The sequence below is a fragment of the Rhizobium sp. PP-F2F-G48 genome, from assembly GCF_004342335.1.
GTDB lineage: Bacteria > Pseudomonadota > Alphaproteobacteria > Rhizobiales > Rhizobiaceae > Ferranicluibacter.
Genome location: NZ_SLVH01000007.1, coordinates 253940 through 301684, shown reverse-complemented (window position 1 = coordinate 301684; position 47745 = coordinate 253940). Strand labels below are relative to the sequence as shown.

The following is a 47745-nucleotide window of genomic DNA, read 5'->3' as shown; positions in this document are numbered from 1 at the left end:
TTCCTGCTCGGCCACATGAACGTGCTCGGCGCCGTCATCTTCAAGGAAGTGGACGGCGTGTTCTCGGATGCCTGCAACAAGGCGATCGAATTCGGCATCCCCGCGCTGATGCGCGACGACTGGAAGAACGTCTTCGAGCCGCAGGAAATCGCCGAGAGCATTCGGCGGATCACCTGAGCGCCAGAAACGGGACGGACGGGTGTCGCGCCAAGGCGGCACCGTCGTCCAGCGAATACGGGCCCGCAGGGAGGCGGGGCCGCTTAACAAAACGATAACCGGGAGGACCACATGAAACTCACACGCAGACTGACCCTTGCCGCCTTCGCCGGCGTTCTCGCACTCGGAACGGCCATGCCGTCTTACGCGGCCGATCTCATCGCGATCATCACGCCGAGCCACGACAACCCGTTCTTCAAGGCCGAAGCCGTCGGGGCGGAAGCCAAGGCGAAGGAACTCGGCTACGAGACGCTCGTGCTTGTGCATGACGACGACGCCAACAAGCAGTCGCAGCTGATCGATACCGCCATCGGTCGCGGCGCCAAGGCGATCATTCTCGACAATGCCGGTTCGGAAGCCTCGATCGCCGCCGTGCAGAAGGCCAAGGATGCGAAGATTCCGTCCTTCCTGATCGACCGCGAAATCAATGCAACCGGCGTCGCCGTCTCCCAGATCGTCTCCAACAACTATCAGGGTGCCCAGCTCGGCGCCGAAGAGTTCGTCAAGCTGATGGGCGAGAAGGGCAATTACGTCGAGCTGCTCGGTCGCGAGGCCGACCTGAACGCCGGCATCCGGTCCAAGGGCTACCACGATATCATCGACGAATATCCGGACCTGAAGATGGTGGCGCAGCAGTCCGCCAACTGGAGCCAGACGGAAGGCTACTCCAAGATGGAGACCATCCTGCAGGCCAATCCGGAAATCAAAGGCGTGATCGCCGGCAACGACACGATGGCGATGGGCGCGATCGCAGCGCTGCAGGCCGCCGGCCGCAAGGACGTCATCGTCGTCGGCTTCGACGGCTCCAACGATGTCCGCGACAGCATCAAGGCAGGTGGCATCAAGGCGACCGTGATGCAGCCGGCCTATGCACAGGCCCAGATGGCCGTCGAGCAGGCGGACGCCTACATCAAGACCGGCAAAGGACCAGCCGAAGAAAAGCAGCTGATGGACTGCGTGCTGATCAACGCCGAGAACGCCGATAAGCTTGAGACCTTTGCTCTCAAGAATTGATCGCACTTTCCTGAAGCGGGCGGTTCGTTCTCACGCGCCGCCCGCGCCTTTTTACATCCGGAGTTGACGGAATGCCGCGTTTCACCGCCGCTGCCGCGCTGTGCCTTGCCTCGGCCATCCTGATGGTCCTGCCCGGCTGCAAGATCATCAAGACGCCGACGGCCGAAGAGGCTGCGGAGGCCGCAAGTGGCGGCTTCAATCCCGAGCGGCAGGCGACCGAACTCTGGGCGCCGAAGGTGGTGCCCTATCTCATTGCCAAAGCCGGACCTTACAGCGATGTCGCCGCGCTGATCGCGTCCGATCCCGATGCCGCCGCCGCAAAATATGGTCACAAGGAAAAAGAGGGCAACGCCCCCTGGACCTATGCCGCGAAGGTCTCGGGCAGCGTCGTCAAGGCGGAGACCGGGTCGCGCGCCGGCTATCTCGACACGGATATCGACGGCGACGGCAAGGCGGATGTGCGGATCCAGATCGGCCCCGTCATCAAGGGCACGGCGATCCGCGACAGCCTCGATTTCGTCAGCTTCAACCAGTTCAAGAACCAGATCCAGTGGGCCGAGTTCGGCAAGGCCTTCAATGCCCGCCTGAACGAGGATGTGCTGAAGGCGCTGCCGCGCGAGGGGCTGGAAGGCCGGAAGGTGGAGGCGGTCGGCGCTTTTCCCGTGCAGGCCAAAGGCCAGCTGCCGCTTCTGACGCCCGTGACGATGACGCTGAGCCCATGACCATGGCCTCTCATTCCAGCATCGACGCTCAGGACGATATCATCCTCCAGCTGGAGGATGTGACGAAGGTCTATTCCGGCATCGTCGCCGTCAAGAATGCCACTCTCTCCCTGCGTCGGGGTGCGGTCAACGTGCTCGTCGGTGAGAACGGCGCGGGAAAATCGACGCTGATGCGCATGATCGCCGGCGTCGAGCGTCCCTCGCTCGGGCGTATTCTCCTCGACGGGAAACCGGTCGAGTTTCATTCTCCGGCCGACGCGCAGAAACACGGCATCGGCATGGTGTTCCAGGAGCTCAACCTCTTCGGAAACCTGTCCGTTGCTGAAAACATTTTCGCCACGCGCGAGATCGTCCGGGGGTTCCTAGGCATCGATCACAAGGCCCAGATCGAGAAGGCCAATCTCTTCCTCGACCGGCTTGACGCCGGCATCAGTGCGGAGACGATGGTGGAAGACCTGCCGATCGGCCAGCAGCAACTGGTCGAGATCGCCAAGGCGCTTTCGCTCGACACCCGCATCCTCATTCTCGACGAGCCGACCTCGGCCTTGTCGGCTGCCGAAGTCGATATCCTGTTCAAGGTGATCGCCGAGCTGAAAGCGCAGGGTGTGGCGATCGTCTACATCTCGCATCGGCTGGAGGAGCTGATGCGCATCGGCGACCACATCACCGTGCTGCGGGACGGGCAGATCACCGGTCAGGCGCTCGTCAAGGACATCGATACCCGCTGGATCGTGCGCTCGATGATCGGCTCGGATGCCAAGGATTTCGCCAAATCTGTCGATCATACCCTCGGTCGCGAAGCCTTTCGCGCCGAAGACATCTCGCTTGCGCGGCGAACCGGTGGCCTTGCGGTCGATCACCTCTCGATCTCCGTGCGGGCCGGCGAAGTGCTCGGCATCTACGGGTTGATGGGTGCGGGACGCAGCGAGTTCTTCGAGTGCGTGATGGGACAGCACCCGCATGCCACCGGCCGAATTTTCGTCGATGGCGCGGAAATCGCTGCGCGCGACACTCCGACGCGCATCAAGCGCGGGCTGGCGCTGATCCCGGAAGATCGTCAGCGCGAAGGCTTGGTGCAGGTTCTGTCGATCGCCGCAAACCTGACGCTTGCCAGCCTCGACCGGTTCGTGCGCTTCAGGTTCCATATCACCGGCGAGCGCGAGCGGTCCGCCATAGCGGACGCGATCCGGGATCTCGCGATCAAGGCGCCGAATCCGGATTTCGACGTGACCTCCATGTCGGGCGGCAACCAGCAGAAGGTCGTCATCGGCAAGGCGTTGATGACAAAGCCCAAGGTACTGCTGATGGACGAGCCGAGCCGCGGCATCGATGTCGGCGCGAAGGCAGACGTCTTCCGCACCATGCGCCGGCTGGCGGGCGAGGGGCTCGCCATCCTGTTTTCGACCTCCGACCTCGAAGAGGTCATGGCGCTGTCGGACCGGATCGCCGTGATGAGCAACGGCCGCATCACCACCATCCTCGATCGGGCGGATGCGAGCGAGGAGGCGATCGTGCAGGCGGCATCGATCGGGCACAAATCGACACAGACCAGCGGAGACCACGCGCCATGACGACGGCCACCACGACCACACCGGCAGCCTCGGCAGACAGCGGCTCGCTTCTTCTGACGCTGATGAAGCTGCGGACATTCATCGCGCTCTTCGCCGTCATCGCCTTCTTCTCCGCCTTCGCGCCGAACTTCCTCTCAACCGCCAACATCATCCTGATGTCGAAGCACGTGGCGTTGAACGCGTTCCTCGCCATGGGCATGACCTTCGTCATCATCACCGGCGGCATCGATCTCTCGGTCGGCTCCATCGTCGGGCTGTGCGGCATGGTGGCCGGCGGGCTCATCCTCAACGGCATCGATCTGCAGATCGGCTACACGATCTATTTCAATATCGTCGAGGTCTGCCTGATCACGCTGGCGGTCGGCATCCTGATCGGCGCGGTCAACGGGCTGCTGATCACCCGGCTGAACGTCGCGCCCTTCATCGCCACGCTCGGCACGCTCTATGTCGCGCGTGGCCTGGCGCTGCTGTCGTCGGACGGGCAGACGTTTCCGAACCTCGTCGGCAAGCCGGAGCTTGCAACCACAGGCTTCGGCTTCCTGGGTTCGGGCCGCATCATCGGCCTGCCGGTGTCGATCTGGATCCTCATCGTCGTCGCGCTCGCGGCCGCCTATTTCGCACGTTACGTGCCGCTCGGCCGGCAGATATTCGCCGTCGGCGGCAATGAGCGGGCGGCGCGCATGTCGGGCATCCGGGTCAACCGGGTGAAGATGTTCGTCTACATGTTCTCCGGCTTCTGCGCCGCGATCGTCGGGATCGTCATCTCGTCCGAACTCATGGCGGCGCATCCGGCAACCGGCAACTCGTTCGAGCTCAATGCCATCGCGGCGGCCGTCCTCGGCGGCACGTCGATGTCCGGCGGGCGCGGTACGATCGGCGGCACCATCATCGGCGCCTTCGTCATCGGCATTCTTTCGGACGGGCTCGTGATGATGGGCGTCTCTTCCTTCTGGCAGATGGTCATCAAGGGCATCGTCATCATCGTCGCCGTCGTGGTCGATCAGGCCCAGCGCCGCTTGCAACAGCAGGTCGCCCTGATGCAGCTGGCCAAGAAAGGTTAGGCAAGCCTTCAGCGGATGGGCTTAGGTCGGAAAAATTGTGCGTTGCCGCAAGGAACGGGATCCAAACCGTCAGCCGTGGCTTTCAAAGATGCGTTTCTGGCGTAAAAAGCAATTGGGCATTGTCCGGGACGATGCCCGCCTGCTGCCGATTGATGAAACCGCTCTTGCGGCGGACCCCGCAAGCCGAGCGCATCCGAAGGAGAGACCACCATGGGCTTTATCACCACCAAGGACGGTACAGAGATTTTCTACAAGGACTGGGGTCAGAAAGATGCCCAGCCGATCATGTTCCACCACGGCTGGCCGCTGTCGTCCGACGATTGGGACGCACAGATGCTGTTCTTCGTCTCGAAGGGCTTTCGCGTCGTCGCCCATGACCGCCGGGGCCACGGCCGTTCGGCGCAGGTGTCCGAAGGGCACGACATGGACCACTATGCCGCCGACGCCTTTGCCGTCGTCGAGGCGCTGGATCTGAAGAACGCCGTCCATATCGGCCACTCCACGGGCGGCGGCGAAGTCGCCCGCTATGTGGCCAAGCATGGCGAACCGGCCGGACGCGTGGCCAAGGCCGTGTTGGTGTCAGCGGTTCCGCCGCTGATGCTGAAGACGGCGGGCAATCCGGAAGGCCTGCCGCTGGAGGTTTTCGACGGTTTCCGCTCGGCGCTCGCTGCCAACCGCGCCGTCTTCTTCCACGAGGTTCCGGCCGGTCCCTTCTACGGTTTCAACCGCGATGGGGCTCAGGTGCAGGAGGCCGTGGTTCGCAACTGGTGGCGCCAGGGCATGATGGGCAGCGCCAAGGCCCATTACGACGGCATCAAGGCCTTTTCGGAAACCGACCAGACGGACGACTTGAAGGCCATTTCGGTGCCGACGCTGGTGCTGCACGGCGAGGACGACCAGATCGTGCCGATTGCCGATGCCGCCCTGAAGGCCATCAAGCTCCTGAAAAACGGAACGCTGAAGACCTATCCGGGCTTCTCCCACGGCATGCTGACGGTGAACGCGGACGTGCTCAACGCCGACCTTCTCGCCTTCATCCAGGGCTGATCCGGTCAGACCGCCGAACACCTGCGACGGGGGCCTTGCCCCCGTCGTTCCCAGACGATGAGCAGCACGCTTGACGCGACGATCAGCAGCGCACCGATGAAGACGTTCAGCGCCGGGATCTCCGCCCAGATGAGATATCCGTAGACGAAGGCCCACATGAGACCCGTGTATTCGACTGGGGCAATCGCCGAGGCCGGGGCGTAGCGGAAGCCGTCATAGAGCAGGTATTGGCCGATGGTCGAGATGAGGCCGAGGGCAAGCAGCAGGCTCCAGCCCGCCGCATCCGGCGTCGTCCACACCCAGGGGAGCGAGAGCGCGCAGGCGAGACCGAACAGAAGGCTCGTCGCGTACATCTGCGTCAGGGTGGATTCGCTGCGGCTGACCAGACGCACGAGAATGGTGCTCCAGGCCCAGCAGAAGCCCGCGACGACGCACATGGCGGCCGGCACGAGGTTCGGGGAATGGGTGGGGTTTGCCGCAACGACCACCCCGATGAAGCCGCCGATACAGGCGATCCAGCGTCCCGCGCCGATCGTTTCCTTCAGAACCAGGATCGACAGGAACATGACCATGATCGGCGCCGAGAAATACAGCGTCGTCAGTTCCGCAAGGCCGAGCGACCGGGCGGCATTGTAGAACAGCAGCCAGGCGACCAGCATCAGCGCGGCGCGAAGCACCAGCGTCTTGCGGTAAGGGCTTTGCAGCGCGGACGGATGTTTGCGGACGCGCACGAGGACGCCGGTGATGGCGACGATCACGAGGCTGCGGAAGAACAGGATCTGCGGCACGGCATAATCCGTCAGCAGCCATTTGACGATGGCGTCTTGCAGGGCAAAGCAGGCATAGCCGGCCGAGGCCAGCGCGATGCCGGTCAGCGGTCCCTTTGTGCTCACGTCCGAAATCATCTGGCCCTCCCGTCGCGAAAGCCTTTGCAGAGAAGAGGCATTCGGCACAGCCGCAATGGCAGGAACCGCCCTCCGCCGCAATGTCAAAATCCCTTTCGATGGACAACACGTCGCGGTGTCCGCCAGCCGCGCAAGGGGCCCGGGAAGGGGCTTCGGAATGGTAAGTGTTTTATTATGTTTTAATCTGCATCTGAGAGGATGCCCGCGGGAGAAACCGATCCATCGGTAAGAGCCCAGGGGTAGGGGAGCCTTTCATGATCGATCGTTTGATGTCTCGGATCCGGATCCAGACAAAGGTGCTGGTACTGCTCACGCCGTTTGTGCTGAGCATCACCGCCGTCGGCGTGACCGGCCTCTACACCTCCGGCCTGCTCCAGGGCCGCATGGAAATCTCCAATAGCGTCCTCCAATCGCTCAGCGGCTTCAAGCAGGTCTTCTCCGCCATGTCGCGCTTCCTTCTGCAGCCCTCGGCGGAAACGCACGATGCGGCACGCAAGGAATTGAACGACGAAATTGCCGACCTCAAGACAATGGCGGACGGCCTTCGCGCGGAGACCGATGTCACCCGCCTCGATGAGGCGCTGGCCCAGTCGGCCACGATCGCCGCCAATATTGAAACCCTGTGGGGGCTGCAGACCGATCGCGAACGGATCGCGACCGAGGTCGGCGCCAGCACCGAGGCGTTGCTTGCCGTGCAGGCGGCCGCGGGCAAGCAGGCCTTCGTTCTGCTGGCTGGCGCCAAGACCATCGAGAAATCCGCAAAGACCGATCTGAAGACGGCGCTGCAGGTCGGCGCGCTCGGTTCTGCCGCTCAGGCGCTTGCGAAACAGGCGAGTGCAGCACCCAGCGATGCCGACCGCATCAAGATCGTCAAGGCGGGCCTGCCGGCGGTCGCCACCACTCTCGAAGCCACGCTCAAGGCGCTCGGCAAGGTCTCGCTCCCCGCCGTCGATGCATTGAAGCCCGAGATCGCAGCGCTCGGCGACACCGCTGCAAAGGCTGGTGCCGATCCACTGCTGGCCGGCAATCTCCTCACCGCGATGACATCGTTCGATCGTGCCGGAGCCGCAATCAAGACGGCGTCCGACGACGCGCTCCGCAATGCCGTCTCAGCGCTTGCCGCCGCGGAAGGCGAGATCGCCAAGGCTGACCGCGTCGGCAACAAGCTGCGCGCCATCGTCGGCAATGCCAACCAGATCCGCGTCGTCTTCGCCGAGCTTGCCGCCGTTCCCGACGACAGCGGTGTGAAGAAGGTTCAGCAGGCGCTCTATGCCTATGGCAAGGAAGTGGAAGGCCTTGCCACCGCCGTTCCCGGCGATACGGTCCTCGCCGAACTTCCGGCAAAGGCGAAGCCGGCCCTGACGTCTTTGGAGGCGAACGCCCTTGCGCTCCTCGCTCTGTCGCAGAAGCAGCGCTCCGAATTCGATGCCGCGGCCGCGCAGATCGACGGGACATGGACGCTGCTCACGGAATTCGCCGAAAACCAGAAGCAGAGCGCCGGTACCGAGCGCGAGCAGGCCAATACGATTTCGCTCGGCGCCACGCTTGTGGGCATTCTCATCGCGCTTCTCGCCGGAACGGCGCTGGTGATGACGCTGAAGGGACCGATCGGACAGATCACCGCGGCGATGCGCAGGCTTGCCGATGGTGCTTTGGATACGTCGATCACAGGCGAGAACCGTTCGGATGAAATCGGCGACATGGCGCGTGCACTGTCTGTCTTCAAAGGCAGCGCGCTCGCCAAGGTATCGATGGAAGAGCAGGCGGAGGCAACGCGCCGCGAGACCGAGGCCCACCGGCTGCGCAGCGACGCGGAGCGCCAGGACGCGGCGCGCGAGGTGCAGTTTGCCGTGGACACGCTGGCGCAGGCCCTGTCGCGCCTCGCGCGTGGCGATATGAGCTTCACCATCGACACGCCCTTCGCGGCGCATCTCGATCGTCTGCGCAACGATTTCAACGCGTCCGTGGGCGGGCTGCGGGAGACGCTCGGCGAGATCCGCCATATCTCCAGTGCCATCCATCACAATGGCCAGCAGATGGCCGATGCCGTCGGCGATCTCGCCAAGCGCACCGAGCAGCAGGCGGCAGCGCTCGAGGAAACCTCGGCTGCGGTCGATGAGGTCTCGTCCACCGTGCGCACGGCAGCCGGCCGCGCCAACGACGTCCAGGGCATCGTCCAGCGCGCCAAGCGCAATGCCGACAACTCCTCCGGCATCGTGCAGAATGCGATCTCGGCCATGATGCGCATCCGCGAGGCTTCCGACAAGATCGGGCAGATCGTCGGTGCGATCGACGCGATCGCCTTTCAGACGAACCTTCTCGCCCTGAACGCCGGCGTCGAGGCGGCGCGGGCAGGCGAGGCGGGCAAGGGTTTCGCGGTCGTCGCGCAGGAGGTGCGCGACCTTGCGCAGCGTTCCGCGCTGGCCGCCAAGGAAATCGGTGGGCTGATCTCGAAATCTTCTGCCGAGGTGGCCACGGGCTCGCAGTTCGTGGAGCAGACCGGCAGCGCCCTGATGGAGATCGCCCACCAGATCGTCGACATCGCCGGCCATGTCGATCACCTCGCTCTGTCGAGCCGCGACCAGTCGACATCGCTCGAATCCGTCAACGGCTCCGTCAACCAGATCGACCAGATGACCCAGCAGAATGCCGCGATGGTGGAAGAGACCAACGCCGCCACGCTCCAGCTTGCCGAGGATATCGACATGCTCGCCGGCCTCGTCGCCCGCTTCCGCCTGTTGGAGGACGACGACACGCAGCATGCGCGGGCAGCCTGAGCATTCCTGCAGACGCGCGCCCGATTTCGGTTGAATTGCCGGCGCGCGACGGTAGCGTCAGGCTCTTGTAACACGGGAGCGCCGGGATGACCTTGACCGAACAGAGATTGCGGGAACTGCGCGAGAAATATGCGACCGGGCATGGTGGCGAGATCAGCGATCCCCGCTTTCGCCGCGTGGCCGCGCATATCTTCTCCGAAAGCGGCACGCGGGCCGCACCCTATTCCGGGATCCCGACGCTGCTGTCGGCACCTCTGGTCGAGCCCGGCGAAAGCGAGGCCTTCGACGCGCTGCAGGTGGCCCTGCTCGGCATTCCCATGGATCTCGGCGTTACCAACCGCACAGGCTCCCGCTTCGGGCCGCGGGCATTGCGAACCATCGAGCGGATCGGCCCCTACAATCACGTGCTTGAGGTCGCGCCGGTGCACGAGCTACGCGTGGCCGATATCGGCGACGTGCCTTTTCGCAGCCGCTACCGGCTGGAGATGAGCCACGAAGACATCGAGCAGCATATCGACAGGATCGTCGGCAGGGGCATCCTGCCGCTCTCGGTCGGCGGCGACCATTCGGTGACCCATCCCATTCTGCGCTCGGTCGGGCGCGATCGGCCGGTCGGCATGATCCATATCGACGCCCATTGCGACACGGGCGGCGCCTACGATCTCACCAAGTTTCACCATGGCGGCCCGTTCCGGAATGCGGTTCTCGACGGCGTTCTCGATCCGACGCGGGTGATCCAGATCGGCATTCGCGGCTCGTCCGAATATCTCTGGGAGTTTTCCTATGATGCCGGCATGACCGTCATCCACGCCGAAGAGATCAACGGTCTCGGCATCGGCGCAATTATTGATAAGGCGCGCGCGATCGTCGGCGACGGGCCGACCTATCTCTCCTTCGACATCGACAGTCTCGATCCGGCCTTTGCACCCGGCACGGGAACGCCCGAGATCGGCGGCCTGACGACGCGGGAGGCGCTGGAATTGCTGCGCGGCCTGAAAGGCGTCAATTTCGTCGGTGGCGACGTCGTCGAGGTCGCGCCGCAATATGACAGCACGACCAACACCGCCCAGGCCGGCGCACAGATGCTGTTCGAGATCCTGAGTCTTCTCGCCTTCAGCCCATCGCTCAAACCCTGATCCGTCAGACCGTCTGATTTCGGTCGCGAAACGGCCAGCGTAGAATGCCGGCGGCATAGAGCGGCAGCCAGACGAGCACCGGCTGCAGTGCGAGGCGGGGCACGTGGTAGAACCAGGGCCATATGCCCGCATCGATCGCGGTCAGGCCGTCGACGGCGTGCTTGATGTTCGCCGGATAGACACAAACGGCATAGAGCGCGAGGCCGACCGCTGCAGACCGCACGGTCGCGCGGAACCAGAGGCCGATCGCGCCGAGAAGCTCGCAAATGCCCGTTATCGCGATGACCATGTCCGGCTTCGGCACAAAGCCGGGCATGATCGTCAGGAACGGGGATGGCCAGGCCAGATGAAGGATGCCTGCGGCCGCATAGAAGAGCGACAAGCCGACACGCAGACCCCAATGCCGGTTACTCCGATCTCGCGCTTCGCTCATCGTTTCCCCATCTTCCTGTCGGGTGCACAGCGTTATGCCCGATTTACGGACGAATGGGCACCCGGCATGCGAATGACCCGCCGCTTCAGGGAAAGCGGCGGGCCTTGACCTCTTCGGCAGGGAGTGACGCCGTCGAGGTCTATGGATGTCGTCCGGCGTCTACAGATTGGCGAGCAGATCGTTGATGCGGTTCTCCATATCGCCGAGCGCGGCATCGACGTCCTTCTGGCCGGTCATCGCGGCGTTCATTTCCTGGCCGATGATGTCCTGGATAGCGAACTGGCGCTGGACGGTCGACGGCAGGGCCGTGCCGAGCGTGGCGATCGGCGCGACGGTATCGCGGTGCGGCAGCGCCTTGAACTCCGGCATTTCAAAGACGGCCTTGACCGATGGCAGATGGCCCGTCCGCGACCATTCGAAATCATTGTCCTTGAAGAATTTCAGGAACTTGCCGATGGCAGCGACCTCTTCGGGCGAGCGATCCTTCTGCGAAATGCCCCAGGCATGGCCGTCGGCATATTGTGCTTTCTTGCCGGGGAACAGCTGCGGATAGGGATAGACGGCATAGCCGCCCTTGTTCAGTGCGGTTCCCGCCGTCTCCGACGACGCAGTGTAGTCGCCGATCACCCATGTGCCGTTGAGGTGGACGCCGCCCTCACCGGCGAGGAAGGCGTTGATGCTGGCGGCGTAATCCATATCCTTGGTGGTGTCGCCCTGGTCGTAAATGGCCTTGTACATGTCCAGGACCTTCTTGGCCTCCGGCGTCTTCAGCTTCACCTTCAGCGGATCGGCGAAGAAGTCGGAATCCTGCTGGAACAGGTAGGTGTAGAAATTCCGGGTATAGAGCGCCACCTCGTTGGCGAGGTTCTGTACGAAGTAGGGCTTGCCTGTCTTTTCGCGGAATTGCTTCGCCTGCGCGAGCTGTTCGTCGACGCTGGTCGGCAGTTTCGGCGTGCCGTCGGCATTGACGAGATCCGCCTGCTTAAACAGGTCCATGTTGATGTGGTAGAGCATGGTCCAGTTGTCGATCGGCAGGCCATAGATCTGGCCATCCTTGGTTACGCCGCCGCGCGCCGCATCGGTAAAGTCGCCCGGCTTGACGCCGACCGAGGCCAGAACCTCGTCGAGCGGCATCAGGAGGCCCTTGGACTGGTAGTCTGACAGGGCGGAATGGTGGATGGAGACGATATCGGGCGGATCGCCGGCCGCGAACTGCGCCGTGAGCTGATCGTAGCCAGGCCATTCCACCGTCGTTACCGAAATGTGGATGTCGGGATTGTCGGCGTTGAACTTGTTGATCATCGAGGTGATGATCCCGCATTCGCCGACGGCCTTGGCCACATCGGTATTGCTGCCGAAATCGGCATCGCAGGCGCCGAAGAAGCGCTGCAGGCTGAGCTCGGTGGCTGCGAACGACGGCGTTGCCGCCATCACGGCAAGGGCCGAAGCCGCAGCCAGGATAGACGTCCTCCATACATGCATCATGCGTGTCTCCTCCATATCATGATCGCGTTTACCGGCCTCTTGTCCTCGAGGTCGGGCAGTCTCTTCACCGCACGGCAGCACCGGATACGGCGGTAACGATGTACTTCTGGAAAAACAGGTACAGGATCAGGATCGGCGCGCTGGCGAACACCGCCTGCGACATCAGGAAGCCCAGGCCCTCGGATTGCGCGAAATTCGTCTGCGTCGAGGCGATCCCGACGGTCAGCGTGTACATTTCCTTTTTCGTGCCCGAGATCAGCGGCCAGAAATAGTCGTTCCAGACGCTGAGGAAGGTGAAGATGCCGAGCGTCGCCTGAGCGGGCACCGTCAGCGGCAGCAGCACCTTCCAGAAGATCTTGAAGCGGCTGGCATTGTCGAGAAGGGCCGCCTCGTCCAATTCCTTCGGGATCGCGCGAAAATACTGCGTCATCAGGAACACGCCGAACGGCGCCGACAGCCAGGGCAGGATCAGGCCCGGATAGGTGTTATGCAGCTTGAGCCAGGAAAAAAGCTGGTGACGCGCAATCAGCACGGCCTGTTCCGGAATGGCGAGACCGACGAGCACGATCACGAACAGCGCGTTGCGGAAGGGAAAGTTGAGCCGGGCAAAGCCGTAACCGGCGAGCGAGCAGAGCACCAGCGTCCCCAAGGTCACGCCGCCGGAAACGATGAGGCTGTTGAGAATCCACCGGAAGACCGACGAGGTGGTGAGGATGTTCAGGTAGTTCTGCAGCGTATAGGGCGCATGGAACACGGCGTTCATGCTCGCCATCAGTTCCTTGTTATCCTTGAGAGACAGAGCGACGACCCAGACCATCGGCGCCATCATGATGACGGCCATGGCGATGGTGAGCGCGAGGATGATGCGATCGCCCGTGCTGCGGCCGACCATTCCCGTGGGACCGCCAGCGGTCGTCGGCGCGGGGGAGGCTGTCGTCGCGCTCATGCGTCCTCTCCTTTTCGGCGTGAAACGGCGTACTGGATCATGGCGGCGATGAGGATGAGAGCGAACAGGACTTCGGAAGCCGCAGCGCCGAGGCCGAGATCCCACCGCTTGAAGGCGGCGTCGTAGATGTACAGCACGAGCGGCGTGGACACGTTGTTGGGTCCGCCATTCGTCATCAGCCGCGCCTGCCCGAAGAGCTGGAACTGCAGCACGATCTGGATGACGACCACGAGAACGAAGGTGCGCTTGATCGAGGGGAAGGTGATGGACCGGAAGGTCCGCCAGCGTCCGGCATTGTCGAGCGCCGCAGCCTCGTAGATATCGCCGGGGATCTGCTGGAGCGCGGAGAGAAACAGCATCATCGGCAGGCCGATGCACCACCAGATCGTGGCGATGGCGATGGCGATCATGACGAGCTTCGGATCGGACAGGAAGGCCGGGCTTGTCGCACCGAACCAGCCATAGACCGTGGACAGGAGGCCGAAGCCCGGCACGAACACGATGCGCCAGATGAGCGTGACGATGGTGACGGACAGGACGGACGAGGCGAAGAAGATGGTTCGCAGCACGGCTGCCGTGCGCGTCTGCCGGTTCAGCGCCAACGCGAGAAGCAGGCCGATCAGCGCGAGCGCGGGAACCGTCAGGAGGACGAAATAGAAGGTGTTGCCGATCGCCTGCAGAAAGATCCGGTCGTTGAAGAGCCGGGTATAATTGGCAAGTCCGACGAAGCGGCCGGTGGAAAAGGCATCCGCCTTGTGCAGGCTCATCCACATGCCCCAGAACAAGGGGACGAGGAGCAGCAGCACGAAGAACACCAGATAGGGCGCGACGAAAATCGCGTTGCGCCAGAGCGGGGCGTTGACGTTCTGGACCCGCCGACTCCCTGTTGCTGCATCCGTGGTCTCGGCTTTGCGGGCAAGGGCGAGATCAGCCATGGCTGACGTCCTCCGCATGACGCGCGCGGCCCTCGGCATCGAACAGATGCGTGCGCGTGCCGTCGAGCGAGAGCGCGATCTCGTCGCCGATGGCGACGCGGCTCATGCCGATATCTTCGGCGACGATCATGCTGCCATCCCGCAGCCTGACATAGAGGAGCGTACGGTCGCCGAGCCTTTCCAGAACCTCGACCCGACCGGGGACGGTGTTGACGGCGCCGGGCTCTGCGCGGCGGACGGCTTCGGCGCGGATGCCGAGCGTCTGTTCGCCTGCGGTCACGCCATCGCCGCGGATCGTGGTGGCAAGCTCCGCGCCGTCCGGAAGCCTCGCGACCAGAAAGCCGCCTTTTTCCGACAGCGTCACGGGCATGAAGTTCATCGTGGGCGAGCCGACGAAGGTCGCGACGAACCGGCTTTTCGGCCGAAGATAGATGTCCATCGGCGTACCGATCTGCTCGATCTTGCGGTTGTTCATGACCACCACCCGGTCGGCAAGCGTCATGGCCTCGATCTGGTCGTGGGTCACGAAGATCATGGTCGACTTCACGCGATTGCGCAGCTGGGCGAGCTCGACGCGGGTTCGCACGCGAAGGGCAGCATCGAGGTTCGACAGAGGCTCGTCGAACAGGAAGGCCTTCGGTTCCTTGACGATCGCGCGACCGATGGCGACGCGCTGGCGCTGCCCGCCGGAAAGCTGGCCGGGCTTGCGCTCCATCAGATGGCCGATTTCCAGCATGCGGGCGGCCTCCGCGAGGCGTGCATCGATGACACCTTGCGGCACGTCGATATTCTTCAGGCCGAAGGACATGTTGTCGGCGACGGTCATGTGCGGATAGAGCGCATAGGACTGGAACACCATCGCGATGCCGCGCTGGCCGGGCGGCAGCGTGTCGATCCGCTCGCCATTGATCGAGATCGTGCCCTCGTCAACGCTTTCCAGTCCGGCGATCATCCGCAGCAGCGTCGATTTTCCGCAGCCGGACGGGCCGAGAAACACCATGAATTCGTTGGCCTTGACGGACAGCGAGAGGTTTTCGAGCACCGTCATCGCGCCATAGCGTTTCGTGACGCCGTCGATCTCGATCTGCGCGGTCATGCAAGCCTCCTGCCGGCATCGTCTAAAACACAGGTCTGCATCATGTCCTCCCGGCGACGGCGCGGGTTCCCGCCCGACCATCCACCCAAACTGCCGTCGTTTCGCGTCACCGGACCGGGTTTCCTCCTCCGGTCCGGGACTGCCCTTGCGTCAGGCCTTCAGCCGGATCATCCGGTAGCTGAGCGGCGCGATCGATGCCGTGAGGCGGCCGTCCGCAAAGGACGCACCTTCGCCCTTGACCGGCACGACCGTGTCGGGCGCCTCGGCCGTGTTGGTGATGCCGAGGTTCGAATGGGCGATGACCTGATCCTCGACGATCGACAGCGATCCGAATTCGAGCAGCCCGACATCGAGATCGAGCGCCTCGGTGAGATGCCGGTTGACGAGGAAGAAGGTGACATGACCCGATGCCGCATCATGGACGGCGGAGACATCGAGATAGGGGACCGCACCGATGTCCTCGACCGCATAGGTGGGGCTGTCCACCATCAGCTTCAGCGCCGTGCCGCGACCATAGACCGAGGCGTAATAATAGGGGTAGAAAATCGTCTGGCGCCAGGCCGGGCCTCCGGGCACGGTCATGATCGGCGCGATGACGTTCACGAGCTGCGCGAGGCAGGCGATCTTCACCACGTCGGCGCGGTTGATGAAGGTGTTGAGAATGCAGCCGACCTGCAGCACGTCTTCGAAGTTGTAGTCGTCCTCCAGCAGCGGCGGCGCTTCCGGCCAGCCGCTGTGACCTTCGAGGATCACCTTGTCCCGCTCCTTGGAGTGGTACCAGACGTTCCACTCGTCAAAGGAGATATAGACGTCCTTCTTGGACCGCTTCTTCGACTTCACATAGGCGATGACACCGGCGACCGTGCCGATATAGGTGTCGAGTTCGAGGCTGCGGGCGAGATAGCTCGCCGTATCCTTGGCCCGGTTCTCGAAATACATGTGCAGCGAGATGTGATCGACTTCGTTGTAGGTATGCTCCAGCACGGTCGCCTCCCATTGCGGGTAGGTCGGCATGTGGGCATTGGACGAGCCGCAGACGACGAGTTCGAGCCGGCTGTCGAACGCGCGCATCGCCTTTGCCGTCTCATGCGCCAGACGTCCGTACTCGTCGGCGGTCTTGTGGCCGATCTGCCAGGGGCCGTCCATTTCGTTGCCGAGGCACCAGAGACGGACGTCGAAGGGCGCTTCGCGGCCATTGGCGCGTCGCTTGTCGCTCCAGGTGCTTCCGCCTTCGTGATTGACATATTCGAGGAAGTTGCGGGCCTCGTCGAGGCCGCGCGATCCCAGATTGACCGCGAGCATCATCTCCGTACCCACGGTTTCGCACCAGTCTGCGAATTCGTGAATGCCGACCTGGTTGCTCTCCGACGTGTGCCAGGCAAGATCGAGCCGAACGGGACGCTCCGCGCGCGGGCCGATACCGTCTTCCCAATTGTAGGCCGAAACGAAGTTGCCGCCGGGATAACGGACGATCGGAACCTGCAGCTCCTTCACGAGGTCTATGACGTCCCGTCGCATGCCATCGGCGTCGGCCGTTGGGTGGCCCGGCTCGTAGATCCCGGTATAGACGGCGCGGCCGAGATGCTCGATGAACGAGCCATAGAGCCGCGGGTCGATCTCCGAGATCGTGAATTTGCTATGGGCGATAACCGTCGCCTTCATGCCGTCCTCCCGAGTAATTCATATTTCATGATATGTATCATGATTTAAGATGAATAAAGCGGAGTGGAGACGGAGCGTCAAGCGGAAAGTGTTGTGCAGTGCGAAAGTTCGATCCTACTTTCTGGTCCGCAGACGCAGCATGATATCCTGATCATAGTTGCCGAATCCACGGCCGAAAATATTCAGGCCGCCGGGGTGCTTGGCATCATCGAGAACGCCGATCCGAAGCCGGATCGAATGATGGACTTCGAGCTTGAGATCGGCGAGGCGGATGTCCGAAATGCGCATGCCATCGACATAGGAGCCTTCGTCATTGATGCGAAAGCTCTTGAGCTTGCCGTATTGCGAGCCCTTCAGTTTCCACCAATCCGGCGTGTAAACCCCTCTTTTATCTCCGAAATCCCCCGGAGAGGTCCAGGTCGCCACATCGACGCCGTTGACGGCGAGCGTGATATCGGACGGCCAGTCGGCGCTCGTGCCGGGGACCTCGGACGAGAGTTCGAGAACGAATTCCAGCTCCCGGATCTCGGTATTGGCAAGGCGTGCATTGTTGGGAAACTGATATTCGACATAGCCTCGGGTGAACCAGATCAAGCCGGCCTTCATGCGGTCGGGGTCCAGAAACGTGCTCGGGACATCGAGGAGCCCGATAATGCCATCCACCGAACAAAGCCCGCACGGCGCGGAGACCTCGAAGCTCGTATAGAGGCCGAGCGGCATGGACACTTCGATGGAATCCTGTTCCGTTTCCTTGATATCGTTTTTCAGGACGATCAGGATTTCGTCATAGAGCGCGTGACAGATCTTCTGGTTTCCCTTGCGCGCCTTGATGGTTTCGGTGCGGATCAGCCCGGCTTCCTGCAGCATCTGGATGTTGATCGAGACGCTGGACTGCGGCGACTGCAGCACGTCGGCGATGTCGTTGACGTTCATCGGACCCTTATTCTGCAACAGTTTCAGGATCGAAACACGGGCCGGAGAGGCCAGCCCCTTGAGCACGGCCTGGTTCTCTTCGGGATCGACGACCAGAAAATTACGGCTCACGACATTCCACTCCACGCTGACCCGATGCATTTTCAATTCATATCGATAGAACTGATTCAGTCAACGCCTGCCTTTCCTGCCTTTCCCGCCATTCGCCCGATGAAGCCGGTTTTGGCCGCCCTATCTCTCGCATCGACCGTACGAGCAGCCTGCTGGTTGCCGGTGCGGCTGCGACCCGTCAAGGAGACCCCGTGTGACCACACCGACAGCCCGCGTTCAGCAGACCGCCGATAGCAATTCAGGCGCAGCCCTCGGCAATCTCGATCCCGCACCGCCCGCCACACTGGTTATCTTCGGCGCGACCGGAGACCTCACCCGCCGCCTGCTCGTACCCGCGCTCATCAACATGGAGCGGGAAGGCCTGATCAGCCCCTCGACGACCGTTCTCGGCATCGGCAAGGATGTCGGCGACGACGAGATGTTGCGCACCGGCCTGGAGACTTTCGGCGCAGACCATTTCGGTGCGGGCGACGCCCAGCGCGCGGATGCCTGGAAGAGCCTTCGTCCGAGACTGCACTACCGCGCCGGAGACTTCACGGCGGACCAGATCTACACCGGGCTCGCCGCGGAATTGACCGGCAATGCCGTCTTCTATCTAGCCGTGCCGCCGCGCTTCTTCGGCGATATCGTCGAGAAGCTTGCCGATCACGGCCTGACGACGGAAAGCGACGGCGCGTTTCGCCGCATCGCGATCGAGAAGCCGTTCGGCCACGACGCGGTTTCGGCCAAAGCCCTCAATGCGCGAATCCTCGCCCGCGTCGCGGAAACGCAGGTCTACCGTATCGACCATTTCCTCGGAAAGGAGACGGTCCAGAACATCATGACGCTGCGCTTTGCCAATATGATGATCGAGAAGCTGTGGAACAGCGACAGCATCGATCATATCCAGATCACGGCGGCGGAAACCGTCGACGTCGGTACGCGCGGCAGCTTCTACGACGGAACGGGCGCGCTTCGCGACATGGTGCCCAACCATCTGTTCCAGCTCCTCTCCATGGTGGCGATGGAGCCACCGATCAGCTTCGATGCGGAAGCCGTGCGCGACGAGAAGGCCAAGGTCCTGCGCGCGATCCGGATTTACGAGCCGGAGGAGGCGGCCGAAAACAGCGTGCGCGGCGCTTATACGTCCGGCACGATCGGCGACCGGACGATTCCCGCCTTCAGCCAAACCCCCGATGTGAAACCGGACAGCGCCACCGAAACCTATGTCGCCCTGAAACTGATGATCGACACCTGGCGCTGGGCCGGCGTACCCTTCTACCTGCGCACCGGCAAGGCGCTGTCCGTGCGGGACACGGAGGTCATCGTCACCTTCAAGCCCGTGCCGTTCGCACAGTTTCCCCGCCTGAAAAACGCCCATCTGCCGCCGAACCGGATCGTGATCCAGATCCAGCCCGACGAGGGCATCAGCCTGGATATGCTGATCAAGCGACCGGGCATCGGCGTGGCGGTGGAGCCGGCGGTGATGGACTTCCGTTATGCCGGTTTGTTCGATATCGGTCGTCTCAACGGCTACGAGACGTTGCTCTATGACATCCTGACCGGCGATCAGACCCTGTTCCAGCGCGCGGATGCGGTGGAAGCCGGCTGGCGTGCCGTGCAGCCGTTCCTCGACCGTTGGGCAGAAGGCGGCAAGCCCGAGCTTTACGCTCCCGGCTCGCTCGGCCCGGATGCCGCGGCCGATCTCCTCGCCCGCGACGGTCTTGCCTGGCACGATCTCATGACCCGCTGAGGCTTGCGATGCTTGCACAGCGGGGGATGGCCACGTGGCGGGAGCGCAGGGCAAACGCTGCCTCTTTCTCCCGCGCCAAGATAGGCGCGTCTTCCGCGCTGCTGCTTGCCGCCCTTGTCTCGGCCGGGCATGGGACGGGCGCCGTCGCGCAGACGAAGGAGGACCGGGACGCCGGATGCCTCTACGACGGTGGCGCGGCCGCGCCGTCGCTCTGCATCCGCAAGGCGAGCTTCAATGCGGATCTCTGCGGCGCAATCGAGCATTTCGCCCGACGCTCGGATCTTCCGCCGGATTATTTTGCGCGGCTGCTCTGGCGCGAAAGCCTGTTCCGCCCCGAAGCGGTCAGTCCGAAGGGGGCCGAGGGTATCGCCCAGTTCATGCCGGGCACGGCGCGCCTGCGCGGGCTCGACAACAGCTTCGACGTGATCCAGTCGCTCGATGCGGCGTCCGCCTACCTGCTGGAACTCCGCCTGCGGTTCGGCAATCTTGGGCTTGCCGCGGCGGCCTATAATGCCGGGGAGGGCGGGCTCTCGCGCTTTCTCGCCACGGGCCGGCTGCCGCTGGAGACCCAAGATTATGTCTTCGCCATCACCGGCCATTCCGCCGAAACCTGGAAAACCAGTCCGCCCGCCACCGCCGCACCGGTTCTCGACCCGAACAAACCCTTTGCGGATGCCTGTCTTGCGCTTGCGACCAGCCGCATCATCCGCGATCCGGTCCTTGCAGGCTCTGCCGATTGGGCGCCGTGGGGTGTCCAGCTGGCCGGCCACTATAACCCCGGAACAGCGATGAAGCTCTTCACGCTGGCCGTCGCCCGGCTGCCGGCGCCCTACAATGCCGAACGCGCGCTTGTCGTACGCCAGCGCGGCGGCAATTTCGGCTATCGTCCGCGCTATGCAGCCCGGATCGGCCGCGAGACCCGTCGCGCGGCGGATGCCCTTTGCGCCATCGTGCGCAAGGCCGGCAGTGCGTGCATTGTCTTCCGCAACGCGCCCCGTCGCTGATCTCATCTCTCCACAACGCATGAAAGCCCCGGCATTGCCGGGGCCCTCATGCACTGTATCCTGGCTACTCCGCGGCTTACTCTGCAGCTTGGGCCGTCGCGGGCATGTTGCGATAGGGCTCGCAAAGCGCTTCCATCATCCGGACCTCTTCGGCCGTCAGGTCGGTCAGCGGCGCGCGGACAGGGCCGACATCGAAGCCCATCAGCCGCACGCCCGCCTTGACCGCCGAGACGGCGTAGCCCTTCTGCCGGTTGCGGATATCCATGAACGGATAGAAGAAGTCGATCAGGATGCGGTTCGTGGTTTCGAGGTTGCCGGCCCGAAGCGCGGTATAGAATTTCTGGGCGAGCGCCGGCACGAAGTTGAAGACGGCCGAGGAATAGGTCGTCACGCCTGCGCCAAGATAGGCGTCTGCAAAGAGTTCGGCCGTCGGCATTCCGCCGAGATAGGTCAGGCGATCGCCCATTGTTGCGGTAATGCGGCGGACGAGCGCGATGTCGCCCGAACCATCCTTGAAGCCGACGAGGTTGGGGCAGGCGTCGCAGAGGCGCGACAGCGTGTCCGCGGTCAGGATCGAATTGTCGCGATTGTAGACCATGACGCCTATGGAGACCGACTGGCAGACGGTCTTGATATGCTGGTAGAGGCCTTCCTGGCTCGCATCCATCAGATAGTGCGGCAACAGAAGGATGCCGTCGGCACCAGCCTTTTCGGCAGATTTGGCGATGGAAACCGCCATGCGCGTGCCATAGCCACAGCCGGCGACGATCGGGGTCGCGCCCGCCGACGCCTTGGCGGCAGCGACGATGTCGGGGATTTCGGACGGCTCGAGTGAGAAGAACTCGCCGGTTCCGCCGGCAGCGAAGAGAACCGTCGCGTCGAAGCCTGCGAGCCAGCCGACATGCGCCTCATAAGCCTTGCGATTGAAGAGCCCGTCGGCGCCGAACGGCGTGACGGGGAAGGACAGAAGGCCGGCGCCAAGCGCCTGCTTCAACTCGAGGGGATCCATGGACACGGGCAGTCTTCTCCAAATGTTGCATCTGAGAGAAAACTACCAAGAGATATTATCTCTGTCAACACTTGTATGATCTATGTTGAGGCTGACCCGCGTGTGTTGCGCATCATCGCCCGGTAGCGCTGCTGGCTTCCCTTGAGATGGTGGCGCATCGCATCGCGCGCGTCCGCCTCGTCCCGGTCGGCGATGGCGCGAGCGATGATCTCGTGTTCCTGCTGGATCTGGGAGAGATAATCGGCCGATGTCGCGTCCGACCGGTCGCTGCCCAGAAGCGAACGCGGGATCATCTGCTCCCCGATCGCCTGAAGAAGCTCCCGGAAGCGCGGATTGTTGGTGCTGTCGGCAATCGCCAGGTGAAAGGCACGATCGCTCTCCACGGTGGCTGTGCCCAAAGCGATCTGCTGATTCATGACATGCAGCGCCTCGAAAATGAGTTCCTGCTGCGCGGGAGAACAGCGGCCGGCGGCAAGACCCGCCGCTTCGATTTCGATCGCTGCGCGAACCTCGAGCATCTCGATGATGGACGAGACCCGGTTCGGATCGACACCCTGCAACGCACCGGGCGCCTTGGGCTGCGGGGCGAGCACGAAGACGCCGACGCCGTGGCGCACTTCAACAAGTCCATCGGCCCGCAAAGAGGCGATGGCCTCGCGGATCACGGTTCTGCTGACCTGATGCTCTTCCGTCAGGCCGCTCTCGCTCGCCAGTTTCTCACCCGGCTTCAGCTGTCCCTCGGCAATGGCCGCGCGCAGCCTCTGGCTCACCGTGGCGACGAGGTTCCGGCCCTTGCGGACGGGCGTTGCCTTGATGTCGTGGTCCGATCTCTTCAAGAATCCCCGCTTCGCGAACGCTTTGTTTCGTTTCGTCTTATCACGAAGATAGGCCAAGGAGCGCGCGGTCAGGAAGAAATTTATTGACGTCTCACCAAAGCATTATAGGATGACATACGTCAGTTATATGATAACTAGACTTTGGCTGGCCGTTCGCGTGTGAGCCAAGGCTGGGCGCGGAACACGTCGCCTAGCAGATTTCAGGAGGAGACGAGCATGACCATCTACCAGAATCTGATCGCCGGCGAGTGGGTCGGCTCGCACGCCTCCCAGAACCTGAGCCCGTCGGATACCAACGACGTGGTCGGGCTTTATGCCCAGGCCAATGCCGACGATGCGAAGCAGGCCATCGCCGCCGCGAAAGCTGCCTTTCCGGCATGGGCCCGCTCCGGCATTCTGGAGCGCCACGCGATCCTGCGAAAGGCGTCCGACGAGATCCTCGCCCGCAAGGAAGAGCTCGGGGCGCTTCTGGCGCGCGAGGAGGGCAAAGTCCTGCCGGAGGCCATCGGCGAGGTCACGCGCGCCGCGCAGATCTTCGATTTCTTCGCAGGCGAGGCCTTGCGGCTGGCCGGCGAGACCGTGCCGTCCGCCCGGCCGGGGATCGGCGTCGAGGTCACGCGGGAGCCTCTCGGCGTCATCGGGATCATCACGCCCTGGAATTTTCCGATCGCCATTCCCGCCTGGAAGATCGCGCCGGCGCTCTGCTACGGCAATACCGTCGTCTTCAAGCCCGCGGATCTCGTTCCCGGCTGCGCCTGGGCGATCGTGGATATCCTCAACCGCGCAGGCCTGCCCAAGGGCGTGCTCAATCTTGTCATGGGGCGCGGCTCCGTTGTCGGTCAGGCGTTGCTCGACAGCCCCGATCTCTCCGGGTTGACCTTCACGGGCTCCACCGGGACCGGCAAGCGGGTCGCCCTCGCATCGATCGAGCATAACCGCAAGTTCCAGCTGGAAATGGGCGGCAAGAACCCGATGGTGGTGCTGGACGATGCCGACCTCTCGGTCGCGGTCGAGGCCGCTGCCAATTCCGGCTTCTTCTCGACGGGACAGCGCTGCACCGCGTCGTCGCGGCTCATCGTCACCGAAGGCATTCACGACCGCTTCGTCGCGGCTCTGACCGAGCGGCTGAAGACCCTGACGGTCGACAACGCCATGAAACCGGGCACGCATATCGGCCCTGTTGTCGATGAGCGGCAGTTGAAGCAGGACACCGACTATATCGATATCGGCAAGACGGAAGGCGCGCGACTGGCCTTTGGCGGCGAGGTGCTGACACGCGACACGCCCGGCTTCTATCTGCAGCCGACGCTCTTCACCGAGGCGACGAACCAGATGCGCATCTCGCGCGAGGAGATCTTCGGCCCGGTGGTGAGCGTCATCAGGGCAAAGGATTATGACGAAGCGCTCGCCATCTCCAACGACACCCCCTTCGGCCTTTCGGCCGGCATCGCAACGACCAGCCTGAAGCACGCGACCCACTTCAAACGCAATGCGGAAGCCGGCATGGTCATGGTCAATCTCCCCACGGCCGGCGTCGATTTCCACGTGCCGTTCGGCGGACGCAAGGCCTCGTCGTTCGGCCCGCGCGAGCAGGGGCGCTATGCCGCCGAATTCTTCACCGTGGTCAAGACAGCCTACACGCTGGCCTGACGCCGGCGTTCCAGCGACCGCGCCACGCCCATTCCAGGAGGAATTTTTCGTGAAAATCGTCGACGTTCATGTGCGCGTCTTTGCCCACACCACCTATCGCCATCAGGACACAGCGGGCCACGCCCATCCGGGACCGGCGCACAAGGTGAATCTTGCGCTTCTGACAATCGTCGATGACGAGGGGGGTGAGGGCTATTGCTTCGCGGCGCCCGAGGTCGTTCGGCCGCATATCATCGAGAAATTCGTGAAGAAGGTGCTGATCGGCGCCGATCCGTTCGCGCGCGAGCGGCTCTGGCAGGAGCTGGCGCATTGGCAGCGCGGCAGCGCCGCACAGCTGACCGACCGGACGCTGGCGATCATCGATTGCGCGCTCTGGGATCTCGCCGGGCGGAAGCTGAACATGCCCGTGCACAAGCTGATCGGCACCTACCGCGAGAAAATGCTCGCCTACGGATCGATCATGTGCGGCGACGAGCTGGAGAACGGCCTGTCAACGCCGGAGGATTATGGCCGGTTCGGCGAAAAGCTCGTCGCGCGGGGCTACAAGGGCATCAAGCTGCACACATGGATGCCGCCCGTCTCCTGGGCGCCGGATGTCAATATGGACCTCAAGGCCTGTGCGGCCGTGCGCGAAGCCGTTGGTCCCGATATCCATCTCATGATCGACGCGTTCCACTGGTACACCCGGACCGACGCCCTGAAGCTCGGCCGCGGCCTCGAAGCGCTCGGCTTCGACTGGATCGAGGAGCCGATGGACGAGCAGAGCTCGATGTCCTACGCGTGGCTCTCCGAAAACCTCGATATACCGGTTCTCGGCCCGGAAAGTGCCGGCGGCAAGCATTTCAGCCGCGCGGAATGGATCGCGACCAAGGCCTGCGACATCCTGCGGACCGGCGTTCACGATGTCGGCGGCATCAGCCCAGCGATGAAATGCATGCATCTGGCCGAATCCTTCGGCATGAACTGCGAGATCCATGGAAACGGTGCGCCGAACCTCATCGTTGCCGCCTGCTCGAAGAATGCCAACTGGTACGAGCGCGGGCTTCTGCATCCCTTCCTCGAATACGACGATGGCTTCGAATATCTGAACGGTTTGGTCGATCCGATGGACGCGGACGGTTATGTCCACATTTCCGACAAGCCGGGCCTCGGCGAAGACATCAACTTCGACTTCATCAACGCCAACCTTATCGCTTGAGGTCAAAGGACGCGGTCGAGCCAGTCGATCGCGTCCTCCTGTGGCTGAACCTCGAACACATGGCCACCTGGCACCATCCGCGTCCGGAGCGCGTCCGATGCACGCGTGGCATCCCAGATGCCGCGCATCTGGCGAAAGGCGTCCGTGGCCACGGTTTCGGGAAAATGCCGGTCGTCGCGGCCACTGAGAAACAAGGCCGGCTTCGGGGCGGCAAGGGCCGCAAGATGGGGATAGTCGATCCGGCCTGCGATGGCCGGATGCAGCAGGTAGAACGCCGACTGACCGCGCAACTGATTGCTGCCGGATTGCATCAGCCCGGACAGCGTGCCCATCCAGCCGGCGGCGACACAGGCCTTCGCACCGGAAGACAGGGCTGCCAGTTGCCAGGCCCGGGCGCCGCCCATCGAAAAGCCGAAACTCGCCACCCGCTCGGGATCGATGCCGTCGAGATGCCGGAGAAGTTCGAGCGCTTCCAGATCCTCCCTCAACACGACGCCCGCGAGCGACTGGCCGAACTGCATGAGGTTTGCAGCCAGAGCCTGCTGTCCCTCGTAACCCGTGCCCGCCCGGCCGCCCCAGCCCAGAGCATCGACGCAAAGGACGCTGTAACCCCGATGGGCCAGCGCATTGCCGAGGTGGCGACCGCCGTAGAAGCGCCGGGCCCAGTCGGCTGACTGCACGGCGGCATCGTGTTCCTCGTCGGGCCGCCGGATCAGCTTCTGCCGGCCGATGGAAAAGGAGGAGCCATGATCATGGAGAAGCAGGATTCCCGGCGCCGGGCCTCGCGTCTGCGGGCGAAGCCAGTAGGCGTCCGCCGTCTCTCCGTTCGAGAAACCGATGCGCAGATGCTGGCCAGAAAGCCCGCCGTCGTCCCATTCGGCAAGAACGCTTGCAGACGGTGTGGCGGTCGTCCCGATGTCGAGGGCGCGGCGCACGGCGTCGCGCGTCTCCATCTGCCATGTCGCGACGTCGGATACGTCGGGATCGAAATTCCAGGCGAAGCTATTCCTGTCCCGCAGGCGCCTTGCGAGATCCGGCATGTTCTCGTCGTCGATCATCAACCGAGACGCATGCGTTCGATCATCCGGTCGCGACTGACGGTCAGGTGCTGCCGCATCGCCAGTCGCGCACCGTCGATGTCGCGCCGCGCGATCGCCGCGAGCACGAGCCGATGCTCGGTATTGACCCGCGCGAGGTTCGCCTGAAACACGGCATCCTCGACATTATGAGTCTGCAGCCGCATGCGGGGCATCAGCGTCTCGCCGAGATAGTTGAAAATACCGAAGAAATGCTCGTTCTGGCTGGCTTTCGCGACGGCGCAATGGAATTCGAAATCGGTCTGGCTGTCGCGGGCGATGTGCTTGATGGCCTTGTCCATTGCGTCGCAGACCGCGGTCATGGCGTCGAGATCCGTCTGTGTCCGGCGCTCGGCCGCCAGGGCTGCCGCCTCGGATTCGATGCCGATGCGCAATTCGAGGCCCTTCAGCTGGTTCTCGACCATCGTCAGACGCTCGTTCGACAGTCGGAACGGGGGAACGCCGGCATCGTCGCGCACGAAAGCGCCGACCCCGTGCTGGATGGAAACGAGACCGCTCGCGCGCAGATTGGCGATCGCCTCGCGGATCACCGTCCGGCTGACGCCGAGTTCGTCGATCAGAACCTTCTCCGTCGGCAATTGCGAGCCGCGAGAATACTCGCCTTGCCGAATGCGGTCCGCAAGGGTGCGGACCACCTGGGAACTCAACGTCTCCCGGCGGCGCGCGGCGGGAGGAAACGAGGCGGGATTGTCGGCGTCCATGGTCATTGTTCAGGTCCCTCCAAAAGGCAGCGACCGTCAGTCGGCCTGGTCGTAGGCAAGGCTCGCTTCGATCAGTTCACGGGCGTAAGGGTCGCTTGCCTTGCCCGTCGAGAGCACAGAGCGATCCATGACTTCCACGACACGCCCATGTTGCATCACCGCCAGTCGTTCGCACATATGGTCGATGACCGCCAGATCGTGGCTGACGAACAGATAAGTGAGATTGCGCCGCGTCCGCAGATCCGCAAGCAGGTTCAGCACCTCGGCCTGCACCGAAACGTCGAGGGCGGAGGTCGGCTCGTCCAGAAGCAGGATGCGCGGCTCGAGGATCAGGGCACGCGCGATCGCCACGCGCTGGCGTTGGCCGCCGGAAAGCTCATGCGGGTAGCGGGCGAGAAAGGCCGGATCGAGCCCGACATCGGTCAGCGCTCGTTCCATCCGCTCCAACTGCCGGTCCATGCGGTGGATGCGCAGCGGCTCCTGCAGCGCCGTTCGGATCGACTGGCGCGGATGCAGGGAGCCATAGGGATCCTGAAACACCATTTGCACCATACGGCAGTAGTCCGTGAAGGGCATGTCCTTGATCGAGGTGCCCTCCATCTCGATCGCACCGTCCCAGAGCGTCAGAAGCCGGGCGATGCAGCGCAGGATGGTCGATTTGCCGGAGCCGGATTCGCCGACGAGCCCGAAGGACTCGCCCGGCTTGACCGAAAACGCGACATCTCCGAGAATCCGCCGCTTGGCCGCGCCCGAGCCGAGATCGATCGAGACGTTTCTGACATCGATGGCATTCATGGCTGGGCCTCCCGTGTGGTGCGCACAAGCGGCTCGCGGTTGAGCACGGGCAGCGGGCGACGGCTTCCCCCGATATGCGGCTGGGCGGCTAGGAGGCCGCGGGTGTAGGGGTGAACGCAGTTCTGCATGTCGCGCGCGGCACGCTCCTCCACCACCTCGCCATGGCGCATGACCAGCACCCGGTCGCAGAAATTGCGCACGAGGTTCAGGTCGTGGCTGATCATGATCAGGCCGATGCCCTTGTTGGTGACGAGCTCGTTGAGGATGTTCAAGACCTGCATGCGCACCGTGACGTCGAGCGCGGAGGTCGGCTCGTCGGCGATGATGATCTGCGGCTCGGGGATCAGCATCATGGCGATCATGATGCGCTGGCCCATGCCGCCGGACACCTCATGCGGATAAAGACCGTAAACCCGCTCGGGATCGCGGATCTTCACCGCCTCAAGCATGGCGAGCGTCTTCTCGCGGGCCACCTGGGCAGACGCCTTGTTGTGGACGCGATAGGCCTCGGCGATCTGGTCGCCGACCTTGTGCACCGGGTTCAGCGAAAACTTCGGGTCCTGAAGGATCATCGACATCCGCTGGCCGCGGATCGAGAGCATCTGGCGCTCGGTCGCGGCCAGGAGATCCGTACCCTCGAACTCCATCCGCTCCGCCTCGATCCGCGCCGTCGGGAGCAGCTTCAGGAGCGCGCGGCCGATGGTCGATTTGCCCGAGCCGGACTCGCCGACGATCCCGAGGCGCTCGCGTCCGAGATCGAAGGAGACGCCTTTCACCACGGGTGTATAGGTCCGTCCGTTGCGGTAGCTGACGCGCAGGCCTTCGACGCGGAGGAGGGGATTTTGGTTGTCCATCTGCGTTTCCATCATCGCCTCCTAGTGGCCCTGTTTCGGGTCGAGCGCATCGCGCAGTCCGTCGCCGAGCAGATTGAACGCGAGGCTGACGACGAGAATGGCACCGCCGGGGAACGCGACCAGCCACCAGTTGTCGAGCATGTAGCGCCGACCCGTGGCGATCATCGCGCCCCATTCCGGCAAGGGCGGCTGGGCGCCGAGGCCGAGGAAGCCGAGGCCCGCCGCCGTCAGGATGACGGTCGCCATGCTGAGCGTAACGCGGACGAGCACCGACGGCAGGCACATCGGCATGATCGACTTGACGATGATGCGCAGCTTAGAAGCGCCCTGCATGCGGGAAGCGGAGATGTAGTCGGCATTGCGGAAGGTCAGCGTTTCTGCCCGTGCCAGCCGCGCGATCGGCGGCCAGGCGGTCAGGCCGATGGCGATGATCGCGTTTTCGAGGCTGGCACCCAGGGCGGCCACGAAGGCGAGCGACAGGATGAGGCTTGGGAAGGACAGAAAGATGTCGGTAATCCGCATCATGACCGTATCATACCAGCCGCCGAAATAGCCGGCAGTGGTGCCGACCAGCAGACCCAGCGGGCCGACGATGACCGAGACGATGGTGATGATCGTCAGGCTGATGCGCGAGCCGTGAATGATCCGGCTGAGGACGTCGCGCCCGAGTTCGTCGGTTCCGAAGAGATGGGCGGCCGACGGCGGCTGGAGAGCCTGGCTGAGGTTGATCAGGTTCGGCTCGTAGGGCGCGATCCAGGGTGCCAGCAGAGCCGTGACCAGAAGGATCGCGATGACCACGAGGCCGAAGCCGGAGGAGGGATTGGCGAGCAATTCCCTGAGAACACGGAGCAGGCGGCTCCAGGCCGTGTAGGTCTTCTCACGCGAAGCGGTCATGGCTGCGGTCCCGATGTCGATGGATTTCGTCGTCATGTCAGCGCGTCCTCGGGTCGAAGATTTTGTAGAGCGCATCGGACAGGAGATTGAGCCCGATGAAGATGACGCCCACCAGCAGGACGCAGGTCATCACAGCGTTCATGTCGCCCACCAGCATGTTGTTGGTGATGTACTGGCCGAAGCCCGGCCAGGAAAACACGGTCTCGATGAGCACGGCCCCTTCGAGCAGGCTGCCATAGGCGAGCGCGACGATGGTGACGAGCTGAACGCGGATATTGGCAAAGGCGTGGTGCCAGATCGTGCGGCTTTTCGAGAGGCCCTTCACCCGTGCGGTGGTCACATATTCCTGGTTCAGCTGATCCAGCATGAAGCTGCGGGTCATGCGGGTGATGTAGGCCATGGAGGAGTAGCCGAGGATGCTGGCCGGCAGGAGCAGATGGTTGACCGCGTCCCAGAAGACCTCCCAGTCCCCAGCCAGAAGCGAGTCGATCAACAGGAAGCCGGTCGTCTCCGGCACGAGGCCGATATAGTAGTCCGACAACCGACCGCCGCCGCCGACGAGATCGAGTGCCGCGTAGAAGACGATGAGACCGATCATGCCGGTCCAGAAGATCGGCATGGAGTGGCCGATCAGCGTCAGGAAGCGGATAACGTGATCCACCGGCTTGTTGCGACGCACGGCGGCGAGAATGCCCAAGGGAATGCCGAGGCCGGCCCCGACGATGATGGCGAAGGTCGCCAGCTCGATCGTGGCCGGCATCACATGCAGGATGTCGTTGATGACGGGCTGGCCGGTGCGGATCGAGACGCCGAAATCGCCGTGCAGCAGGTCGCTCACATATTTGAAGAATTGCTGGTAGAGCGGCAGGTTGGCGCCGATCCGCTCGGCGACCATCTCGTAGGTCGCCCTGTCCGCCTCTTCACCGACGATCGCACGCACGGGATCGACCGGCATCAGCCGCCCGATGCAGAAGGTCAGGATCAGAAGGCCGATCAGGGTGACCAGAATGGTCCCCGCCTGCCTGCCGAAAGCCGAAAAGCGCGCATTGTTCATGACTGCTTCTTCCTTGCAACGCGAAGTGGTTCAGGGCAATGCGAAGTGGTTCAGGGCGTGAGACAGCGGACGCGACGTGCGGGACGACGCCGAGCCGCCTCAGCGCTCCTTCGTCACCGTGCGCAGCCGCGTGGACCAGGACGGATTGAGCGCCAGTCCCTTGATGTCGGCGCGGTAGCCGACGCTGTCGACCACCTCGGCAAAAGGCTGGATGGCCGGGACGACATCGGCATAATAGGTCTGGATCGCCTCGTAATCCTTGACCTGCTTGGCCTTGTCCGGCTCGACCAGCGCAGCATCGACCATGCTGTTGATCTTCTCGTCGTAGAAGGCCGTGCGCCAGCCCTGGAAATTGGTCAGCTTCGCCTCATCGGCATTGTCGGGATTGTAGACGATGGCGCGCAGGTTGCTGTCGGGGTGCGGCAACTGGCCGCCGCCACCGCGGCCGACAAGCAGCTCGTACTTTCGCTCGCGCATCGCGCCATAGATCTGGTCGCCGCTACCGGTGATGATCTCGGCCTTGATGCCGCCCTGCGCCAGCGTCGCCTGGATGGCAGTCGCCGCATTCATGAAAGGCGCGTCGGAAATCGCCCGGAGCGTCGTCGAGAATCCGTCGGGATATCCGGCTTCCGCCAGCAGGGCCTTCGCCTTCTCGACGTCCAACTTGTAGCCGGCATTGGGCAGGGCCCCGAACAGGCCGGTCTGGATCGGGCGATCCCGAAGGCGTCCGAAATAGGGCAGGACCGTATCGTTCAGGCCCTGATAGTCGATCAGATAACGCAAGGCCTCGCGGACCTTCGGCTTCTGAAACTTCTCGTCCTTCATGGACACGGCGAGATAGTAGAACCCGCTGCCGCCATTCGTCTGGACCTCGACCTGATCGCTTTTTTCCAATGCTTTCAGGTCTGCCGCCGACATGGAGTAGGCGATATCGATATCGCCCTTTTCCAGCATCAGCCGCTGGCTCTGGGACTCCGCCAGGTGCCGCATCATGATGCGCTTCATGCCGGGCTTCTCGCCCCAATAGGTCTCGTTACGGTCGAGAATGACGCGCTCGTTGGAGCGCCACTGGCCGAGCGCATACGGGCCGGAGCCTGCGGAATTGTTGGTGAGCCAGGCGGCGCCGAGATCGCCCGCCTTGTCGTGCTCCATCACGGTCTTGCTGTCGAGGACCGAGCCGGGGCCGACGATGCCCAAGGTCTGGACGATGATCTGCGGATCGACCTTCTTCGGCAGGGTGATGACGACCGTCAGCTCATCGGGCGCGGTGAAGCTCTTGTCCGCATTCGCGGCAGTGAAGCCGTGCGTCTTGAGGAAGGAGGCCTGGGCGAGATTCATGGTCATCAACCGCTTCAGCGACCAGACGACGTCTGCCGAAGTGACCGGATTGCCGGAGGCGAAGGTCGCTCCGGATCGGAGCTTGAAGGTGATCGCCGAATGATCGGGGCTGACCGTCCAGCTTTCGGCCAGCAGCGGATCAACCTGCGCGCGGTTGACAGCATCCAGCGCAACAAGGTTATCATATATGTTGGCGAGAACTTGTACCGTCTCCTTGCCGGTGATCGCAGCCGGATCCAGCGTCAGGATATTGCTCATGGAAAAGCCGACAACCAGCATATTCGGCGGCGTTTCCGCCCAGGTCGGGCTCGTCAGCAGCGTCGAGCCGACAAGGATCGTCGAAAGGGTCTTGATCATGCGATGCATCGTTTCCTCCACATGCTGCCTCCCAGCAGCATTCCGTTCCGCAATTCCGACATAAGAGATATGACGTCTTACCTCGACTGTCAATCTGGGATCGGGAAGAAGCGCAGTTGTCAGGACAGACCGCGAGACCGCCGTTGCGTCAGGAAAGGCGCTTGATACACCAGGTGAGGAATCGTCAGGACGCGTGCGAGCGCGTCTTCGACACATGACGTGCAGAATCGCGATGAAAACCGCGGGATGTCGGTTCCGGAACCATATGTCCGGCGTGTCTCACACCGCGTATCGCATTGGATACGCGGTGGCTGCGCCACCGTCCGGCAGCGCCGCCTGATTTGCGGATCAGACGCTCAGCATGGACATGATGAGCGAGGCACTGTCTTCGCCGGGCGCGGCGGACGTCGCGGCCGGATCGGTCGGCGCGCTGGACGCATCCGGAGCCTGGGCGACCCTGAAGCTGGAGGGGGAGCCGGACTGGGCGTTGATCGCGACGTCCGTCAGGGCCTGCAGCTGCGCCGTCGTCATGCCATTGATCTGGCCGGGCGTGAAAGCCTCCGCCTGCGCGACCGTCAGGCCCGCGATCGCGCGGGTGCTGAGGCCGGAGATGGCGCTGCTGCCGAGCGCGATGATGTGCTCCGGCGAAAGCCGCACGAGATCTTCCGAACCGAGCGCTGCTGCCTGCATCAGGCCGAAAGCGCCGACCTGGGAGGTGGAGAGCATTCCGATCTGTGTCGGCGTCAGCGCGCTGACCTGGCTATAGCCGAGCGCTGCAACCTGGCCGATCGTCAATGCTGCGATCTCGCCCGAAGACAGGGTGGCGACGAGCGCCGTACCCAATCCCTTGATTGCCGTCGGTGCGATCGCCGCAAGTTCCTGGGTCGAGAAGGTCGCCAGCTGCGTGGTGGTCAGGCCCGCAAGCCCGCTTTGGCTGAGGGCGCCGATCTGGCTGCTCGTCAGCGTATCCACCTGCTCGGTGCTCAGCACGCCAAGCTGCGCACTCGTCAGTCCGGCGATGGTGCCCGTGCCGAGGCCGGCGATCTCGGAAAGAGTGAGCCCGGCAATGAAGGTGGTCGGCAGGCCCTTCACGGCCGTGGAGCCCAGCGCCGAGATCTTGGCAGGCCTCAGCGTTTCCAGGCTATCGGTCGTCAGACCCGATAGCGCATCCGAGCTGAGGGCCGCGATCTGGCTGGTCGTCAGAAGTTCCATCTGCGCCGGGCTCAGCGCTCCTGCCTGGCTGCCGCTGATACCGGCAAGCCCCTTGGTGCTCAAGGCACCGAGCTGGCTGTCGGAAAGCGTTGAGATATCGGCGGTCTTCAGGGCACCGACCTGGCCGGATGTCAAAGCACCGACCTGTGCGAGGCTCAGCGCCTCGATCTGGCCGGAGGTGAGGGCGGCAATCTGCGTGGTGGCGAGACCCGAGATGCCTCCCGTGCTCAAGGCGGCGATCTGCTGCGGTGTCAGCGTCGCAAGCATCGAGGAGGACAGTCCGGTGACGGCCGTCGAACTGATGGATGCGATGTCGCCGGTGGTGAAACTGTCGATGTCATCCTGCCCGAGGGCCGCCAATTGTGCGGAATTCAGGACCGCAATCTGCACGCCGGTCAGCGCCTCCGCCTGATCGACGCCAAGCGCCGCGATCTGCGTGGTGCCAAGCCCCGCAATCCCGGCCGTGCCGAGCGCTGCGATCTGGCTTACGGAGAGAGACGCGATGGCCGTTGTCGAGAGACCCGTGATCGCCGAGGACCCGATCGCCGCGATCTGCGCCGTGCCGAGATGATCCAGAGCATCGGTGCTGAGCGCCGCCAGCTGCCGCGAGGACAGGCTGCCCACCTGGACCGGCGTCAGGGCCAGGACCTGGTCCTCGCTCAGGCCGGCGATCGAGGCAAGCGGAAGCCCCATGATCCCGGCACTCGACAATCCGCTGAGCTGCGCGGGCGAGAGAACGGCGATATCCTCCGTTCCAAAGGCTGAAACCTGCTTGGAAGACAGCGCCCCGATCTGCGCCGTCGTGAGACTCTCGATCTGGGTGCTCTGCAAGGATGCAATCTGGTCCGCGGTCAGGCCGGCCATGCCGGAGAGGCTCAGCGCCGCGACCTGCTCGTTGGACAGCGAAGCGATTGCCGTCGTGGAGAGACCGGAGACCGCCGCCGAGCCGAGCGCGGCGATATCGGCGGTCGAGAACCCGTCGAGGTCGTCGATGGCCAGAGCCGCCGCCTGCGCGGAGCTGAGGGACGCGACCTGCGTCGGGGTGAAGGCTGCCGTCTGCTCTGCACTGAGGGCCGCGATCTGCGCGCTGCTGAGGCCCGCGACCCCGTCGGCGCTCAGGGCTGCGACCTGACGTGCCGAGAGAAGCGCGACGGACGCGGTCGTCAGTGCCGCGATCTGCTTCGACCCGAGAGCCGCCATCTGCGCGGTGGTGAGAACGTTAAGCTGGTCGCTGGTGAGTGCCGCGACCTGTGTGCTGCTGAGGCCGGGGACGCTGCCCGGGCTGAAGGCTGCGATCTGGTCGGTCGTGAGAGACGCGAGCGTCGTCGTGGAAAGGCCGGCGACGGCGGTCGAGGAGATGGCGGCGATATCGCTGAGACTGAAACGGGCAAGGCCACTCGTTGCGAGCGCGGCCAGCTGCCGCGAGCCGAGCGCGGCGATCTGGACAGCGTTCAGCGCCTCGGCCTGATCGGCGCTCAGAGCGCCGATCTGCTGGCTCGTCAGTCCGGCGACGCCGGCCGCGCTGAGCGCGGCGATCTGCGTCGTCGTCAGGGTTGCGACATCGGCGGTGGCGAGGACCGCGACCTGTCGCGAACTCAGCGCGGCGATCTGGCCGGTTCCCATCGCCTGCACCTGCGTGCTGCTGAGATGCGCGACAAGCAGGGTGCTGAGCCCGCTGATCCCGGCCGGGCTGATGGCGGCGATCTGGTCGGTCGAAAGAGCGGCGATCGCGTCGGAGCCGAGCCCGGACATCGCGTCGGACGACAGGGCCCCGAGATTGGCCGCCGCGATGGCCTGGATGTCGCCGGCGTCGAGCACGGCCGTCTGCCGTGCGGTCAGGGCGCCAAGCTGCGCGCGCGTCATCGCCGAGACCTGATCACCGCTCAAGGCGTTGATCTGGCGGGAGCTGAGCGCTCCGACGGCGGCCGTGCTGAGCGCTGCGATTTTGTCGGTGCCAAGCGAGGCGATCGTGTCCGTGGACAGTCCGACGACGGCTGCGGGATCGATCGCCGCGATCTCGCGCGTCGAGAACGTCGCGATGGCATCGGACGAGAGGGCGGCCAGCTGGACAGAGCTCAGCGCCGCGATCTGAAGGCGGGTGAGAGCATCCACCTGGTCCGTCCGCAATGCTGCCAGCTGGCGGGTGGTCAGGCCACTCACGCTCGAGGCGCTCAAGGCCCCCATCTGGGCGGTGGTAAGTGCCGCGATGGTGTCGGTTGTCAGCCCCGCGATGGCGCCGGACGTGATGGCCGCGATGTCCTTCGTGGAGAAGGTCGAGATGCCGTCGGACTGGAGCACGGAGACCTGGCGCGAGGTCAGATTCCCCACCTGCGCACTGGTCAGCGCCTCCGCCTGGGCCGAGGTCAGAACGGCCATCTGCTGCGAGGTAAAGCCGGCGACCGCCCCGCTGGACAGGGCTGCGATCTGCGCGGTCGAGAGAACCGCGACAGCGGACGTCGCGAGCACGCCGATCTGGGCGGACCCCAGCGCCGCGACCTGACGCGTCGAAAGGCTTGTAAGCTGATCCGTCTCGAGAACCTTGACCTGCGCGTTCGAAAGCCCGCCGATCGCGCTGCTGCTCAGCGATCCGATGCGCTGCGAGGAGAGCGCATGAATATCCGCGGTGCTGAGACCGGCCATCTGCTGGGACGTCATCGCACCGAGCTGAGCGGAGGTCAGCGCCGCCAATTGCGGATCCGTCAGGGCTGCAATCTGATCGGCACTGAGAGCGCCGATCGCGGCGACCGTCATCGCCGCAACCTGATCGGTCGAGAAGGCCGAGACCTTGTCCGAGAGCACGGCGACCTGGCTCGCGGTCAACTGCTTGACCTGCGCGGTAGAAAGGGCGGCGAGCTGCGCGGTGGTTAAGGCCGACGACTGCGCCGTCGACAGTCCGGGAAGCGTCGCCGTGCCGAGTGCGGCAATCTGCGCTGTCGAAAGCGCGGCAACGGCATCTCCGCTGAGGCCCGAAAGCGCCAGACTGCCAAGAGCCGCGATGTTGGCGGTCGGGAAGGCCGAGATGTCCTCGACCTCCACCGCGCCCATCTGCGCGGCGCTCAGAACCTTGACCTGCGATACGGAAAGGGCGCCGATCTGGCCGGGGCCCATCGCTGCAATTTGCGTGGCGGTCAGCTTGGCGAGGGCGTCCGTGCTCACGGCGCGGATCTGCGCGGTGGTCAGCGTTTCCATCACGTCGCCACTGAGGCCGGTGATAGCCGTCGCGCTGATGCCGGCGATGTCTGCCGTCGAGAACGTCGCGAGATCGTCGGCCCCGAGCGCGGCGAGCTGCGCGGAGGTGAGCGCGCGCACCTGCGTGACCGAGAGTGCCTCGACCTGTGCCGTGCCGAGCGCCCCGACCTGCGCCGTGGTCAGGCTGACGACGGCTATCGTTCCCAAGGCCGCGACCTTCGCCGTGTCGAGCGTGGCGATGACCTCGGCACTGATGCCGAGGACGGCGCGGCTGCCGATGGCCGCGATCTGCGTCGTCGAAAAGGCTGCGAGATCGCCCGCGTCGAGTGCCGAGAATTGCTGCGCGGTCAACTGTGCGACCTGCGTGGTGCCGAGGGCTGAAAGCTGCGCCGTGCTGAGTGCGGTCATCTGCCCGGTCGTCAGCACGGGAATGGTGCCGGCGCTGAGCGCGCTGACCTGCGCGGTGGAGAGCGCACCGATCTGCTCGGAGGACAAGGCCGCAACCTGCGTGGCGCGCAGCGCCGCGACCTGCGCGGTCGTGAGTGCCGCAACCTGGCTGGTCGAGAGGTTCACGATGTTGACGCCCTGCACGGCGGACGTCGTGAGCGCTGCGACATCATCCGTCGAGATCGTCGCCAGTGCCTCTTCGCTCAAAGCAGAAAGCTGCACGGCACTGAGCGCGGCCATCTGCGTCGGCGACAGGAACTCGATCTGCGCCGTTCCCATTGCGGCAAGCTGCACCTTCGTCAGGCTGGAAACCTGGGCCGTCGTCAAGGCTTCGATCTGCGCGGTCGAAAGCGTTGCGGCAACCTCCGTCGTCAGACCCGAAAGGGACGATTTCGAGATTGCGCCGATATTGTCCGGGATGATGGCGGCGAGATCATCCGCGCCAAAGGCCGAAAGCTGAAGGGCTGTGAGCGCCTTGAGCTGGTCGGATGAGAAGGCAGCGACCTGGTCCGCCTGCAGCGCGTTGATCTGCGACGTGGTCAGACTGGCGACCGCGCTCGTGCTCAACGCCGCGATCTGGGCCGCGGACAGCGCGGCAAGCGTGACCGTCTGAAGACCGGAAATCGCCCGGTTGGTGATCGCGGCCATGTCCTCGTTGGAGAAGGTGAGGACGGCGTCCGTGCTCAAGACGGCGACCTGTGCCGCGGCGAGTGCGCGGATCTGTACGGCGGTCAGAGCCGCGACCTGCTCCGTGCTCAGCGCCGCCACCTGCTGCGTCGTCAGGGCGCCGGTCTGACCGGACGTCAGCGCCGCGATCTGATCGGTGGACAGAAAGCCGATGGCATCGGCCCGAAGACCCTTGATCGCGGAGGTCGAAAGGCCGGCCAGGGCCGACGGGGAGAAGGAGGGGAGCGTGGTTTCGCCGAGGATCGCCATCTGGGTCGCGGTCAGCGCCCGTGTCTGGCTCGATGTCAGGGCGGACGTCTGTTCGGCGCTCAGGCTTCCGAACTGCTGCGTAGTCAGACTTCCCAGCGCCTGCGAGCCGAGCTTTGCGATCTGGGCGTTGGAGAGGGCGGCGAACTGGTTGACGCCCCAGCCGGTGATCTGTGCGGCGCCGAAAGCACCGATCTGTGCCGGCAGCATCGCTGCGAGGTGATCGGTCGTCAGCGCGTTGATCTGCGTGCTCGTCAGGACGGAAACGGTCGCGGTGCTGAGCGCGGCGAGCTGCGCCGCCGACAGGGCTGCGACGACGGTGATGCCGAGGCCTTGCACCGCCCGGCCATTGATGGCGGCGATGTCGGTCGGTGAGAAATTGGCAATGTCGCCGGCGTCAAGCGCGGCGAGCTGGATCGTGCCGAGGGCTTTGACCTGCACGGGTGTCAGGGCCGTCAGTTGCGCACCGTCGAGCGCCCCGATCTGCCCGCTGGTGAGGGCGCTGATGACGCTTGTTCCGAGCGCCGCGACCTGAGCGGTCGTCAGACCGGGAATGGCATCCGTGCGAACGCCGCCGAATGCCTGGCCGGTGAGGGCGGAAATCGCGGCTGTCGACAAGGCGCCGAGCCCGTCGGACGAGAGAGCGGCGAGTTGGGTCGAGGTAAAGGCCTTCACCTGCAGTGAGGACAAAGCGGCGATCTGGTCCGTGCTCAAGGCGGCCACCTGCGTGGTGGACAGCGATGCGAGGGACCGGGAGGCCAGAGCGTTGATCTGGACCGGGGAGAGGGTCGCAAGCTGCTCCGTGCTCAGCGTGGCCAGCTGTGCGCCGCTCAGGGCGCCGGCCTGTCCGGACGTCAGGGCGGAAAGCCGCTCGGCCGAGAGGTTGGCGATCTGCAGACCGGTGATGGCCCGCGTGTTGATCGCGCCGATGTCCTCAAGCGACAAAGCCTCGACATCTTCGGCTCCGAGCGAGGCCAGCTGGAGCGAGCCGAGGACCGAGACCTGCGGCGAGGTCAGCGCTTCGACCTGATCCCGGCTCATGGCGACAATCTGGTCGGTCGTGAGGCTCGCGACGGCGCCGGTGTTCAGCGCCGAAATCTGATCGGTCGTCAGGGACGAAAGCACGTCCAGCTGAAGGCCGCGGATGGCGGAACTCGAGATCGCGTTGATATCGGCTGTCGAGAAGGTGGCGAGATCCTCCTGGCTCAGGGCGGCGAGCTGATCGCTGGTCATCGCCTTGATCTGCGCCGGGGTCAGCGCCTCCGCCTGCTCGGCCGTGAACGCGCCGATCTGTGTCGAGGTCATCCCGCCGACCTGTGTGGAGGAGAGCGCCTCGATGCCGGCCTTGTGCAGAACGCTCAGCTGATCGAGGGTCAGGCCGACGATGGCGGCACGCGAGATGGCGTTGAGCTGCTCGGTGCTGAGAACCTCCACATCCTCGACGTCGAGAGCGGCGATCTGCGTGGACGACAGGGCCCGGATCTGAAGCGTGGAGAGGGAGCTGACATCGTCCGTCGTCCAGGCCGCAACCGCAGGCGCCGACATCGATCGGATCTGCGAGACGCTCAGGCCGGAAGCAATTGTCGTCATGGCATCAATCCCCACACGTGACGGGTACCGATTTCGATCGATGCCCAGCCCTGCCAACGGGCAAAGCCACCCTCCGCACGCGCAGGAGAAAAGACTCCGTGAACGCGACGGTTGCCTCCTCGGGTACCGGCTTTGGCTTGCTTGAGCCTGATCTCGCCTTGCCGGATTGCAAAGGCGCGCCCCTTCGCGGCGCGGTGGCGCGGAAACGACATCTGCTGTTGGGGAGCTGAAACGCTCGATCGACCGTCTGCACCAATGAGCCTGAGAAAACCGTAAGTTTTACAGACGATCGGGCTTGACCCCCGGGGGTGATCGGTCCAGTTCAAGGATGCGGGATCGGATCCCGACCGACGACGCGCCGGCATCCTTCAAGGACATCCGCGCAGGCGTCGTGTGACTGACGGCCGTTCGACCGCCGAACTTTCTCCCATCGCGCCGGGCAAGGCGCTCCGGAACCGATTTGATGAGTGTAAAACCTGTTCATCGCGGCCTCGTCGTTGCCGCGATCATGGCCAGCATGGCGATGATCGCGATCGAAGCGACGATCGTCTCGACCGCCATGCCGCAGATCGCAGCGCAACTGGGCCAGCTCAACCTCTATAGCTGGGTGTTCTCCGCATTTCTGCTGACACAGACGGCAACGACTGTCGTTTTCGGCAAACTGTCGGATATCTACGGCCGCAAGCCGATCGTGCTTTTCGGCATCGCCGTCTTCCTGCTGTCCTCGCTGCTTGCGGGCTTTGCCTGGTCCATGCCGTCGATGATCGCTTTCCGGCTGCTGCAAGGCGTCGGCGCCGGCGCCATCCAGCCGGTCGCCATGACGATCGTCGGGGATCTGTTTCCCGGGCGTGAGCGCGGCAAGGTTCAGGGCTATCTGGCAAGCGTCTGGGCGCTGTCGGCGGTCGTGGGGCCGCTGCTCGGCAGTTTCATCATCCACGCCTTGCCCTGGGCCTGGGTTTTCTGGATCAACATTCCGGTCGGCATTCTCGCCGCCTTCGGCTTCATGCGCTTCCTGCACGAGGAAAAGCAGGTGCGCACGGCCTCCATCGACATTCTCGGCGCGGTCCTCTTCGCCGTGTCCATCTCCGCGCTGATGGTGGCGCTGACCGAGGTTGAGGCGGCGACGCCGGTCTATACCCTCGTGGCGGTGCTGGTCTTCGTCGCGAGCCTCGGCCTGTTCCTCTGGCAGGAGCGTCGCGCAGAAGCCCCGATGGTCGCGCCCGACCTCTGGCTGCGCCGACCGATCGCGGCGTCCAACATCGCGATCTTCTTTGCCAGCATGGCCATCATGGGATTGACGACGTTTCTGCCGATGTATGTCCAGACGGTGCTGGATCGGTCGCCGCTGGTCGCCGGCTTCGCGCTGACCATGCTGCTCATCGGCTGGCCGGCGGGCGCGACATTCGCCTCGCGCATGTTCCCCCGCTTCGGGCTGCGTCCGATCATGATCGTTGCAAGTCTCGTCATACCCGCGGGCGCCTCTCTGCTCCTGCTGCTTACGCCCGACAGTTCGCCGGCCCAGGCCGGGGCGGGGTCGCTGATCATGGGCGTCGGCATGGGGCTGCTCAACATCTGCGCGCTGGTCATCACCCAGGAAAGCGTCGGCTGGTCGCAGCGCGGCAGCGCCACGGCCTCGAACGTGTTTTCCCGCAATCTCGGCAGCACGCTCGGCGCCTCCATTCTCGGCGCCGTGCTGAGCTATGGCCTCGCCCATGCCGGCGGCATGGGTGCGATCACGCCCGAACAGTTGCGCGGCCTGCTGGACGGAACGGCGGCCGCCGCCATCGACGCAACGCCGGTGCGCATGGCGCTGCAGGCAGCCCTGCACGTCACATTCCTGGTGATGTTCCTGATGACGATCCTTATCGTGCCCGTCTGCCTGTGGGTTCCGAAGCGTCTCGATCAGGACCAGCCCGTGGACGCGGTCGAAAGCCGCGCCTAAGCCGGGCGACCCTTATCTCCCGACCGCCCCAGAGCGGCGGTCGGCAGAGAGTGGACAGGTCAAAGCGGCGAATGCAGGAAGGCCGGAACCGGCGCCTGATCGGCCGTCTTCTTCAGGTAGAGTGCGGCCGTATCAAGGGCCTCCCGGATCGTCACATCCATATCGAGATAGCGGTACGTGCCGAGGCGGCCGACGAAGGTCACCGCGGTTTCCGCTTCCGCCCGCTCGACATAGGATGCGAGCAGCTGCTTTTCCTCGACCAGCCGGATCGGATAGAACGGCACGTCGTCTTCGCCGCAGAGCCGCGAGAATTCGCGGTAGCAGACCGAACCCGCTACGCTTTCCCATGGCGAGAAGTGCTTGTGCTCGGTGATGCGGGTGTAAGGGACATCCGCATCGCCATAATTCATGACGGCACAGCCCTGATAGTCGCCCTCATAGGTGAAGCGCTCGAAATCGAGTGTGCGATAGCCGAGCCGTCCGAATTCATAATTGAAATAGCCATCGAGCGGGCCCGAATAGAAGACATGATCGTAGGCATCGTTCTGCGCCTTGTCGAAGCGTGTCCCGAGGTGAACCGTGATGCCGGGATGATCGAGAATGCCGGCCACCATGTCCGTGTAGCCGTTTTCCGGCATGCCCTGGAAACGGTGGAAGAAGTAGTTGTCGTCATAGTTGAAGCGCACCGGAAGTCGCTTCAGAATGGACGCCGGCAGCTGGGTCGGAGAGCAGCCCCACTGTTTTTCGGTATAACCCTTGAAGAACGCCTCGTAGAGTTCACGGCCGACGAAACGCAGCGCCTGTTCCTCGAAGGTCTGCGGGTCCGAAATGGTCTTGTCGGCCTTCTCCTCGATGAAGGCGCGGGCCTCGTCCGGCCGGAAGGTCTTGCCGAAGAACTGGTTGATCGTGTGCAGGTTGACCGGCAGGGAGAACACCTGCTCGTCCACCGTCGTCTTCACGCGGTTCTTGTAGGGCATGAACGTCTGGAACCGGTTGACGTAGGTCCAGACCTCCTCGTCATCCGTATGGAAGATGTGCGGACCGTAGACATGCACCATGACGCCGGTATCCGCATCCCGCTCGCTGTAGCAATTGCCGGCGATGTGGTCGCGGACGTCGAAGATCTCGACGCCGTATCCGGCAAGCGCCAGTTCCCGCCCGATGACGGCGCCCGAAAGGCCGGCGCCGACGATCGCAATTTTCCCGTTCCCGCCCATGTCTTGTCCTCGTCTTTTATCGTTCTTGGTCCGCGCCGTTGGGCACGAACATATCGCGCTGTCAGGCTGCCGCCAGGTTGCTCCGCATCAGGGCGTCATATCCGTCGATCAGGCGGTCGAGCGCCAGGCCGTTCTCCTGCGGTCCGAAGCTCAGATGGCTCACGGTGAAGTCGGAATAGATCGCCGTCGGGCGGTTCAGATAGTTCGGCAGATCGACCGTCAGCGCATATTCGTCGTCGCATTTCGGCAGAGCCATATGGACGAGATCCTTGCCGAGCCAGGCGATGAAGTTGATCGACTGACGCTCCTGCCAGTCGATGACGGCCCGTGGCAGGGGCAGGGATTTTTCCGTCTTGCCGAGGAAATATTCGTGCAGCTGCATGGCGCGCTCGGCGCTCTGCCAAAGGCTTCCGCCGAAACCGCCCGGCGGACGCTCGAAGCGGCCGAGGGTGGCGGGCAGAGACCCGGCTTCCTGCTGCCAGTAGGCGCAGACGCCATTGTTGACGACATTGGCCGAGACAATGAAGTAATGCGGATTGTCGCGGCGGAATGCGATGAAATTGCTGAGATTGTCGAGGTCGAGATAAACGACGTCATCATCGCATTTCAGGAAGACGGCGTCCGAAAATTCCGTCAACCGCTTGGTATAGTAGCTGTAGGCCTGCCAGTACGGGGTCGTCTCGTTCTCGTTGCCGACATAACGGCGGACGGGGCTCTGAACGTCGCAAAGCTCGAGATCCGAGCCCCAGCCGCCGCGCACCATGATCGAGGCACCGCCCGGCAGCTGGATGTCCGGCCAGGAACCGACCATGACACCGTTGACGTGGAGCGTGGGCACGCCGGCCGGATCGAGGCTGAGCACGACATGATTGGCAAGTCCCGGCGAGAGGACGCCTGGCGTCGATCGGGTCCAGAGCAGGGGATGGGTGTCGCGCGAGAAGCTGGTGAGATCGCGCTCCGTGATGCGGCGAAGCGCGGAATGCGTGTTGTTCCATCCGCCGACGACGAGCTCGAAGGAGTCGCTCGTCTTATCGTTGGGAATGATCGCGATATGCAGGTCGCTCTGGATCTTCGCCGTCGTGCGGAACGAAGACTGGCGGCTGACCGAGCCCTTGTTCTGGTAGGAGGCATTCGGTCCCATGAAGCGAACCGGTCCGAATTCCTTGGTGACCCAGGCCCGATCATCGGCCGAGCGGGTAAAGTCCCAGATATGCCATTCGTCGATGATGCCTGCATCCAGCGCCTTGCGGATATACTGCGTGAGTATTTCCATCCGCTGCTGGCGGCCGGCAAAAGTGACCAAAATCACGGGGTTCATGTCGTCCTGCCCTCTCGTCGATGTCGTCATTCGGTTGCGGCGATGCGCCGGATACCGGGAGCGCGCCTGCCTGTCGCCGTCCCCCCGGACGGGCGTCGGATCAGTCGTTTTCGGTCCAGAACCGAGTGTCCCGTGCGATTGGCGCGTAAGCGTGCCGCTGCGCAAGTTCCTGGCGGTACCGCTCGCGGTAGCTCGCCTCGGTCTCGAACTCGATCGGCTCGGACAGAAACTCGACGCCGACCTCGTAGTAGATGTCGAGGTTGTCGAGGCGCGGCACGGGAATTTCGCCGCGCTCGCCTTCACCCTGCATCTGCCAGTACAGTTCTTCGAGACGGCGCACGAGGGCCGGGATATCGCGCAGTGCACAGGTTTCCCGCTGCGCTTGCAGCGATTGACGGACGCTCAGCAGGCTTTCGGGGTCGCGAGCATAGGCGATCGCCTTGGCGACATAGGCATCCGGCGTATCGCAGATCATCTCCGGAATGCCGGCGGCCGACAGGATGCTGCTGCAGAAGCGCGAGGCAAAACCCTTGCCGCGCAGCGTGAGCACCGGCAGGCCCATGGTCACCGCGTCTGCGGCCGTGGAATGCGCGCCATAGGGGAACGTATCGAGGAAGAGATCGGCCACACCGATGCGAGCGAGGTGGAAGGCATTGGGCGCCTTGGGGGCGAAGATCAGGCGATCCGCATCCACCCCGTGATCGATCGCAAGCTGGCGAAGCCGCTGATTGACCGGCTCCGAAGCGCCGAGCAGCCAGAGAACGCTGCCGGGCACGGCGGCGAGGATCGCCATCCAGCGCGAGAAGCAGGCGGCCGTCGTCTTCTGCGAGCCGTTGAAGCAGGCGAACACGAAAGCATCGTCCGGAAGCCCGGCTTCCTGCCGCGTCGGCTTGTTGGCGATCTTGCGCTTGCGGTCCACCGGCTGGTTGCAGGGAATGCGCAGCACCTTCTCGGTATAGTAAAGCTCGTTTTCCGGCGGGATGATCTGCGCGTCGGCGATGATGTACTGATGGACCGGGCTCGCCATCGTTCCGGGATAGCCGCAGAAGTTGACGATGACCGGCGCCGGGCGATAGGCGAAGATCTTGGTGCGCGCGTGCTTGGTGTAGCCGTTCACATCGACCAGGATGTCGATTTCATCGGCGAGGATCTGCTTGGCGGCATCGAGGTCGCTGAGCGCGCCGATGTCGTGCCAGTGATCGACGGCCGCCTGAATACGGGTCTGCGTCACGTCGCCTGTGCGGGCTTCGCCGCAGTAGTAGGCGAAGACCTCGACGCTCTCCTTGTCGTGCAGTTCCAGCACCTCGCTCAACGCGAAGCCGACCGCGTGGTCGCGCAGGTCGGACGAGACATAGCCGATCCGCAGGCGTGACTTCGTGCCGGTCTTTGGGCGCGGCGAGGGCTGCAGGATATCGCGGGCATGGACGCGGCCGACGAGATGCTTGTTGTAACGGTAGGCCTTCGCCATCTGGAAGATCGGGTCGTCCGTGTAGCAGGCGAGGGGCAGCGGCGAAAATGCTTCCAGCAGTTGCCGATTCGCCACATACTCCGAAGGAGTGAGGATCGGCCACTTGCACTGGTGCTGGCGGGTCGAGAGCCAGTGCTGTGCAGCCTCGGTACGGTCCGGCCGCAATTCGACTGCCTGCCAGAGAATGGCTTCGGCATCTTCGAGCAGGCCGACGCTCTCCATGACGCGGCCGATATGCTGCAGCGCCATCAGGCGGTAGCCGATCTTCTCCGGCGTGATGTCCTGCGTGGCGGCGACATATTGCTGCCATTGCTGCACGGCCTGTGCATTCAGGCCGCTGTCTTCGTAGGTCCGGCCGAGATTGATGCGGGCCTGCCCCATCTGCGGCGCGATCTTCACGCTTGCCTGGAGCGCATTGATGGCGCCGGACAGGTCGTCCAGCCCCCTCAAGGTGACGGAATAGTTGAAATAGGCGAGATGCAGGACCGGGCTGTTGTCGTTGTAGGCGATCCAGGTGCTGTAGAGCTTTGCCGCTGCAGCTCCCGAGCCGCCCGCGTTCAGCTCCTCGGCGATCTGAAAGAGCTCGAGAAGCGAGAGCTGCTGCTGGCGCGCACGCTCGATGGCGGCCGCAAGCATCGACTGGTGTGCTGAGGCAAAGGTATTATGCATAACCATGGACATCACATTGATCGTGGGCTCGGAGCCGCATTGAAAGACGGTAAGAGCTTCACAGCTAGCGACGTTGCCTTGCCTTGAGCTTGCGGCCGTAGCGCATCGCAAATGTAAGCTATGCTTTTCCAAGAGATGTTCTTGTTACCAAGCAGCTCGCCTTCCGCGATGTCTATAGACGCAATGAAAGCGCCATCTCCGCACAAGTTTGTCGAGATAACGACTATAGCGTGATCTAAACACTTTCTTCATGTTGCGTTTTAACTGAAAATTAGAGGGTGCCGCCTACAACTTGGAATGTGGATTGTGTGCTGTTTTCCTTCCGCGGGAGATGGGGCCATCCACAGGGGAATTCACGGACGACCATAGTATTCGATACCATAGGTGTGGGAGCAGAGGCTTTGGCTCTGCATGCATGATGCCACCCCACGTCAGGCTCGCGTGAGCCATGTTTCCAGATATTCTTTCCGCTCGAATGAGCGCCACACCTCTGTGCCGAGCCCGATGGAGCCTGCAGCAGGACTGGCGATCGTTTGAAGATGCCCGGCGCATCCTAGGCTCTGTGACGCGAGGCTCCGCCTTTCGCTGCAGGCATCGGAGAGGAATGAATATTAATCCTTGAACGATGAAGGCGCGCACCTATGACCTCGATTGTATCTTCTCTCAGCGTAAAACAGATCCAGTCCCTCAATACGACCACCATCGCGGCGTTCACGACCAGCGACGTGGGTGCTCTCACCTCGGTTCAGATTGCCGCTTTTTCATCGCAGCAAATCGCAGCCTTCACCACGGACGACCTGACGGCATTCAGCTCGACACAGCTGCGCGCGGTCTCCGCGTCCGCTGTCACGGGCCTGACGGCCGGGCAGCTCGCCGTGCTCGACAGCACCAAGCTGGCAACGCTCGTGTCCAGCCAGGTCGCAGCCCTGACATCCGCTCAGGTCGCATCTCTTTCCTCCGGTCAGCTTGACGGCCTGACGACAGCCCAGCTCGGCGCCCTCAGCGCCGTTGCGCTGGCAGGCTTCGCAACCGAAGACATGGCGACGATCTCCTCCACCGAGATCTCGGCGCTGAGCGCCAAGGCGCTCGGCGGCCTGTCCACGGCGAACTTCGCAGTGCTCACCTCCACCCAGCTCGGCGGTCTGACGACCGCACAGGCCGGTGCTCTCGGAACGGCCCAGATCAAGGCGC

At 63.7% G+C, this 47745-nt stretch carries 34 protein-coding genes and 1 pseudogene; 14 read left to right on the top strand and 21 right to left on the bottom strand.

Annotation, left to right across the window (positions count from 1 at the left end):
- The 6 genes from C8J36_RS17320 to C8J36_RS17295 all read left to right on the top strand — a co-directional run.
- Positions 1 to 177: phosphogluconate dehydrogenase C-terminal domain-containing protein (locus C8J36_RS17320; RefSeq protein WP_281029237.1), on the top strand; the 177-nt coding region annotated here is incomplete at its 5' end.
- Between the two features lie 111 nt (positions 178 to 288).
- On the top strand, positions 289 to 1230 hold the full coding sequence (locus tag C8J36_RS17315; protein WP_062597012.1) for a D-ribose ABC transporter substrate-binding protein: 942 nt from the start codon (positions 289 to 291) through the stop codon (positions 1228 to 1230).
- A gap of 71 nt (positions 1231 to 1301) precedes the next feature.
- Positions 1302 to 1952, top strand: a complete 651-nt coding sequence (locus tag C8J36_RS17310) for a DUF2291 family protein (protein ID WP_132536636.1) — start codon at positions 1302 to 1304, stop codon at positions 1950 to 1952.
- 2 nt (positions 1953 to 1954) lie between these two features.
- The gene (locus C8J36_RS17305; protein ID WP_132536665.1) at positions 1955 to 3523 is read left to right on the top strand and encodes a sugar ABC transporter ATP-binding protein; all 1569 of its coding nucleotides are present in this window, start codon (positions 1955 to 1957) and stop codon (positions 3521 to 3523) included.
- Positions 3520 to 4584, top strand: coding sequence for an ABC transporter permease (locus C8J36_RS17300; RefSeq protein WP_062597014.1), 1065 nt, complete (start codon positions 3520 to 3522; stop codon positions 4582 to 4584). The genes C8J36_RS17305 and C8J36_RS17300 overlap by 4 nt, the downstream gene beginning before the upstream one ends.
- 210 nt (positions 4585 to 4794) lie before the next feature.
- On the top strand, positions 4795 to 5631 hold the full coding sequence (locus C8J36_RS17295; protein WP_132536635.1) for an alpha/beta hydrolase: 837 nt from the start codon (positions 4795 to 4797) through the stop codon (positions 5629 to 5631).
- Between the two features lie 5 nt (positions 5632 to 5636).
- Here the strand turns inward: C8J36_RS17295 and C8J36_RS17290 are convergent, their stop codons facing one another.
- On the bottom strand, positions 5637 to 6536 hold the full coding sequence (locus tag C8J36_RS17290) for a DMT family transporter (RefSeq protein WP_132536634.1): 900 nt from the start codon (positions 6534 to 6536) through the stop codon (positions 5637 to 5639).
- A gap of 254 nt (positions 6537 to 6790) precedes the next feature.
- Between C8J36_RS17290 and C8J36_RS17285 the strand changes: the two genes are divergently transcribed.
- On the top strand, positions 6791 to 9313 hold the full coding sequence (locus C8J36_RS17285; protein WP_132536633.1) for a HAMP domain-containing methyl-accepting chemotaxis protein: 2523 nt from the start codon (positions 6791 to 6793) through the stop codon (positions 9311 to 9313).
- Positions 9314 to 9399: 86 nt separating this feature from the next.
- Positions 9400 to 10449 carry an agmatinase gene (speB, locus tag C8J36_RS17280; RefSeq protein WP_132536632.1) on the top strand — a complete coding sequence of 350 codons (1050 nt, stop codon included), beginning with the start codon at positions 9400 to 9402 and terminating at the stop codon, positions 10447 to 10449.
- 4 nt (positions 10450 to 10453) lie between these two features.
- Here the strand turns inward: speB and C8J36_RS17275 are convergent, their stop codons facing one another.
- From C8J36_RS17275 to C8J36_RS17245, 7 genes are all read right to left on the bottom strand, one after another.
- Positions 10454 to 10882, bottom strand: a complete 429-nt coding sequence (locus tag C8J36_RS17275; RefSeq protein WP_132536631.1) for a DoxX family protein — start codon at positions 10880 to 10882, stop codon at positions 10454 to 10456.
- 159 nt (positions 10883 to 11041) lie between these two features.
- Entirely contained in the window at positions 11042 to 12367 is a 1326-nt protein-coding gene (locus tag C8J36_RS17270; protein ID WP_132536630.1) for an extracellular solute-binding protein, read from the bottom strand.
- Positions 12368 to 12431: 64 nt separating this feature from the next.
- Positions 12432 to 13313 (bottom strand): carbohydrate ABC transporter permease, encoded by an 882-nt coding sequence (locus tag C8J36_RS17265; protein ID WP_132536629.1) that lies wholly within the window; start codon positions 13311 to 13313, stop codon positions 12432 to 12434.
- On the bottom strand, positions 13310 to 14248 hold the full coding sequence (locus C8J36_RS17260; protein ID WP_132536628.1) for a sugar ABC transporter permease: 939 nt from the start codon (positions 14246 to 14248) through the stop codon (positions 13310 to 13312). Before C8J36_RS17260 ends, C8J36_RS17265 begins: the two co-directional genes overlap by 4 nt.
- Positions 14241 to 15344 (bottom strand): sn-glycerol-3-phosphate ABC transporter ATP-binding protein UgpC, encoded by a 1104-nt coding sequence (gene ugpC / locus C8J36_RS17255; protein WP_132536627.1) that lies wholly within the window; start codon positions 15342 to 15344, stop codon positions 14241 to 14243. The genes C8J36_RS17260 and ugpC overlap by 8 nt, the downstream gene beginning before the upstream one ends.
- A 150-nt stretch (positions 15345 to 15494) precedes the next feature.
- Positions 15495 to 17006 (bottom strand): alpha-N-arabinofuranosidase, encoded by a 1512-nt coding sequence (locus C8J36_RS17250; RefSeq protein ID WP_132536626.1) that lies wholly within the window; start codon positions 17004 to 17006, stop codon positions 15495 to 15497.
- A 114-nt stretch (positions 17007 to 17120) separates the two neighbouring features.
- Complete coding sequence (locus C8J36_RS17245; RefSeq protein WP_132536625.1) at positions 17121 to 18050, bottom strand: helix-turn-helix domain-containing protein; 930 nt, start codon at positions 18048 to 18050, stop codon at positions 17121 to 17123.
- A gap of 283 nt (positions 18051 to 18333) precedes the next feature.
- On the opposite strand from C8J36_RS17245, the gene zwf reads away from it, so the two are divergent.
- Positions 18334 to 19782 (top strand): glucose-6-phosphate dehydrogenase, encoded by a 1449-nt coding sequence (zwf, locus tag C8J36_RS17240; RefSeq protein WP_245506605.1) that lies wholly within the window; start codon positions 18334 to 18336, stop codon positions 19780 to 19782.
- An 8-nt stretch (positions 19783 to 19790) separates the two neighbouring features.
- The gene (locus C8J36_RS17235; RefSeq protein WP_245506600.1) at positions 19791 to 20786 is read left to right on the top strand and encodes a lytic transglycosylase domain-containing protein; all 996 of its coding nucleotides are present in this window, start codon (positions 19791 to 19793) and stop codon (positions 20784 to 20786) included.
- A 76-nt stretch (positions 20787 to 20862) separates the two neighbouring features.
- Here C8J36_RS17235 and kdgD read toward each other — a convergent pair whose 3' ends face one another.
- Both kdgD and C8J36_RS17225 read right to left on the bottom strand, forming a co-directional pair.
- On the bottom strand, positions 20863 to 21795 hold the full coding sequence (gene kdgD / locus C8J36_RS17230) for a 5-dehydro-4-deoxyglucarate dehydratase (RefSeq protein WP_132536663.1): 933 nt from the start codon (positions 21793 to 21795) through the stop codon (positions 20863 to 20865).
- Between the two features lie 80 nt (positions 21796 to 21875).
- The gene (locus C8J36_RS17225) at positions 21876 to 22631 is read right to left on the bottom strand and encodes a FadR/GntR family transcriptional regulator (RefSeq protein ID WP_245506599.1); all 756 of its coding nucleotides are present in this window, start codon (positions 22629 to 22631) and stop codon (positions 21876 to 21878) included.
- Between the two features lie 216 nt (positions 22632 to 22847).
- Between C8J36_RS17225 and C8J36_RS17220 the strand changes: the two genes are divergently transcribed.
- Both C8J36_RS17220 and C8J36_RS17215 read left to right on the top strand, forming a co-directional pair.
- The gene (locus C8J36_RS17220) at positions 22848 to 24281 is read left to right on the top strand and encodes an aldehyde dehydrogenase family protein (RefSeq protein ID WP_132536623.1); all 1434 of its coding nucleotides are present in this window, start codon (positions 22848 to 22850) and stop codon (positions 24279 to 24281) included.
- Between the two features lie 49 nt (positions 24282 to 24330).
- The gene (locus C8J36_RS17215) at positions 24331 to 25479 is read left to right on the top strand and encodes a mandelate racemase family protein (RefSeq protein ID WP_132536622.1); all 1149 of its coding nucleotides are present in this window, start codon (positions 24331 to 24333) and stop codon (positions 25477 to 25479) included.
- Positions 25480 to 25481: 2 nt separating this feature from the next.
- Here the strand turns inward: C8J36_RS17215 and C8J36_RS17210 are convergent, their stop codons facing one another.
- From C8J36_RS17210 to C8J36_RS17175, 8 genes are all read right to left on the bottom strand, one after another.
- Entirely contained in the window at positions 25482 to 26537 is a 1056-nt protein-coding gene (locus tag C8J36_RS17210) for a dienelactone hydrolase family protein (RefSeq protein ID WP_132536621.1), read from the bottom strand.
- Complete coding sequence (locus C8J36_RS17205; RefSeq protein ID WP_132536620.1) at positions 26537 to 27283, bottom strand: FadR/GntR family transcriptional regulator; 747 nt, start codon at positions 27281 to 27283, stop codon at positions 26537 to 26539. The genes C8J36_RS17210 and C8J36_RS17205 overlap by 1 nt, the downstream gene beginning before the upstream one ends.
- 30 nt (positions 27284 to 27313) lie before the next feature.
- Complete coding sequence (locus C8J36_RS17200; protein WP_132536619.1) at positions 27314 to 28072, bottom strand: ABC transporter ATP-binding protein; 759 nt, start codon at positions 28070 to 28072, stop codon at positions 27314 to 27316.
- Positions 28069 to 28926: an ABC transporter ATP-binding protein gene (locus C8J36_RS17195; protein ID WP_132536618.1), complete on the bottom strand. Its 858-nt coding sequence runs from the start codon at positions 28924 to 28926 to the stop codon at positions 28069 to 28071. Before C8J36_RS17195 ends, C8J36_RS17200 begins: the two co-directional genes overlap by 4 nt.
- Positions 28927 to 28947: 21 nt before the next feature.
- Positions 28948 to 29820, bottom strand: a complete 873-nt coding sequence (locus tag C8J36_RS17190) for an ABC transporter permease (RefSeq protein ID WP_132536661.1) — start codon at positions 29818 to 29820, stop codon at positions 28948 to 28950.
- Positions 29821 to 29857: 37 nt separating this feature from the next.
- Complete coding sequence (locus C8J36_RS17185; protein WP_132536617.1) at positions 29858 to 30874, bottom strand: ABC transporter permease; 1017 nt, start codon at positions 30872 to 30874, stop codon at positions 29858 to 29860.
- A gap of 99 nt (positions 30875 to 30973) precedes the next feature.
- The gene (locus C8J36_RS17180; RefSeq protein WP_132536616.1) at positions 30974 to 32569 is read right to left on the bottom strand and encodes an ABC transporter substrate-binding protein; all 1596 of its coding nucleotides are present in this window, start codon (positions 32567 to 32569) and stop codon (positions 30974 to 30976) included.
- A gap of 348 nt (positions 32570 to 32917) precedes the next feature.
- Positions 32918 to 39940 (bottom strand): hypothetical protein, encoded by a 7023-nt coding sequence (locus C8J36_RS17175; protein ID WP_132536615.1) that lies wholly within the window; start codon positions 39938 to 39940, stop codon positions 32918 to 32920.
- Between the two features lie 463 nt (positions 39941 to 40403).
- On the opposite strand from C8J36_RS17175, the gene C8J36_RS17170 reads away from it, so the two are divergent.
- Positions 40404 to 41882 (top strand): MDR family MFS transporter, encoded by a 1479-nt coding sequence (locus tag C8J36_RS17170; protein WP_132536614.1) that lies wholly within the window; start codon positions 40404 to 40406, stop codon positions 41880 to 41882.
- A gap of 59 nt (positions 41883 to 41941) precedes the next feature.
- On the opposite strand, the gene glf is transcribed toward C8J36_RS17170, so the two are convergent.
- The 3 genes from glf to C8J36_RS17155 all read right to left on the bottom strand — a co-directional run bounded on the left by glf (position 41942) and on the right by C8J36_RS17155 (position 46560).
- Positions 41942 to 43099 carry a UDP-galactopyranose mutase gene (glf, locus tag C8J36_RS17165; RefSeq protein WP_132536613.1) on the bottom strand — a complete coding sequence of 386 codons (1158 nt, stop codon included), beginning with the start codon at positions 43097 to 43099 and terminating at the stop codon, positions 41942 to 41944.
- A 61-nt stretch (positions 43100 to 43160) separates the two neighbouring features.
- Positions 43161 to 44417, bottom strand: coding sequence for a hypothetical protein (locus C8J36_RS17160; protein ID WP_062597035.1), 1257 nt, complete (start codon positions 44415 to 44417; stop codon positions 43161 to 43163).
- 100 nt (positions 44418 to 44517) lie between these two features.
- The gene (locus C8J36_RS17155) at positions 44518 to 46560 is read right to left on the bottom strand and encodes a glycosyl transferase (RefSeq protein ID WP_132536612.1); all 2043 of its coding nucleotides are present in this window, start codon (positions 46558 to 46560) and stop codon (positions 44518 to 44520) included.
- A 635-nt stretch (positions 46561 to 47195) separates the two neighbouring features.
- Here C8J36_RS17155 and C8J36_RS25000 point away from each other — a divergent pair.
- Positions 47196 to 47745, top strand: a pseudogene (locus C8J36_RS25000) (hypothetical protein); the annotation flags it as partial.

Bases quoted from the DNA above. Each gene is read 5' to 3' on its own strand.
- C8J36_RS17315 (WP_062597012.1), top strand. From the start codon at position 289: ATGAAACTCACACGCAGACTGACCCTTGCCGCCTTCGCCGGCGTTCTC.
- C8J36_RS17310 (WP_132536636.1), top strand. From the start codon at position 1,302: ATGCCGCGTTTCACCGCCGCTGCCGCGCTGTGCCTTGCCTCGGCCATC.
- C8J36_RS17305 (WP_132536665.1), top strand. From the start codon at position 1,955: ATGGCCTCTCATTCCAGCATCGACGCTCAGGACGATATCATCCTCCAG.
- C8J36_RS17300 (WP_062597014.1), top strand. From the start codon at position 3,520: ATGACGACGGCCACCACGACCACACCGGCAGCCTCGGCAGACAGCGGC.
- C8J36_RS17295 (WP_132536635.1), top strand. From the start codon at position 4,795: ATGGGCTTTATCACCACCAAGGACGGTACAGAGATTTTCTACAAGGAC.
- C8J36_RS17290 (WP_132536634.1), bottom strand. From the start codon at position 6,536: ATGATTTCGGACGTGAGCACAAAGGGACCGCTGACCGGCATCGCGCTG.
- C8J36_RS17285 (WP_132536633.1), top strand. From the start codon at position 6,791: ATGATCGATCGTTTGATGTCTCGGATCCGGATCCAGACAAAGGTGCTG.
- speB (WP_132536632.1), top strand. From the start codon at position 9,400: ATGACCTTGACCGAACAGAGATTGCGGGAACTGCGCGAGAAATATGCG.
- C8J36_RS17275 (WP_132536631.1), bottom strand. From the start codon at position 10,882: ATGAGCGAAGCGCGAGATCGGAGTAACCGGCATTGGGGTCTGCGTGTC.
- C8J36_RS17270 (WP_132536630.1), bottom strand. From the start codon at position 12,367: ATGATGCATGTATGGAGGACGTCTATCCTGGCTGCGGCTTCGGCCCTT.
- C8J36_RS17265 (WP_132536629.1), bottom strand. From the start codon at position 13,313: ATGAGCGCGACGACAGCCTCCCCCGCGCCGACGACCGCTGGCGGTCCC.
- C8J36_RS17260 (WP_132536628.1), bottom strand. From the start codon at position 14,248: ATGGCTGATCTCGCCCTTGCCCGCAAAGCCGAGACCACGGATGCAGCA.
- ugpC (WP_132536627.1), bottom strand. From the start codon at position 15,344: ATGACCGCGCAGATCGAGATCGACGGCGTCACGAAACGCTATGGCGCG.
- C8J36_RS17250 (WP_132536626.1), bottom strand. From the start codon at position 17,006: ATGAAGGCGACGGTTATCGCCCATAGCAAATTCACGATCTCGGAGATC.
- C8J36_RS17235 (WP_245506600.1), top strand. From the start codon at position 19,791: ATGCTTGCACAGCGGGGGATGGCCACGTGGCGGGAGCGCAGGGCAAAC.
- kdgD (WP_132536663.1), bottom strand. From the start codon at position 21,795: ATGGATCCCCTCGAGTTGAAGCAGGCGCTTGGCGCCGGCCTTCTGTCC.
- C8J36_RS17220 (WP_132536623.1), top strand. From the start codon at position 22,848: ATGACCATCTACCAGAATCTGATCGCCGGCGAGTGGGTCGGCTCGCAC.
- C8J36_RS17210 (WP_132536621.1), bottom strand. From the start codon at position 26,537: ATGATCGACGACGAGAACATGCCGGATCTCGCAAGGCGCCTGCGGGAC.
- C8J36_RS17205 (WP_132536620.1), bottom strand. From the start codon at position 27,283: ATGACCATGGACGCCGACAATCCCGCCTCGTTTCCTCCCGCCGCGCGC.
- C8J36_RS17200 (WP_132536619.1), bottom strand. From the start codon at position 28,072: ATGAATGCCATCGATGTCAGAAACGTCTCGATCGATCTCGGCTCGGGC.
- C8J36_RS17195 (WP_132536618.1), bottom strand. From the start codon at position 28,926: ATGGACAACCAAAATCCCCTCCTCCGCGTCGAAGGCCTGCGCGTCAGC.
- C8J36_RS17190 (WP_132536661.1), bottom strand. From the start codon at position 29,820: ATGACCGCTTCGCGTGAGAAGACCTACACGGCCTGGAGCCGCCTGCTC.
- C8J36_RS17185 (WP_132536617.1), bottom strand. From the start codon at position 30,874: ATGAACAATGCGCGCTTTTCGGCTTTCGGCAGGCAGGCGGGGACCATT.
- C8J36_RS17180 (WP_132536616.1), bottom strand. From the start codon at position 32,569: ATGATCAAGACCCTTTCGACGATCCTTGTCGGCTCGACGCTGCTGACG.
- C8J36_RS17175 (WP_132536615.1), bottom strand. From the start codon at position 39,940: ATGACGACAATTGCTTCCGGCCTGAGCGTCTCGCAGATCCGATCGATG.
- C8J36_RS17170 (WP_132536614.1), top strand. From the start codon at position 40,404: ATGAGTGTAAAACCTGTTCATCGCGGCCTCGTCGTTGCCGCGATCATG.
- glf (WP_132536613.1), bottom strand. From the start codon at position 43,099: ATGGGCGGGAACGGGAAAATTGCGATCGTCGGCGCCGGCCTTTCGGGC.
- C8J36_RS17160 (WP_062597035.1), bottom strand. From the start codon at position 44,417: ATGAACCCCGTGATTTTGGTCACTTTTGCCGGCCGCCAGCAGCGGATG.
- C8J36_RS17155 (WP_132536612.1), bottom strand. From the start codon at position 46,560: ATGGTTATGCATAATACCTTTGCCTCAGCACACCAGTCGATGCTTGCG.